This window comes from Aquiflexum gelatinilyticum, from assembly GCF_024741135.1.
In the GTDB taxonomy this organism is placed as follows: Bacteria; Bacteroidota; Bacteroidia; order Cytophagales; family Cyclobacteriaceae; genus Cognataquiflexum; species Cognataquiflexum gelatinilyticum.
Genome location: NZ_JANSUY010000003.1, coordinates 230686 through 288356 on the forward strand (window position 1 = coordinate 230686; position 57671 = coordinate 288356).

At 40.1% G+C, this 57671-nt stretch carries 50 protein-coding genes (1 of these 50 running past the window's edge); 23 read left to right on the forward strand and 27 right to left on the reverse strand.

All coding sequences use genetic code 11. The annotated features are described in order from the left end of the window. From NU887_RS07050 to aceK, 3 genes are all read right to left on the reverse strand, one after another. A protein-coding gene (locus NU887_RS07050) for a DUF5723 family protein (RefSeq protein WP_258422668.1) crosses the window boundary here: on the reverse strand, positions 1–675 show its start. 687 nt of this gene lie to the left of the window's left edge; 675 of the gene's 1362 nt are visible here — the first part of the coding sequence; it begins with the start codon at positions 673–675; its stop codon lies off the left edge, out of view. Positions 676–754: 79 nt separating this feature from the next. Next, positions 755–1852, reverse strand: a complete 1098-nt coding sequence (locus tag NU887_RS07055) for a DUF6544 family protein (RefSeq protein ID WP_258422669.1) — start codon at positions 1850–1852, stop codon at positions 755–757. Positions 1853–1984: 132 nt separating this feature from the next. After that, complete coding sequence (gene aceK / locus NU887_RS07060) at positions 1985–3712, reverse strand: bifunctional isocitrate dehydrogenase kinase/phosphatase (protein ID WP_258422670.1); 1728 nt, start codon at positions 3710–3712, stop codon at positions 1985–1987. 438 nt (positions 3713–4150) lie between these two features. Here aceK and NU887_RS07065 point away from each other — a divergent pair, with 438 nt between their 5' ends. From NU887_RS07065 to NU887_RS07080, 4 genes are all read left to right on the forward strand, one after another. Further along, the gene (locus NU887_RS07065; protein WP_258422671.1) at positions 4151–4834 is read left to right on the forward strand and encodes a bifunctional isocitrate dehydrogenase kinase/phosphatase; all 684 of its coding nucleotides are present in this window, start codon (positions 4151–4153) and stop codon (positions 4832–4834) included. Further along, positions 4821–5453 (forward strand): NUDIX hydrolase, encoded by a 633-nt coding sequence (locus NU887_RS07070; RefSeq protein WP_258422672.1) that lies wholly within the window; start codon positions 4821–4823, stop codon positions 5451–5453. Before NU887_RS07065 ends, NU887_RS07070 begins: the two co-directional genes overlap by 14 nt. Positions 5454–5500: 47 nt before the next feature. After that, a complete protein-coding gene (locus NU887_RS07075; RefSeq protein ID WP_258422673.1) occupies positions 5501–6751 on the forward strand; it encodes a DUF819 family protein in 1251 nt (416 codons plus the stop codon). Between the two features lie 67 nt (positions 6752–6818). Next, a complete protein-coding gene (locus NU887_RS07080) occupies positions 6819–7055 on the forward strand; it encodes a (2Fe-2S) ferredoxin domain-containing protein (protein WP_258422674.1) in 237 nt (78 codons plus the stop codon). Positions 7056–7119: 64 nt separating this feature from the next. Here the strand turns inward: NU887_RS07080 and lepB are convergent, their stop codons facing one another. From lepB to NU887_RS07120, 8 genes are all read right to left on the reverse strand, one after another. Then, positions 7120–8196, reverse strand: a complete 1077-nt coding sequence (gene lepB / locus NU887_RS07085; protein WP_258422675.1) for a signal peptidase I — start codon at positions 8194–8196, stop codon at positions 7120–7122. Between the two features lie 14 nt (positions 8197–8210). Continuing rightward, positions 8211–8933, reverse strand: coding sequence for a 4-hydroxy-tetrahydrodipicolinate reductase (gene dapB, locus NU887_RS07090; protein WP_258422676.1), 723 nt, complete (start codon positions 8931–8933; stop codon positions 8211–8213). 1 nt (position 8934) lies between these two features. Further along, entirely contained in the window at positions 8935–9501 is a 567-nt protein-coding gene (locus tag NU887_RS07095) for a DUF5683 domain-containing protein (protein WP_258422677.1), read from the reverse strand. 51 nt (positions 9502–9552) lie between these two features. Continuing rightward, complete coding sequence (locus tag NU887_RS07100; RefSeq protein WP_258422678.1) at positions 9553–10470, reverse strand: ParB/RepB/Spo0J family partition protein; 918 nt, start codon at positions 10468–10470, stop codon at positions 9553–9555. Between the two features lie 13 nt (positions 10471–10483). After that, positions 10484–11263, reverse strand: coding sequence for a ParA family protein (locus NU887_RS07105; protein WP_258422679.1), 780 nt, complete (start codon positions 11261–11263; stop codon positions 10484–10486). Positions 11264–11270: 7 nt separating this feature from the next. Then, positions 11271–11954: a metal-dependent hydrolase gene (locus NU887_RS07110; protein WP_258422680.1), complete on the reverse strand. Its 684-nt coding sequence runs from the start codon at positions 11952–11954 to the stop codon at positions 11271–11273. Positions 11955–12113: 159 nt separating this feature from the next. Then, complete coding sequence (gene yidC, locus NU887_RS07115; RefSeq protein ID WP_258422681.1) at positions 12114–13913, reverse strand: membrane protein insertase YidC; 1800 nt, start codon at positions 13911–13913, stop codon at positions 12114–12116. 102 nt (positions 13914–14015) lie between these two features. Next, a complete protein-coding gene (locus NU887_RS07120; RefSeq protein ID WP_258422804.1) occupies positions 14016–15638 on the reverse strand; it encodes a CTP synthase in 1623 nt (540 codons plus the stop codon). A gap of 241 nt (positions 15639–15879) precedes the next feature. On the opposite strand from NU887_RS07120, the gene NU887_RS07125 reads away from it, so the two are divergent. The 4 genes from NU887_RS07125 to NU887_RS07140 all read left to right on the forward strand — a co-directional run bounded on the left by NU887_RS07125 (position 15880) and on the right by NU887_RS07140 (position 19305). Next, on the forward strand, positions 15880–16560 hold the full coding sequence (locus NU887_RS07125) for an aspartate/glutamate racemase family protein (protein WP_258422682.1): 681 nt from the start codon (positions 15880–15882) through the stop codon (positions 16558–16560). A gap of 144 nt (positions 16561–16704) precedes the next feature. Further along, positions 16705–17178 carry a hypothetical protein gene (locus NU887_RS07130; protein ID WP_258422683.1) on the forward strand — a complete coding sequence of 158 codons (474 nt, stop codon included), beginning with the start codon at positions 16705–16707 and terminating at the stop codon, positions 17176–17178. After that, a complete protein-coding gene (locus tag NU887_RS07135) occupies positions 17175–18590 on the forward strand; it encodes a CCA tRNA nucleotidyltransferase (protein ID WP_258422684.1) in 1416 nt (471 codons plus the stop codon). Before NU887_RS07130 ends, NU887_RS07135 begins: the two co-directional genes overlap by 4 nt. 10 nt (positions 18591–18600) lie before the next feature. Then, positions 18601–19305 (forward strand): tetratricopeptide repeat protein, encoded by a 705-nt coding sequence (locus tag NU887_RS07140; RefSeq protein ID WP_258422685.1) that lies wholly within the window; start codon positions 18601–18603, stop codon positions 19303–19305. A gap of 54 nt (positions 19306–19359) precedes the next feature. On the opposite strand, the gene NU887_RS07145 is transcribed toward NU887_RS07140, so the two are convergent. After that, a complete protein-coding gene (locus NU887_RS07145; protein ID WP_258422686.1) occupies positions 19360–19833 on the reverse strand; it encodes a LytR/AlgR family response regulator transcription factor in 474 nt (157 codons plus the stop codon). A gap of 345 nt (positions 19834–20178) precedes the next feature. Here NU887_RS07145 and NU887_RS07150 point away from each other — a divergent pair, with 345 nt between their 5' ends. Further along, positions 20179–21264, forward strand: a complete 1086-nt coding sequence (locus tag NU887_RS07150) for a phytase (RefSeq protein WP_420839730.1) — start codon at positions 20179–20181, stop codon at positions 21262–21264. 17 nt (positions 21265–21281) lie between these two features. Then, a complete protein-coding gene (locus NU887_RS07155; protein ID WP_258422688.1) occupies positions 21282–24080 on the forward strand; it encodes a TonB-dependent receptor in 2799 nt (932 codons plus the stop codon). 113 nt (positions 24081–24193) lie between these two features. Here NU887_RS07155 and NU887_RS07160 read toward each other — a convergent pair whose 3' ends face one another. Further along, on the reverse strand, positions 24194–24643 hold the full coding sequence (locus NU887_RS07160) for a GNAT family N-acetyltransferase (RefSeq protein ID WP_258422689.1): 450 nt from the start codon (positions 24641–24643) through the stop codon (positions 24194–24196). 87 nt (positions 24644–24730) lie between these two features. Then, positions 24731–24964, reverse strand: a complete 234-nt coding sequence (locus NU887_RS07165) for a hypothetical protein (RefSeq protein ID WP_258422690.1) — start codon at positions 24962–24964, stop codon at positions 24731–24733. Positions 24965–25236: 272 nt separating this feature from the next. Here NU887_RS07165 and NU887_RS07170 point away from each other — a divergent pair, with 272 nt between their 5' ends. Both NU887_RS07170 and tamL read left to right on the forward strand, forming a co-directional pair. Further along, complete coding sequence (locus NU887_RS07170; RefSeq protein WP_258422691.1) at positions 25237–30201, forward strand: translocation/assembly module TamB domain-containing protein; 4965 nt, start codon at positions 25237–25239, stop codon at positions 30199–30201. Continuing rightward, complete coding sequence (gene tamL / locus NU887_RS07175) at positions 30194–32488, forward strand: translocation and assembly module lipoprotein TamL (protein ID WP_258422692.1); 2295 nt, start codon at positions 30194–30196, stop codon at positions 32486–32488. The genes NU887_RS07170 and tamL overlap by 8 nt, the downstream gene beginning before the upstream one ends. A 273-nt stretch (positions 32489–32761) precedes the next feature. On the opposite strand, the gene NU887_RS07180 is transcribed toward tamL, so the two are convergent. Further along, the gene (locus NU887_RS07180) at positions 32762–34111 is read right to left on the reverse strand and encodes a M28 family metallopeptidase (protein ID WP_258422693.1); all 1350 of its coding nucleotides are present in this window, start codon (positions 34109–34111) and stop codon (positions 32762–32764) included. A 68-nt stretch (positions 34112–34179) separates the two neighbouring features. Here NU887_RS07180 and NU887_RS07185 point away from each other — a divergent pair, with 68 nt between their 5' ends. From NU887_RS07185 to NU887_RS07210, 6 genes are all read left to right on the forward strand, one after another. Further along, positions 34180–34698 carry a DinB family protein gene (locus NU887_RS07185; protein WP_258422694.1) on the forward strand — a complete coding sequence of 173 codons (519 nt, stop codon included), beginning with the start codon at positions 34180–34182 and terminating at the stop codon, positions 34696–34698. A 101-nt stretch (positions 34699–34799) separates the two neighbouring features. After that, the gene (locus NU887_RS07190) at positions 34800–36470 is read left to right on the forward strand and encodes a DUF6909 family protein (RefSeq protein ID WP_258422695.1); all 1671 of its coding nucleotides are present in this window, start codon (positions 34800–34802) and stop codon (positions 36468–36470) included. 199 nt (positions 36471–36669) lie between these two features. Next, on the forward strand, positions 36670–37245 hold the full coding sequence (locus tag NU887_RS07195; RefSeq protein WP_258422696.1) for a YceI family protein: 576 nt from the start codon (positions 36670–36672) through the stop codon (positions 37243–37245). 12 nt (positions 37246–37257) lie between these two features. Further along, a complete protein-coding gene (locus NU887_RS07200; protein WP_258422697.1) occupies positions 37258–38553 on the forward strand; it encodes a hypothetical protein in 1296 nt (431 codons plus the stop codon). A 12-nt stretch (positions 38554–38565) separates the two neighbouring features. Continuing rightward, positions 38566–39090 (forward strand): hypothetical protein, encoded by a 525-nt coding sequence (locus NU887_RS07205; protein WP_258422698.1) that lies wholly within the window; start codon positions 38566–38568, stop codon positions 39088–39090. Positions 39091–39237: 147 nt separating this feature from the next. Continuing rightward, on the forward strand, positions 39238–39810 hold the full coding sequence (locus tag NU887_RS07210) for a YceI family protein (RefSeq protein WP_258422699.1): 573 nt from the start codon (positions 39238–39240) through the stop codon (positions 39808–39810). Positions 39811–39842: 32 nt separating this feature from the next. On the opposite strand, the gene argH is transcribed toward NU887_RS07210, so the two are convergent. From argH to NU887_RS07255, 9 genes are all read right to left on the reverse strand, one after another. Beyond that, on the reverse strand, positions 39843–41180 hold the full coding sequence (gene argH, locus NU887_RS07215; RefSeq protein WP_258422700.1) for an argininosuccinate lyase: 1338 nt from the start codon (positions 41178–41180) through the stop codon (positions 39843–39845). 113 nt (positions 41181–41293) lie between these two features. Continuing rightward, on the reverse strand, positions 41294–42376 hold the full coding sequence (locus tag NU887_RS07220) for a M20 family metallo-hydrolase (RefSeq protein ID WP_258422701.1): 1083 nt from the start codon (positions 42374–42376) through the stop codon (positions 41294–41296). A 29-nt stretch (positions 42377–42405) separates the two neighbouring features. Continuing rightward, positions 42406–43206 carry an acetylglutamate kinase gene (gene argB, locus NU887_RS07225; protein ID WP_258422702.1) on the reverse strand — a complete coding sequence of 267 codons (801 nt, stop codon included), beginning with the start codon at positions 43204–43206 and terminating at the stop codon, positions 42406–42408. Positions 43207–43257: 51 nt separating this feature from the next. Next, positions 43258–44208 carry an N-acetylornithine carbamoyltransferase gene (locus tag NU887_RS07230; RefSeq protein WP_258422703.1) on the reverse strand — a complete coding sequence of 317 codons (951 nt, stop codon included), beginning with the start codon at positions 44206–44208 and terminating at the stop codon, positions 43258–43260. 54 nt (positions 44209–44262) lie between these two features. Beyond that, the gene (locus NU887_RS07235; RefSeq protein ID WP_258422704.1) at positions 44263–45393 is read right to left on the reverse strand and encodes an aspartate aminotransferase family protein; all 1131 of its coding nucleotides are present in this window, start codon (positions 45391–45393) and stop codon (positions 44263–44265) included. 10 nt (positions 45394–45403) lie between these two features. Then, positions 45404–46372: an N-acetyl-gamma-glutamyl-phosphate reductase gene (argC, locus tag NU887_RS07240; RefSeq protein ID WP_258422705.1), complete on the reverse strand. Its 969-nt coding sequence runs from the start codon at positions 46370–46372 to the stop codon at positions 45404–45406. Beyond that, positions 46359–47555, reverse strand: a complete 1197-nt coding sequence (locus NU887_RS07245) for an argininosuccinate synthase (RefSeq protein ID WP_258422706.1) — start codon at positions 47553–47555, stop codon at positions 46359–46361. Before NU887_RS07245 ends, argC begins: the two co-directional genes overlap by 14 nt. 44 nt (positions 47556–47599) lie before the next feature. After that, positions 47600–48280, reverse strand: coding sequence for a GNAT family N-acetyltransferase (locus NU887_RS07250; protein ID WP_258422707.1), 681 nt, complete (start codon positions 48278–48280; stop codon positions 47600–47602). A 467-nt stretch (positions 48281–48747) separates the two neighbouring features. Next, the gene (locus tag NU887_RS07255) at positions 48748–50013 is read right to left on the reverse strand and encodes an aminotransferase class V-fold PLP-dependent enzyme (RefSeq protein ID WP_258422708.1); all 1266 of its coding nucleotides are present in this window, start codon (positions 50011–50013) and stop codon (positions 48748–48750) included. 48 nt (positions 50014–50061) lie between these two features. On the opposite strand from NU887_RS07255, the gene NU887_RS07260 reads away from it, so the two are divergent. Next, positions 50062–51171 (forward strand): Fic family protein, encoded by a 1110-nt coding sequence (locus NU887_RS07260; RefSeq protein ID WP_258422709.1) that lies wholly within the window; start codon positions 50062–50064, stop codon positions 51169–51171. Positions 51172–51304: 133 nt separating this feature from the next. Here the strand turns inward: NU887_RS07260 and NU887_RS07265 are convergent, their stop codons facing one another. Then, positions 51305–51472 carry a hypothetical protein gene (locus tag NU887_RS07265; protein WP_258422710.1) on the reverse strand — a complete coding sequence of 56 codons (168 nt, stop codon included), beginning with the start codon at positions 51470–51472 and terminating at the stop codon, positions 51305–51307. 45 nt (positions 51473–51517) lie between these two features. Between NU887_RS07265 and NU887_RS07270 the strand changes: the two genes are divergently transcribed. From NU887_RS07270 to NU887_RS07285, 4 genes are all read left to right on the forward strand, one after another. Continuing rightward, a complete protein-coding gene (locus tag NU887_RS07270) occupies positions 51518–52228 on the forward strand; it encodes a DsbA family oxidoreductase (RefSeq protein WP_258422711.1) in 711 nt (236 codons plus the stop codon). Between the two features lie 607 nt (positions 52229–52835). Further along, positions 52836–53339, forward strand: coding sequence for a winged helix-turn-helix domain-containing protein (locus NU887_RS07275; protein ID WP_258422712.1), 504 nt, complete (start codon positions 52836–52838; stop codon positions 53337–53339). 286 nt (positions 53340–53625) lie between these two features. Then, complete coding sequence (locus NU887_RS07280) at positions 53626–55089, forward strand: hypothetical protein (protein ID WP_258422713.1); 1464 nt, start codon at positions 53626–53628, stop codon at positions 55087–55089. A gap of 233 nt (positions 55090–55322) precedes the next feature. Continuing rightward, the gene (locus NU887_RS07285) at positions 55323–56279 is read left to right on the forward strand and encodes a GNAT family N-acetyltransferase (RefSeq protein WP_258422714.1); all 957 of its coding nucleotides are present in this window, start codon (positions 55323–55325) and stop codon (positions 56277–56279) included. A gap of 55 nt (positions 56280–56334) precedes the next feature. Here NU887_RS07285 and NU887_RS07290 read toward each other — a convergent pair whose 3' ends face one another. Beyond that, positions 56335–56685 (reverse strand): four helix bundle protein, encoded by a 351-nt coding sequence (locus NU887_RS07290; protein ID WP_258422715.1) that lies wholly within the window; start codon positions 56683–56685, stop codon positions 56335–56337. Between the two features lie 125 nt (positions 56686–56810). After that, positions 56811–57503 carry a hypothetical protein gene (locus tag NU887_RS07295; RefSeq protein WP_258422716.1) on the reverse strand — a complete coding sequence of 231 codons (693 nt, stop codon included), beginning with the start codon at positions 57501–57503 and terminating at the stop codon, positions 56811–56813. Between the last annotated feature and the right edge of the window lie 168 nt (positions 57504–57671).

Below are 57671 nucleotides of genomic sequence, written 5' to 3' on the forward strand. Positions count from 1 at the left end.
AATGATACCTTCAGCATTAGTCAAGCTGACTTCACTTTGATCCACTACCAAAGTACCCCTCAAATTTCCCACCCCGATATTGGTATATCCTGTAGGGAAGAGTAATTTGAAATTTGTACCCACCGATAATTTGCTTTTTGGGCTGTTCCAGATTTCTCTACCGACTACTATACCCGATTCAAACCATGTCGCGGTGTTGGCCCTTTGATTGTTAGGATTGTTTATCGCAAGGCGGATTAAATCGAAATTCACTTCATTTTCAGTTACATACCTTCCTAATTCAGGATTGAGATTCAAGATGGTGGCCCTACTCTGCACTTGGGAAATAAGACCAAAAGACCATTTTCCTGTCTTCATTCCAAAGGAAGGAATGATTACCGATCCGTCAGTATTTCCATTGACAGGCTGATCCGCCCTTTCCATCATTTTGTTCCAAAGGTCATTGCTGTATTCCAGTGTTTCCGAAAAAGTGAGTACGTTATTTCCAAAGGCCGCATTTCCTGCAAAAAACTGCACTTCCACCGCCCTAGACAAATTGTTCATTTCAGCAGGATTCATCATCGCACTGATTATCCCTTTTCTTTGGCTGTTTTGGATTCCGACGTAAGGAAACTGAGCCATTACAGCTGTTGGGATCAAAAAAGTAATTAAAAGAAGTAGTAGCGCTTTATTCATATTATCTGGATAAACTCTCGCAAATTAAAGATTAAAATGATATGCATAGGAATTTTTACAAATTGGAAAATCGGAAATTCTAATCTTCAGGATTCAAAATATAATCTTCTATTTCGAACCTTGCCCAAGTCCAATCCCCTGATTCTAATTTCCAGGTAACTTCACCGGAAGAAGGCACCATAATCCCCTCAAATTCTTTTGTTGAGGTGATATTTACTGTCCATTCGGATCTTTTGGCATCAGGACCACTACCCTGATATCTTAGGGCTGAAAAACTCCTAACATGGCCCACTTCATCAAAGGTGAAAATTCCGGATCCTGAAAGGCTTTTTAAAGTCATTGTGGCCTTTGCTGTTTGTGAACCCAAATCTTTCCATACAACATAATTACTTAAAGCAGCTGAAGGATACCATACCATTTCTCCCAAAAAGCGCTGCAAAGCAGCCTCATTGATTTGGGGATTTGGCCCATCATTAGCCACAGAAAAAACTGACAAAAGCTTAAAATCCATCTCTCCCTCTCCATTTATAAACTTATCTCTACCAAATGCACTGATCACAGGCATCATCTTAATCTCTGCCTGCCATATAAATGCAGGATCGATTACTGTCGTATATTGTTCTGCAAATGCCGGATACCAATTTTTTTGTTCTGGCTTTAGCTTGATCTGGTATTTTTGTGTCATGTAGACACTTTGGATAGCTGGTTTTCCAATAATACCCGAAACTTTAAGCCATTTTTGGATCGGTTCAGGTAGGGGAGAAATATCTTCAATAGTAATTATTGGTGGTATTTCTTTTGGTACTTTTTCCAAAATAGAAGAAACTTCAGACTGGGTTTTTTTGTCAAAATCATAATTTGCCCAAGCAATCAGCGATATTGATAGAATCAGAATATTGGGAAAGGTTCCATAAAGAGAGTCTTTCCAAAAAAGAATAATCAGCACCTGGGATATCAGGACGCCTATGATCGCAAATAGCCACCAAAGTGGATTTTTGAGGAAGATAAATACACCTGAAATGACCATTATCAAAGCTGCTGATAGCCATAGTAATCCCAACGGTTTGGATACGGGGTCGGTGATTTCGTTAAGTTCAGCGAGAAGGAACGCTTTCAAAAACCCAAGTAAGTGAATTAGGCCGTGAATCAGAAGGATAATCATGAATAAGATTTTCATGGCTTTCTGGATTTTTGATAATCAAATGTAATCCAGACCGAATTAAAATTCCCTGACAGATGTCAGGTTTTCAGGTGATTTTACATTGAAAATGGATTTTGTCTAAAGACTTTTCTATGGTTGAAAATGATTTTATATTTCCTCATCCGGCCTGAAGCGGATTTTTTGAGGGTAAGAAAATGCGTGTATGCCCGATCCGGAAATGATTTTTTCTTGGATTTTTTTCCAGTTTTCGGGATTAAAAAGATCTGTATGGTAATCGAAAAAATAGTTTTTGACATCTTTTCTTCCGATCATAAAGCGCTTGAAGTCTTGGGGAAAAACATCGTTTGGCGCAATGTTATACCAAGGTGTAGATGCATAAATCTGCTCGAAAGTCTCAGGTTTTGGTTTTTCCCTGAAGTTCATGTCAGTCAAAAATTCGATTTCATCATAATCATAGAAAATCACTCTTTTTTGTCTCGTGACCCCAAAATTTTTGGTCATCATATCCCCGGGAAAAATATTTGCTTTGGCCATTTCGAGAATTGAATTGCCATATTCTTCCACAGCTTGTTTGGCATCTTCGGTGGAACAGGTGTCAAGGTAGATGTTTAGGGGAGTCATCCTCCTTTCGATGTAAACATGCCTGAGGATGAGTTCATCAGAAGTGGTATATAGCAAAGAATTGACAGTACTGCGGAGTTCTTCCAACAACAAAGGATCAATTCTATTTAGAGGCAAATGAAATTCTTCAAATTCATGCGTATCCGCCATTCTTCCAACCCGGTCATGAAGTCCGACCATCTTGTATTTTTCTCGGACTTCCTGTCGCGTCATGGTTTTGGGTGGGTCAAAATAATCCTTGATCATCTTGAAAACGACATTGTAGGAGGGAAGGGTGAAAACAGTCATAACCATACCTTTGACTCCTTCTGAAAGGACAAAATTGTCTTGACTTTGACTCAGGTGATTCAAGAAATCCCGGTAAAATTCTGTTTTCCCGTGTTTGTTGAATCCTATGGCGTTGTAAAGTTCATGGATTTTTTTGTTTGGAATCACGGCATTCAGAAAGGAGATCATTTGAGACGGAATGTCTGTTTTTACCATAAAATAGGACCGGGAAAAACTGAAAAGTCCTGACATCAGGTTTGGGTCAAATATCATGGTATCGGCAAACACACCTTTTGGTCCGTTGAGAAAAGGGATGATGAATGGCATCCATTTTCCCCCAAACCTGATTCTACCAATGACATATGCACCTTTGTTTCTATAAAAAACAGATTTCAGAACTTGGGTTGTGCTGTCAGAAGTGGGAATATACCTGGTCAAAATCACATCTTTCACAGATTTGATCAAAAATTTAATATCTTCTTCCTTGTTCATATAAGGAACACCAAAATCGAAATCTTCAAGGATCTTTTGGATGATCCTGTCCAATCCCCAATCCGAAGGATAGCTATGATAAAGGTTGTCATTTGGATAAATGGCACAAGAATTATAACCTTCATGGACAAACATCAGGTCTTCATTTATGACAAGTCCTGAATAAGATTTTCGGATTACAGAATTAAAGTAAGTTTCTGCCAATTCTTTATCCTTTTTGTTCGAAATCAGCAAAGAATAATGAGCCTTTGCCGTTTTCCAAAAATCAAAACTGTTGGTATTTTCCAAGAGAATTTCATTCAAATTCTGGCGGGTAGTATTTACCTGATCTTTGTAAAGTCGAAGCCTTTTTCGATGGTTTTGCTGAAGAGCTTTCCAATCCCTTATTTTGAAAAAGATTGGCGTCAAATCCGTCAATTCATTGAAATCCCTTATGTAGGTTTCAAATCCTGCGAGGAGGAATTGTGCGGTCTTACCTATTAATTGTTCACTCATAGAAATAGCTCAAATGACCTTTTTTGGTTTTGACTTTTTATAAATCGAGAATATAACAAGGTTTTTTTTATGTCCTTGTGAAAAAAATTGATTTTGGTTTTTTTTCACAAAATATAAAGCTGATTAAAAAGTATAAAAATTTCTGTTGGATGAGGTTATTTTTAAGTATTTCAACATGTTATAAGGTAAGAAATCTGATCCAAAAAGCTGTAAAAAATGTCTGTTTTAAGATTTTGAGAAGCACAAAATATAATTTTCGCAATCGATTGTTTGGACAATATAAAAACATTATTTACCTTTCAAGCACGTTATTCATTCAATGAATATCTACAATAGGTTTAATAGGTTTGAGAGATAAAAAAGGTTGGGACAATGTTCCGACCTTTTTTGATTTTTGAGGTTTTTATATTTCATTCGTATTCCTTATCCTATCAATAGATGCGACGGTTTTCCAAATCCCTTCTCAATAGATTTTCTCTTGGCTTCTTGGTTTTCTTTGCTTCTTGCTCATTTCAAAAAGAAAAGACAGAAAAAACGGAGGAAGTGTCGTCTGTTTCTGAGGAAGAGGAGATCAACCAACTTTTGGCATCAGGACTTCAACAGCTGGATAATTGGACAGGTTATTGGAAATCCCAAGTACCGACTTTTGATGTTTCCGGATTTCAAATAGGAAGGGAAATTACCTATGAACCTTTGGAATGGCCCGAGGATAATTTTATAAAACAGGACCATCCGCTCTATAGATACCTTGTCCCTAATCCTGAAGGTCATGGTGTGGTTGATATTTATAGTTATAAAGTGGTCCGTCCGGAAGAAGCCCAGGTTTCATTCAATCCTGATTCTGAAGTCATTTATTTCAAATCAAATGGGATGAGAGAAAGATTGATGTTTATGGGGCCTTCAGGTGGCTTTGAAGATGCCATTTGGGTCAGTCCGGACCATTTGATGGTCGCAGGATTTTTTGAAGAGGAGGGAGGAATTACTCCCAAGATTTGGATTATTATGCCCAATGATCACAAATACCTGACATTTAAACATCCGCTTTATACCTCCAATTATCCAAAGAACGGATACCTTACCAAAAAGCTCCAAAACATCGATTTTTCAAATGGAGCTAATTAAAGTTGTTAGAAAATTAGAAAAGCTGTTGAAAGACCCATTGCCGGGTAGGGTAGGGCAGCTCCGGATGTTACCGGGAGGGGTCAATGAAGAGAGATTTTCAATCAGGGATGACCACCGAAAGGGAGCAGTTCTGATGCTTTTTTTTCCTGATTCCGACAGCAGTTTTGTTCCTTTTATCAAAAGGCCGGAATATCCGGGAGTACACAGCGGACAAATAGCATTTCCTGGAGGAAAATGGGAACCTGAGGATGGAGATTTGAGCGTCACTGCATTGAGAGAAGCCGAAGAGGAAATAGGAGTTTATGCTGAAAAAGTGACTTTGCTGGGAAAACTTAGCGATGTATATATTCCGCCAAGCAATTTCTTGGTTACACCATTTATTGGTTTTATCTCCGAAAAGCCGGATTTTATTCCTGATCCCATAGAAGTGGAAAGAATTATTAGCTGTCCTTTTCCTGTACTTGTAGACAAAGAAATCAGAAAACTTACCCAAGTAGTGGGCAGTTCAGGGTCAAGATTTGAAACCCCCTATTTTGATATTGACAATGAGGTAGTATGGGGTGCAACAGCCATGATGTTGGGTGAATTCACATATTTATGGGAAAATTCCAGGTTTTGAAGTTTCTCCTATTTGTGGTATTGTTGTATGTCTAACATTTTACAAGCATGCAAGAAAGCAGTCCATTGATCAGTAATGATGCCGTTGTATTTGGATTATTGATGACCATACTGGCTTTGGTATTTTCGACTTCCTCCAGTAAATCACCATTTTGGGTTAAATTTTATAGAATTGTTCCCTCTGTCCTTTTGTGTTATTTCATCCCTGCACTTTTCAATTCATTCGGGATTATTTCAGGTGAATCATCAGGTTTGTATAAAGTAGCATCAAGGTATTTACTTCCGGCATCATTGGTTTTGTTGACCCTGAGTATTGATTTCAAAGGAATCTTAAAACTTGGGCCCAAGGCCTTGGTGATGTTTGTAGCTGGGACAATAGGAATTGTTTTGGGTGGACCTTTTGCATTGTTGGTAGTGTCTGGTATTTATCCTGAGATATTTAATGGCGTAGGGCCTGATGAAGTATGGAGAGGTTTGTCAACGATCGCCGGAAGCTGGATAGGCGGAGGTGCCAATCAGACTGCAATGTTGGAGGTTTTTGGAGCAAGTCCCTCTCTATTCAGTCAAATGATTGCGGTGGATGTATTGGTAGCCAATCTTTGGATGGCAGTATTGCTTTTTTGGGCTGCAAAGCCTGGGAAAATTGACATCATATTCAAAGCTGACAGTTCGGCAATTATTGAGTTACAGCATAAGGTAGAAAAATATAGAGCCGGGATATTGAAAATACCAACGCTTTCTGATACCATGCTCATTTTGGGTATTGGATTTTCTATAACGGGTTTTTCTCATTGGATTGCAGATATTGTTGCACCTTTTATTGGAGAAAATTACCCTCAATTAAGTCAATATTCCTTAGATTCTACATTTTTTTGGATAGTGGTCATTGCCACTACCGGAGGTCTGATGATGTCTTTTACCAAAGCAAGAGAACTTGAGGGGGCGGGAGCATCCCGATTGGGTTCTGTGCTTCTCTATGTTTTGGTGGCGACCATCGGCATGCAAATGGACCTGATGGCTATTTTTGACAATCCCATATTGTTTTTGATCGGGATTATCTGGATACTTTTTCATATCACGATCATGCTTGTGGTTGCTTTCCTGATCAAAGCGCCTTTCTTTTATGTAGCTGTCGGTTCACAGGCTAATATCGGTGGTGCTGCCTCTGCACCAATCGTCGCTTCGGCATTCAATCCATCTTTGGCTCCGGTGGGCGTTTTGATGGCTGTTTTGGGCTATGCTTTGGGAACATACGGTGCTTACCTCAGCGGTTTGTTGATGCAGTGGGTCCATGGCTAATTTTGTAAAAATAAAACTGTCTAGCCCAAATACGCGTAACTTTATAATCCTGTTTAAACCCGAATAGATGGCTATCTACCGTAAATTTATTTTTGTATGTAATGGGTCGGACTGTAAAAAGGAAGGCTGTAAAAAACTCCAACATGAAATTAAGGACCTTGTAAAGTCTGAAGACCATAAAGGAAAGTACAAAATTATCAAAACAAAGTGCATGGATTTTTGTAAATCTGCTCCTGTAGTGGTCGTCAATAATGAAGTGGTCAAAAAGTCAGATTTGGGTGCAATAAAAAAGAAATTATCTTAAAAATATTTTTAGACGAAAGTTGGCAATTAAAAAAAGCCGGGATTCAAATCCCGGCTTTTTTGTTTTAGTCGATTCCGTTTAGGAATCTACTCCAACGTATCTTGTTAAACATCGACTTGTGCTTGTCAAGGGATAGCCATAAAAACCAAGCCTTGCCTACAATGTGGTCTTCAGGGACAAATCCCCAATACCTTGAATCAAGTGAATCATGTCTGTTGTCCCCCATCATGAAGTAATAATTCTGTTTGAAAGTGTAGGAAGTGACCTTTTGGCCATCGATATACAATTCATTGTCCTGAATTTTTACATCTCCGTGCCCTTCAAATTTCTCGATGGTATAAGAATATTTTGCAATGTTTTCTTTTGTCATCTCAATGGTCCAACCTTCTCCGGGTATTTCCAATGGACCCCAATTGTCTTTATTCCAACCGAAATAAACACCATCAGGGAAAATTCTCGGGTCTCCATATTCTTCTCTGTCCTGTCTCATAGTGATCGAACCGACAGCAGGCGAACTTTTAAGTCTTTCAATGGATTCTGCAGTAGCCATGACCATATATCCCGAACCATTTGAGAATGGCATGTAACTGTCCTGATTGATGCCATACTCATCAAAAAACTCAGGAGTAAGGTTTCTATCCGACATCACATCGTAAGAAAACTGCATTTTCTCAGGATTGGAGCTAGGCTCACCATTTACATAAATCTGTGTTTTTCTGATTTCAAGGATATCTCCGGGGACAGCCACCGCCCTTTTGATATAATTTGTTTTGAGATCGACAGGATATTCAAATTCAGAAGGATAATTGAATACTACCACGTCATTTCTTTTGACATCAGAAAAACCGGGAAGCCTGTAATAGGGTAATTTGATCCAATCCACATAAGATTTGGCTTCAGTTCCCCAGATTTTTTGGTGTGTCAAAGGAACCTGCAAAGGAGTTCTTGGAATCCTTGTTCCATAGTGCATTTTGCTCACAAAAAGAAAATCGCCAACCAGCAGGGATTTCTCCATAGATGCTGTGGGAATAGTAAATGGCTCAAGGAGGAGCCAACGGATTAAGCTTGCAGCAATTACTGCAAAGACCAGTGCATCTGCCCATTCACGAGTTGCAGATTTTTTCTTTTTTACTTCAGTCATTATAGTTTAAAATTTCAGAAAGATAGGAATTCGTCCATTGATAATACGCCTTTTTTATTTTTTATCCATTCCGCCACTAAAACCGCACCAAGTGCAAATCCTTTGCGACTATGGGCAGTGTGGGTGATTTCAATATCATCAATATCAGACTGATACCTTACGATATGGGTTCCCGGAGCAGGATCGATCCGCTTTGAGGTTATTGATAAAGTTTGTTCATTTTCGTTCAATTCTCCCGAAAGCGTCCAGTTTTCAATGCGAGGAACTTCTTTGATAATCCCCTCTGCTAGTGTGATTGCAGTACCGCTTGGTGCATCTTTTTTTTCAGTATGGTGGATTTCTTCCATACTCACTTTATACTCCGGTTGGTCTTTCATCAATGAAGCTAAAAACCGGTTTAACTTAAAGAAAACATTGACTCCGATACTGTAATTGGAGGCGTAGAAGAAAGCTGAATTATACTGCAAAGTCAACTGTTCGACCATCGGTTTTTTATCAAGCCATCCTGTTGTGCCTGAGACGACAGGAATACCACGCTCAATCGCCCAACTTATATTTTCAAGGGCTGATTCCGGTGAGCTGAATTCTATGGCAACATCTACTGTGGAAATTTCTACCAAATCCAAGTCCTGTCTGTTTTCAATATTGATTTTTCCAATGATATGGTGACCACGGGATTCGGCGATTTCTCCGATGATTTTTCCCATTTTGCCATAACCTAATAAAATAATGTTCATTTCAATAGAAATTAATTTTTAATGATAGTCCCATGACATTGCCACCTCCTGCACTCATTGATTCATAGCTCGGTTCAAAACGGAAAGTCAGGTCATCACTCACATCAAATGCGGATAAATGTGCATCTACATTGGCGTCAATGATATTGAGTGCATAAATACCAATAAACAGGAAGTAATTCAAATCCCGGTTCCGCTTCCAGTAATTGACATTCCGTACTAATCCGTCACGGTTAAGACTTGGGAAAGGCTGTTCAGGGTCCTTTGGATCTTCATCAAAGATGGCAAGCGCTTCTTTGAAGAGTTCATAACGCCTATTGTTGAAATCTATAAAATAGATATTGGCGGCAAAACCCGCATAGATGATCGGCACTTTCCATGGCTTTCCATTATAAACCTGTCCGGCTCCCGGAAGCATCGCAGAAAGGAGGGTGGCAGTTTTTGGGTTTTTTATGGCAGAATTGGAATAATCAACCTTTACGGTATCCGGAGCAACAATCTGGATTTGGGAGGCAACTTCGCTTATCGGTAATAAAACAAAAACAGCAATGATAATTAGGCTTATCATTGCTTTAGATGTTGTTTTCAAACGCCAGTTTGTGGTAAACTTTTCCAAGATTCAGATAATCTCCAAAATTTCCAGAATTCTGTTGAGGTCTTCGGTTGAATGAAAGGGTATTTTTATTTCTCCTTTGTTTTTTGCATCCGACTTTAGGTTCACTTTTGTTCCAAAATGACTCGCAAGTCTTTGCTGGATTTTAGTGATTTCATATTTCCTTACAGGATCTAATGGAGACTCTTTCTTGTTTTCCTTTTCCTCGCGATCCCCATTGATTGATTTTACGAGGGCTTCGACCTGACGCACACTCAATTCTTCTTGAATTGCTTTTTTGAATATGGCAAGCTGTCTGTCGATACTTTCCACATTGATCAGAGCCCTTGCATGTCCCATGGAGATTTTATTGTCTCTCAATCCAGCCTGAATATCAGGTGGCAATTTGAGTAATCTCAGGTAGTTGTTGACCGTAGTCCTATTTTTACCCACACGCTCGCCGAGTTCTTCCTGTTTCAGATTGCATTCTGCCAAAAGTCTTTGGTAAGAATGTGCGATTTCCAAGGAATTGAGGTTTTCTCTTTGGATATTTTCTATTAATGCCATTTCCAGCATTTGCTGGTCATTGGCAGTCCGGATATAAGCGGGGATTTTTTTCAGACCGGCTATTTTTGAAGCCTGAAATCTCCTTTCTCCGGATATCAGCTGGTATTCATTTTCATCCAGTTTTCTGACAGTGATCGGCTGGATAATTCCTTGAGTCAAGATGGAATCAGCTAATTCCTGTAATGCATCCTTGTCAAAGTGCGTTCTGGGCTGGTATGGATTTACCTGAATTTCATCAAGAGAAATCTCAAAAATCCCGGCCGTCGGATAAGAAGGCATGAGGGACTCACTTTTGTTTTTTTGCGGAGAATCCTGCAACAAAGCTCCCAATCCTTTTCCCAGTGCGCTTTTCTTTGGTGTAGGTTTTTTATCAGTCATAATATTCTTTCAATCAGTTAACTTTCTCCTTGCCGTTTTTAACAGCGATTTCATGGGCAAGGTTGAGGTAAGCAACAGCTCCTTTTCCTTCTGCATCAAAGGCGATTACAGGAAGCCCAAAGCTTGGGGATTCACTCAGGCGGACGTTTCTAGGGATAATTGTCTCAAAAACCATGTTTTTGAAATGCATTCTAACTTCCTCTACTACCTGATTTGAAAGTCTTAACCTCACATCATACATGGTGAGAAGAATTCCTTCTATTTCCAGTTCAGGATTGAGTCTGGTCTGAATGATTTTGATGGTATGCAGCAATTTGCCCAGACCTTCCAAGGCAAAGTATTCGCATTGCACAGGGATAATCACTGAGTTGGCTGCTGTAAGCGCATTGATCGTGATCAATCCCAATGAAGGTGAGCAATCTATGATTACAAAATCATATTTGTCTTTGACTAGGTGGATGACAGATTTCATCTTCTCCTCCCTATTTTCGAGATTGATCATCTCTACTTCAGCACCGACCAAATCGATGTGTGAAGGGACCAATTCCAGATTTTCTATTTCAGTTTTGAGGATGATGGTGTGGATGTCTATCCCGTCCACCATGCACTCATATATACTTGTGTCTATTTCTTTTGGATCGTGACCAAGACCCGAAGTAGTATTTGCCTGCGGATCCGCATCAATGACCAAAGTCTTGAATTCCAAAACTGCGAGACTTGCCGCCAGATTCATGGCAGTAGTGGTTTTTCCTACGCCCCCTTTTTGGTTAGCAATTGCGATAACTTTTCCCATAAATATTTTAGAGGGTAATACTGTCACCAATATTAAGCAAAATCAATTCTTTTCCTGCTTCTGAAACTGCTTTTTTTGCAGCTTCCAAATCTATTTCAATGTAGGGGAAGGTATCGTAATGCATTCCCACAATTTTTTTTGTGCCTACAAAATCCGCGGCCTTGATGGCATCATGGATATCCATTGTGAAATTGTCCCCAATAGGTAGTATTGCGAAGTCAATTTTAAATTCTTCCCCGATCAGCTTCATGTCATAGGTAAGTGCTGTATCACCTGCATAATAAAAGCATCCTGCTTGATGCTTGACCACAAATCCTCCAGGATTACCACCTGAGGAACCGTCAGGGAGCGTGCTGCTATGAATGGCATTCACATACTTTACTTTTCCAAAATCAAACTTTTTACTTCCCCCTATATTCATAGGATGGTGTTTTTCTACACCCTTTTGAGCAAACCAAACAGCTATTTCATAATTGGAGACCAACATAGCATTATTGGCTTTGGTGATGGATTCTGCATCTGCCACATGGTCTTCGTGTCCATGACTGAGCAATACATAATCCGCTTTGATGGAAGAGACATCTATTTTTGATGCTTTCGGATTAGGGCTGATGAAGGGGTCAAAAAGGATTTTCGTTCCGTTGATTTTTACTAAATAGGATGAATGTCCAAAATAGGTCAGTTCGATCATGGTTGCGAGAATGATTTTATTAGCTCTATTTACAAATATATCATTTAAATTTTTGGATGAAATGAATTGTTATCCACAGTATCTATCTGAAAATGTTAATAGTCTGAGGTTTAAAGGAAAAGACATAAAAAGAAAAGAGACCCTTTTGGGTCCCTTTTGTTATTTGTTTTTCTTATTGGCGTCTGCCGCTTTCATGGCATCTTCAAGCTTTTGCTGAAATTTTGACTTTTTCTTGTCCACGTTTTTCACTTTGTTCTGCTCAATTTTCTCTCTGATTTTGGCATCATCCACAAACAATTTGATCAGCGCTTGTTGTCCGAAGGTTACCATGTTGGATACAAAATAATAGAAACTTAATGCCGCGGGGAATGAGTTAAGGACAAACATGAATACCACAGGCATGATGTACCCGAGGTTTTTCATCGGTCCGGTCTGTGCAGTGAGCTGGTTGTTGAAATGAGTATAGGCTATTTGGGAAACCGTCATCAATATCGTAAACAAACTCACGTGAGATCCATAGAAAGGTATTGTAAAGGGCAACCTCAAAATTGAATCATAAGTAGACAAGTCATGGGCCCACAGGAAGGATTGCTGACGAAGTTCGATTGCATTTGGGAAGAAGAAGAACATTGCAAACAAGAAGGGCATTTGGAAGACCAAAGGCAGACAACCTGAGATCGGACTTACACCCAATTGCCCAAAGAGCTTCATCTGTTCCTGCTGCATTTTGGTAGGATCATCAGGATATTTTGCTTTCAGTTCATCAATTTCTGGTTTGATTACCCTCATTTTTGCCATACCGATATATGACTTGTAGGTCAGCGGTGTAAGGGCAATTTTGATAATCAAGACTATAATGATGATGATGATACCGTAATTGGAGAAGTACTTTTCAAGGAACTGGAAAAGGTTTACAATAATGTACTTATTCACCCAGCTGACAAAGAAATATCCCATGTCCACGTTATTCTCAAATCCCGGTGTGATTTTTTTCAGGGTGTTGTACCTGTTTGGTCCAAAATAATAGCTCAGTTCAACCTTGTTGTTGTCTAATGGTAAAACCATTGCTGCCTGAACATTTTTGATGGAGAGGGTATCTTGTGGGGTTTGTTGGTTAAACTTTGCCGAACTGAAATTATTATCTGCAATGATCCCTGAGGTAAAAAATCTCTGGCTAAAGCTTACCCATTTTAATGGTTCTTGGACATCAGCATCATCTTCCTCTGAGGTAGTACTCAAATAATCGTGGCTTGAATCTGAAGTAAAGAAATTGATGTTGGTTTTCCTCCTTGATTCCTCGATATCCTGTTCCTGACGTATAAGCTTAGCATCCCAATTGACTAAAATGGTTGTGTCTTTTAAGCTGTTGGAAAGTCCGGTAAATTCAAGAGATTTATCTAAAACAAATCCCCCATCAGCCAAGGAATAGGTTCTGGTAATTGATCCGGTTCCAGCTTTGGTAATGAAAGTGATGATTGACACAGGGACTCCTTCCACTTCAGTTGATGAAAGTGTAGGGTTGAAATAGAATTCATTTAAACTTAAAGGTCCTTTATCAGTCTGAATTGAATAGCTTAAATCTGAACTTTCATTGTCCAACAATACCAATGGTCTCTGATCCCAGGTTTTGAATTCCTTCAGTTCCACTTTGGTGATTTCTGCACCCTTGGTGGAGAAAGTGACTGCGATTTGGTCATTTTCGAGGACAACTTCTTCCTGCGTTCCTTTGGTCATTGGAGCGAAAACACCAAATTGACGCTGAGCGATCAGGTCCTGAATACTGTCGGGCTGAATAATGTCTTCTGTTATGGTATCGGTTTCCGCAGGTTCCTGTTGGACGTTCTGTGTTACATTATTTGTCTCTTCAGGGAGTGGTTCGGGGGAGGTAGCAAAGAAAATCGAATAAATCAGCAATACTGCTGCAAATAAGATTAAGCCCGCCGCTTGGTTTCTGTCCATATAGTTACTTTAAATGCCTTTTGAAAACTAAAGGTAACAGAAAGTATTGAGGAGGAATTCCCTTTTACTTTGTGTTACCTATCTCTCTAATAAGGCTGGTATTCAAATATTTGTTTTTTTGTTGGCAATAGTAGCTGTTACGAACTTCACAAACAAAGGATGTGGATTCAAAACTGTGCTTTTATATTCGGGATGAAACTGGGTTCCCAAAAACCAAGGGTGGTTTTTAAGCTCAATAATTTCAACCAATTGTGTCTCAGGATTGATTCCGGAAGGAATCATACCCATTTTTTCCATTTGTGACAGGTATTTGTTGTTGAACTCATACCTGTGTCTGTGTCTTTCCCTAATCTTTGCTTTGCCGTAGGCCTGGGCCGCCTTGCTTCCTTTTTTGAGTTCGCAAGGATAAGAACCAAGCCTCATGGTTCCACCCATCAGCTCCACATTTTTTTGATCTTCCATCAGGCCGATCACCGGATGTGGGGTATTTGGGTCCATTTCTGTACTGTTTGCACCCTTGAGTCCGAGTACATTTCTGGCAAATTCAATTACAGCCACCTGCATGCCCAAACAAATCCCGAAAAAGGGAAGGTTGTTTTCGCGCGCAAATTTAACAGTTTCTATCTTTCCTTCAAGTCCTCTTTCGCCAAACCCCGGAGCTACCAATATGCCGTCCAGATGTTCAAGCTTTTTGGCGACTGTTTCGGGAAGTAATTCTTCAGATGAAATCAATGTCAAATTTACCTTGCATTCGCAGGCTGCACCTGCATGAACAAAGGCTTCAATGATAGATTTGTAGGCATCAGGAAGGGATACATATTTTCCTATCAGACCTATGTTGACTTCCTGCGTGGGGTTTTTTAACCTGCCCAAAAAGTCCTTCCACTGTTCTAGGTCGGTATTTACTTTTGAGCTCAGTTTAAGTTTGCTCATGACGCGCTCATCAAGCTTTTCCTTTTTCATCAATAAAGGAACATCATAGATGGTCTCAGCATCCATGGCTTCAATCACACAGTTTAGCTGAACATTGCAAAACAGGGCCAATTTCTTTTTGACATCCAATGGCAAGTGATGCTCTGTTCTGCAGACTAAGATGTCGGGCTGAATCCCCGCTTCAAGCAATTGCTTGACAGAATGTTGGGTGGGCTTTGTTTTAAGTTCTTTGGCTGCGGCGAGATATGGAATAAGTGTGAGGTGCACAACAAGTATATTGTTAGCCCCGATATCCCATTTGGCCTGACGGACAGCTTCTATAAACGGCAGTGATTCAATATCACCTACGCAACCACCGATTTCGGTAATCACCACATCATATTTGCCTTCTTCTCCAAGTTTGAAAAAATTCCTTTTGATCTCATCTGTGATATGAGGGATTACCTGCACGGTTTTTCCCAAATATTCACCTTTTCTCTCTTTGGTGATGACGTTGTTGTAAATCCTTCCTGTAGTGATGTTGTTTGCTTGGGAAGTTGGGGTGTTGAGAAAGCGCTCATAATGACCTAAATCCAGGTCGGTTTCAGCACCGTCTTCTGTGACATAGCATTCACCATGTTCGTATGGATTGAGTGTTCCGGGATCGATATTAAGGTAAGGATCGAATTTTTGGATGGTGGCACTAAAGCCTCTAGCCTGCAAGAGTTTGGCCAAAGAAGCGGCGATAATGCCTTTTCCAAGTGAGGATGTAACGCCTCCGGTGATAAAGATATATTTGGTGGTTGAGCCCATAAGAAGGGTAGGATATAGAATATTGTTTGGATTCTTATGGGATTCAAAGGTAGGAGAAAAATTTGATTTGGACGTGAGGTGAGTAAAGGAAAAATATAAAGAAGTGTTTTGAGCTTTATAGTCAGGGATTCTTTTTTTTGCCAAAAACAAATCAGGCTTCTTTGAATCCATCTTAAAAGCTATTGTAGGAATTGTAGCTTTAATCACAAAGTTATCAAAACAAAAAAACTAAATTCCCATCATGAAACTACTCGGACTGATTGGAGGGACTTCCTGGCACTCCACCATCGAATACTACAGATTGATCAATGAACTTGCCGGTGAAAGGATGGGTCACGACCAAAACCCGCCTATGTTGATCTACAGTCAAAATATCCAACTGATGCGGGAACAGGATAAAGACCTGATCAACAAAACTTACTTGCAGACTGCTCAGAAACTTGAGGCAGGCGGGGCAGAATGCATCGTCATCTGTGCCAATACTCCTCACATGGTCTATGATTTTGTCCAGCCAAAGATCAATGTCCCGATTCTACACATCGCAGATGCGATCGGTAAACGTGCCCAAAAACAGGGTTTGAAAACGCTGGGTCTGTTGGGGAACAAACCAACGATGACAGGTGATTTTATTCCAAAGTACCTCAAAACCCATTTTGATATTGATACCATTATTCCTGATGCTGTATACTTGGACAAATCGCATTATTACGTCTCCAAGGAGTTGACACTTGGAAAGTTTACCGATGAGGCCAAAGCTTTTTATTTGGAACAAATGAGACTTCTCCAAGAAAAAGGAGCAGAAGGAATGATTATGGGTTGTACCGAATTACCCTTGTTGATCAAACAGGAGGAGACTGATTTTCATTTGATATCCACTACGCAACTACATGCTAAAGCAGCTGTGGATTTTATTTTTAGCTAAAATAAAATGATGGTAAATCTCTAAGCACATTTTACAGAAGTTTAATGAGCGAATTAGATAATTGGCCTTTTAATCACAAACTTTATAATCCCTTTTAGCACTCCTTCCAATAATCTACCTTATTTTTAGGGCAAAAAAATCAGAATGGAAATCAAAGATGCAGTCAAAATCCTCAAGGAAAAGGGAAGAATCAAGGTCAAAGATGGTCATGGTACCATTTTGGAGTTGGTTGCACCTCAAAGTTGGGACGCTACAAAAGATGACCAAGACGGTATATTTCTTTTTTTTGAAGTTTTCCAGATCAGGCATGTGGCAGAGCAGTTTTCGGAGGTTTCTTTGGATATCATTGAATACGCCACCAAGCCAACAATTTACCGTACGCCTGTCAACAGGATTTTAAAAAACGGACCGATATTCGAGGGCAAAGTCAAATTTGCTGTGATCAGAAAGGATTTTTGGAACAGGTTTTTGTTTGCTTTTTCTCAGCCCTTGATTCTTCAGTTTAGTAAATCCAAAGATTGGGATATGGCTACAGAGGAATTTTTCCCGCTTTTGAGTGCCGGTACCAAAGAGATGTTTTTGAGCCCTGACGGGGATGTCAAAATAATTAGAGCATGAATTTTAAATCCCATTTAGACAAACTTGAAATTTTCAGCCGAGTAGGGCGGATAGCCGATGAACTTGGGCTGGAAACCTATGTAGTCGGTGGTTATGTCCGGGATCTGGTATTGAATAGGCCTAGCAAAGACATTGATTTTGTATGCGTGGGAAGTGGGATAGCCTTGGCCAAAGCTGTTGCTGACAGTTTTCAGGAACATGTACCACTTTCGGTTTTCAAGAATTTTGGAACAGCCAACATCCGTTTGGAGGATTGGGATGTAGAATTTGTAGGAGCCCGAAGGGAATCCTACAGACACGATTCCCGCAAACCGATCGTCGAAGACGGTACCTTACAGGAAGATCAGGAGCGCAGGGACTTTACCATCAACGCCATGGCTATATCTGTCAATTCCCATAATTATGGCGAATTGATCGATCCATTTGACGGAATAGGAGATATCAAAAAGAAAATAATCAGGACTCCTACAGATCCGATCATCACTTTTTCTGATGATCCACTCAGGATGATGCGGGCGATTCGTTTTGCAACCCAATTGAATTTTGACATCGAACCTGATACATTCCTCGCCATTGTGCATGATGCACATCGGTTGCAAATCATATCAGCGGAAAGGATAATTGACGAACTGAATAAAATCATTTTGACAGCCAAACCTTCATACGGCTTCAAATTGCTGTTTGTGAGTAAACTCTTGCATGAGTTTTTCCCTGAAATGGTCGAGCTCCAAGGTGTAGACTCAGTGGGTGACAAATCCCATAAAGACAATTTCTACCATACCCTTCAGGTATTGGACAATGTATCCCAAGTTTCAGACGACCTTTGGCTGCGTTGGGCAGCCATCATGCATGATATTGCCAAACCTGCCACTAAGAGGTTCAATCAAAAAGTCGGTTGGACATTTCATGGACATGAGGACAAAGGGTCTCGGATGGTTCCGGGGATTTTCCGCAGGATGAAACTCCCGATGGATGAGCGGATGAAGTATGTCCAAAAGCTTGTCAGGCTTCACCTGAGACCAATTTCTTTGGTATCCGAAAAAGTCACAGAATCAGCTGTCAGAAGGTTGCTATTCGATGCAGGTAATGATATAGAAGACCTTATGAAACTCTGCAGGGCTGATATCACCTCCAAAAACAATAACAAAGTGCAGCGTTTTTTGGCCAACTTTGACAAGGTAGAGGAAAAAATGAAAGAGGTAGAGGAAAATGACCAAGTCCGAAACTTTCAACCTCCAGTTTCAGGAGAGGAAATCATGGCTTTGTTTGGCCTCAAACCTTCCAAAGTTGTAGGAGAACTCAAGGAAGAAATCAAAGAGGCGATTTTGGAGGGACAAATTCAAAACAATAAAGCTGAAGCTATGGACTTATTATATAAATTAGCCGCCACAAAAGGATTGACAACGAATTAAAGATAGAAAAATGAATAAAATAATGATGACAGTGACCTTGATGTTAGCAATGGTCATTTCGGTATTTGCCCAAGATAAACCTGTAGAATCTGAAACAAACCAAAAAAGAAATGAAATCGACAGGAAGATTTATCAGTTGGCTTTAAGGTACAATGACTTGGCTGTAGCCCGTATGAAACTCTTTGAATTGATAGAAAGGAATCCTACCAATATTACTTATCCTGAGACTCTTATTTCACTATATTTTGAAGCAGGTCAATATACTTCCGCGGCGGTTTCTGCTTTGGATGTTTTGGAAATGAATGACAAAAGCCTCATTGCCCTTGAAGTTGCAGCCAATTCATTGGAACAATTAGGCGCATTGGACAAGGCATTGCCAAATTTTGAAAGGCATTACCTGCTGACCAATAATCTTTTCAGTCTTTACAAAACCGCTTACATGCAATATTCTCTCAACAGGCAGGATGAAGCGCTTAACTCCATCAATATGTTGGTAAAGGCTCCTAAATCAACTGAAGAAAAAGTAGGCTTTCCAAAAATTGACAACACTACACAAGAAGTTTCCCTCAAGGCTGCAGCGTTAAACCTAAAAGGGATGGTTTACATGTATCAGAAAAACAAAGCCGAGGCTATTACAGCTTTGAATCAGGCATTGGAAATTCAAGCTGATTTTGAACTTGCCATCGAAAATCTCAAAGAAGTAAACAAAATGTAAGCGTCGTTGCAAAAAATTGAGAAAGCCAAACAGTGATGTTTGGCTTTTTTGTTTTTAGATTTTTTCGAATGAGTTGAAAAGGATTTCGATTATTTCATCCTTATTCTTGGAAATCCTGATTTTGGTTCCATCCTCCATTTCCACTTGCCCACCTTCTGATTTGAGAATTTTTTTTATATAAAGAGGATTGATCAGGTGGGAATGGTGTATCCGGAGAAAGCCGCTTTTTAAAAGTGCATTCTCCAGACATTTCAGTTGCCTGCTAACCATGATGGGAAAGTTATTTCCGTCATAGATGATTTTGGTGTAGTTGCCATTTGCCTCACAGCGTAATATTTTGGCAACATGCAAAATTTCAAACCCTTCCAACGTCGGGATGGCGATTCTCCCGGGATGGATATTGTCTAATACTTTATATTGGATCGGCTTAGTGGGAACTTCGGTTTTTGGATTCACCAGGCTGATTGTTTTGGTATTCTTGAATTTTTTTAATCCAGTACCAATATCGAATTTCAAATAACTTTCCATAGTCAGCGGTATTATAAAGAAAGGAAAAATCAACTGAGCTAAAATTCCAAAAATCAAAACCCTCAAACTATACCCCAAAAGGAGTATTTTTTGCTTTTTCTTATTTCTTGGAAATGATCAAATGTGAATTGAATATTAAGTGATTTTTTTGAAATACCTGGTCATAACTTTTGGATAATATTATTTATTTACTTGAAAATCAATCTTATATTCTGTTTTATATCATTCTGAATCAGAAGAATAATTAACCTTAAATTCTTCGATTTTTGCTTTTTTGATAACACCAAAAAATAGGCATAAGATTGAGTGTACTCTAGTTTTGTTATTTAAAAGAATAACGAAATGATGAGAAAAATTTACGGTTTACCATTTTTGATTCCCTTTTTGATTTGTTCCTGTCAAAAATCACCAAACACAGTCACGGAAGAGGTAATTGAGGTGCCTCAAAAAGTTAAGCCGTTATTTGTGACCGACTCGGTCATATATGATACCGACGATCCTGCCATATGGATTAATAGTGAAGATCCTTCCAAAAGTCTGATTATAGGCACAGACAAAGATGCTGATGGGGCCTTGTTTGTTTTTGACCTTGAGGGAAAAAAAATAGATTCTCTGACAGTCAAAGGTCTCCAAAGACCCAATAATGTGGATGTTTCCTACGGTTTAAAAATGGGAAGTACCTTAGTAGATTTTGCTGTAACAGGAGAGCGGATGACTTCCAAACTCAGGTTTTATTCCCTTCCTGAGATGAAAGAAATACAGGTTGGTGGATTGGAGATCTATAAGGAAGAAACCGGAGAAATGTTTCGTGACTTAATGGGAGTTGCCATTTATCATGACAAGTTAAATGGAAAACACTATGTCATCGCCGGAAGAAAATCAGGACCCACCGATGGAACCTATCTATGGCAATATGAAATCATTGGATCTGATTCAGGAATAAAACTTGACCTAGTCAGAAAATTTGGCAACTATAGCGGAAAGAAAGAAATCGAATCCATTGCAGTAGACAATGAATTGGGCTATATCTACTATTCAGACGAAGGAGTAGGGGTGAGAAAATACTATGCCGATCCCACCAAAGGAAATGAGGAATTGGCACTTTTTGCGACAGAAGGATTTACCCAAGACCACGAAGGAATATCCATTTACAAACTTGACGAGAAGACGGGCTATATTCTTGTTTCAGATCAGGAAGTCAACCAATTCCATGTTTTTCCAAGGGAGGGCGCCCCATCCAATCCTCATCAACATGACCTGATCACCATCATCAAAACATCCACTGTTTCCAGTGATGGTTCTGAGGTCACTAGTATGCCTTTAAACAGCAATTTCACAAAAGGACTCTTTGTGGCCATGTCAGACGATAAAACCTTCCAAATATACAGATGGGAAGACCTTGCAGGCAATATCCTAAAATCCAAAAAATAAAACTATCTAAACTTTATATGAAAATACGTTTACAACTTATTTTGATGCTAAGCTTGATCCTGTTTTCAGGACAAATTTTGGCGCAGGCTACATTCAGGGGAAAAGTAATCGATGACCAAAACCTTTCACTTCCAGGGGCCAACATTGTTTTGGAGGGGACAAATAAGGGAACTGTCACCAACCAACTTGGGGATTTTGTGATTCAGGGTGTTCCTTCCGGCAAGTATAATGTAGTAGTTTCCTACCTAGGATATACCTCATTGAAACAAGAAATTACACTTCAGGATGGGCAGACATTGGAAATGAGATTTCAGATGATGCCCGGAATTTTGGAAGGTGGCGAGGTAATTGTTTTTGGAGATAGACTTAAAGGCCAAGCAAGAGCCTTAAACCAACAAAAAACCAATTCAAATATCACCAACATCGTCGCGGCAGATCAGATTGGCCGTTTTCCAGATGCAAATATCGGAGATGCTATAAAAAGGATTCCCGGTATCACCATGCAAAATGACCAAGGTGAAGCTAGGAACATCATCATTCGCGGCATGGCTCCTGAGTTGAATTCAGTCATGATCAATGGAGAAAGAGTTCCATCTGCAGAAGGTGATAATAGAAGAATTCAGATGGATTTGATTCCTTCTGATATGATTCAGACGATAGAGGTCAATAAAACCGTGCTTCCGGATATGGATGCCGATGCCATCGGCGGTGCAGTGAATCTTGTGACGAGAAAAGCTCCTAACGGACTCAGAGTTTCAGGTACAGCGGCATCAGGCATCAATTTATTGACAAATAAACCTATCTGGACAGGTGGTTTGATAATCGGGGACAGGATTGCAAATGACAAATTGGGAGTGATTTTTTCAGGGTCCTACAATAACCATAATTTCGGATCTGACAATTATGAAGCTCAATGGGCGGAGACAGATGATCCCAATAATCCTGTTGTTGTAAATAATTTCGATATCCGAAAATATAATGTACAAAGGGTAAGAAGGTCAGCATCATTGGCTTTGGATTATGATTTCAATAAGAACCATTCGATAGTATTCAATACCATGTACAATTGGAGGGATGATTGGGAAAACAGATACAGATTTAGAGTGGACCGTACTGACAGGCCTTTTGAATCAGGAGATTTTACAACCTTGGCTCCAAATCTTTTTCAAATGAGAGGAAGGACTGCCATTCAGACAAAAGGTGGGATTGATAATGACAGGGTTAAGAATGCACGTCTGGAAGACCAAAGGGTAATCAACACCACGCTTTCAGGAAGCCATATTTTCAACAAATTGAAAATGACTTGGAACGGAACTTATGCCAAAGCTTCAGAAGATAGACCAAATGAAAGGTATATCACACATAGAAGTAATGCAGATGTTATTTTGGACATCAGGGATCCTTTTAAAGTTTTGACTACATTAGTCAACCAAGATGATGCATTGGGACTTGGTCTCAATGAAATCTATGAATCCAATAACAATACTTTCGAAGAAGACCTAAACGGCAGGGTGGATTTTACCATGCCGTATGCAGCCAACAAAGGAATATTGAAATTTGGCGGAAGGGTGAGGTCAAAATATAAAGAAAGAACAGACTCATACGATGTCTATGATCCGATTGTGGATTTGGGTCCGGGTGGAAATAATCTGGGTTCTTTGCCTTATAGCTTTCAAAATGACAGGGTGTTTCTAAACGGACCTCAATATGTTCCTGGAAGATTTGTCGACAAAGAATTTTTGGGAGGATTGGACCTAAAAAATGAGTCATTGTTTGATTATGAAGACGCCGTGGCTGAATATATTACCGGAAACTACCAAGCTTCTGAGACCATTTCAGCAGGCTATGTGATGACTGATTACCAGTTCAACTCCAAGCTTTCAGGTATTTTTGGATTGAGATTGGAAAACACCAACCTGGAATATCGAGGTTATGAATTTGATGAAGATGAGGAGACTTTCACCCAATCAGCGTCTGTTACTCAAAATTATTCCAATTTTATGCCAGGAGCCCACTTCAAATATGATATCAATGAAAACAGGATTTTGAGACTGGCTTGGGCCAATACCATCGCCAGACCAAATTATTTTGACTTGGTTCCTTTTGCCATATTCAGTCCTGAAAACCAGTCTTTACAAAGAGGAAACCCGAACCTAGTACCGACTACTTCAATGAATTTTGATTTGATGTTTGAAAATTATTATAAGTCAGTTGGTGTATTTACGGCAGGTGGTTTCTACAAAGACGTTGATAATTTCATCTACCAAAGCACCCAATTGAACGTTACTGATCCTCAGTTTGGTCAGTTAATTGAACTCACGCAGCCTGAAAACGGCGGAACAGCCAATGTCTATGGTTTTGAAACAAGCATCCAAAGACAGTTTGATTTTCTTCCTGGAATATGGAAAGGCTTGGGGATTTTTGCCAACTATACCTTCACTGATTCCAGAACTTCAGGAATTGAAGGTAGAGAAGATGATGAACTCAAATTACCGGGAACAGCAAGAAATATGTTCAATGCATCTCTTTCTTTTGAAACCGAAAAATTGGTCCTAAGGGTTTCTTTGAACCATGCAAGTGGTTACATTGATGAGGTAGGTGGATCTAATTTTGAGGATATATATTATGACCGTCAGACCTTCCTCGATGTCAATGCATCTTATGCAATCACCAAAAACTGGAGGGTATTTGCAGAAGCCAACAACTTGACCAATCAGCCTTTGAGGTACTATCAAGGAATCAGAGAAAGAACTGCCCAAGAAGAATATTACAATGCCCGGATCAATTTCGGGGTGAAGTTTGACTTGTTCGACTAATTAAAGACCTTAAAATAAACAGAAAAACCTCCGAATTCGGAGGTTTTTCTGTTTTTATACTTTGAGTATAAAAATGAAAATAGTGACATTTTCAATTAACCAATTAATCATTCTTAAGGCTTCAAAAAGAATCTCATTTTTTGCTTTCCTGTACTTCCAAGTCCGACGTAAAACTTGATTGCTCGGACATTGAATTCCGGGGTTTGCCATTGGATGTTGACACATTTGTTTTCTTTGGCCACTTCACGGATTCTACGCATGATTTCGGCGCCGATGCCCGTACTTCTACATTTTTCATTCAAAAAGAGACAGTCCATATACAAAAACGGAGCCGCATCCCAAGTGGAAAAATCAATGGTATAGGTGGTAAAACCCTCTGCTTTTCCATTTATTTCTACGATCCAACAGTTTAGTTTTTTGGTTTTTCCGAAGATGGCTTCCCTGAGGCCCTCAATTTTTCCTTCAGGAGAATAATCTGATTTTTCATGCTCGGCATGTGCAGCGCACAATTTTACCAAATCTGACAAATCCTTTTCTTCACAAGGTCTGATGATATAGTCCATGGGTTTTTTTGGTTAGGATAATGGAATTTTTGTGTCTGTAAAATGGGTAAAAAAATTGATATCTCTAAAAAAGGATTGATAAAATCCTCATATAAACTCATAGCTGGGATAAATAAAAAAATAAAACATCATGCCTGATAGGGCAGAGGCAATGATAAAACTGATTCCAAGTATTTTTAAATATTGCAGGAATTCACGGGTTTTTCCATCGTCCCCTTTTTCAATTCTATATCCTCCCGGAATATATCCCTGTACCAAAGCTAATACAGCCAAAAAATAGCTTGCCATCAAGAAAATAATACTGAAAAGGATGTGGGTCATTTTCAAAAGAATATTATTTGGTCAAATTAGTAAATTGATGATTTTAAAATTCGACATTTTGGAATGGTAACGATTAATTAACCTTGAGTTGATTGTTTCTTCATGTATACTTGAAAAATGGAGATTACAAATAGCATAATAATTCGTTATGAAAGGGGTTTAAACCTTATATTTGGGATTAGCCAAGACATCAAATTCCAAAGCCCATCAAAAAGTTTGTAAGGATATTTCTAAAAACTTTAGGCATTACAATAGCTGTAATCCTGCTTTTGTTGGTTGGGCTTTTCTTTTTCATCAGGAGTCCTTGGGGACAAGATATCATTGTCCAAAAAGCTACCAAGTATGTTTCCAATAAAACTGGTACAGCCGTCAGGATAGACAAGCTTTTCATCACTTTCGTAGGAAATATTTCCCTCAAGGGACTTTATCTGGAAGATTTGAAAGGAGATACTTTGGTATATTCTAATCATCTGGAGACAGGCATTGAATTTCTGCCTTTGATCAGAAATGGAGAAATCAATATCTCAAAAATAGATTTGGATGGTTTGGTAGCCAATGTCAAAAGGGATTCTGTTTATCAGGATTTTAATTTTAGCTTTTTGGTGGATGCATTTGTCAGTCCGGTTGATAGTGCCAATTCTATCAGTGAGACAGACAGTGTAGCACCTTTTCCAGAGCTCTCTTTTGGTCCCATTGACCTTAAAAATGTCAGTCTGCACTATGATGATCAGGTTTTGGGTATAGACCTAATCGCAGGTTGGAAAGAAATCCGGATTGAGTCAGACAGATTCGATCTTAATAAAATGGATTTTGGGATTCAAAATGTACTGATCGACCAAGCAAACATCATTTACCTTCAGACCCATCCTTTTCCACCTTCGGAGGAGGTGGATACACTTTCTGTTTCCCCTTTGCCATTATTGGTTTTGGACATGGTTGAAATCCATAACAGCAAAATGGAATACACCTCAACACCTGATGGTATTTCTACAAGAATGAATATTGGGGATTTATTCCTATCCCTTCCCGAAGCCAATTTGGAGGAAAACAAAATCATGCTAAAATCCTTGGCTTTGTCTGATTCCAAGATTGACTTGAGGATAAATCCGGATGACATCGGTCAAAATGTAGCACCTAGCCAAGAATCGGCAGCTTTTTTATGGCCGGATTGGTGGGTGGAGGTTGGCTCTCTCAAGCTGGAAAATGACGAATTCAATTTTTATTCAGGAGGCGGTGTGGTCAAAAAGGGTGTTTTTAATCCTGAAGCAATCACTCTGTCAAAGTTAAACCTCCAAGCCCACAGCCTTTTTCTGAAAGATCAAAAAGCAAAAGCTGCCATAGATGATTTTTCCCTAATAGAAGGAAGTGGATTGGAACTACAAACACTAAAGGCCAAACTCGGGGCGGATGACAATAAAATCAACATAGAAGGCATCGATGTCCAAACAGGAAAATCCTTGCTGAAAGGTGATTTTTTGATTACCTATCAAAGTTTGGATGGATTTATCAATAATCCTGAGAAAGCAGGTTTTGATATCCAGTTTAAGCAATTTGAAACGGATGCATCCGAAGCCCTCTTTTTTGTACCTGAATATAAAAATGATATCTATTTCAAGGAATTAACAAGGAACGGGCTAAAAGCCTCCGGGTCAATTTCAGGGAGTCTGGCAAGATTGAATATTCCTGCATTTGACTTGTCCTATGGGAAGCTTACCAAGTTAAAAATCAGATCAGCCGGGATAGTAAATGCAGTTGATTTTGAAAGAATGTCTGTTAATATCCCGGACTTTACTTTTGAAACCAAAGGTAGGGTAATTGAATCATTTTTGGAAGATGGGAGCTATCAGATTCCCGAAGACATCAAACTAACTGCTATGGCAATCGGTGGTTTTGAGGATTTCAAAACAGAAATATTACTGGAAACAAGTGAAGGGAATGTGTCTTTGGAAGGAACGGTCAATGGAGATGAAGTCTATTTTGTGAATTCTACATTGAATGTTCAAGAATTAGACCTTGGCAAAATCCTCGACCTTCCACAATTGGAGCCCATCAGTCTCGTCTCTCATCTAGAAGGGAGTGGCTCGGGATGGTATGATCTGGAAGGTTTGATGAAAGTTGATTTTGGCAATCTGGCTTGGGAGGATATTGACCTTTCTCAGCTTGGATTATCCCTTTCTGCCAAAGATACAGTGGCCACATTACAAGCTGTATTTTCAAAGGAAAATGTTGATTTTGACTTCAATGCCACTGCTAAAATAGATACGGTTTCACCTGAATTAAACTTCTTGTTGGATGTAAAAAAACTCAATACGCAAGCAATCGGGGCTACTAAGCAAGATATCGATACTAACTTTAAGATTTCAGGCGAACTTTCAGGAAAACCGGAAAATATGACTGCCGGTATCGAGATCTTTGACAGTTTTTTTCATTTAGAAGGGAGAGATTTTCCTATAGGACTGATAAAGGTGGATTCCCGTCTTTCAGATCAGCTGTCAGATTTGAAGGTTCAATCTGATTTTTTAAATGGTTTTTTTACAGTAAACAGTTCATTATCAAATCTTTCTCTTTCCCTTGAGAATTACTTTAATAAGGTGATAGTGGGCCATTCGGAATTGGCTGATAGTGTAAATGTAGTTGCCAAGTCCGAATTCAAATTTCTCTCCACACCTTTTATTGACCAACTTCTGCTCTCGGATATTGACCAGATGGATACCCTTCTGTTAAAATTTGATTTTAATTCTGCTTCTCAAAAATTAAATACATTAGTTAGGTTGCCCCATTTGCTCTACCTAAATGCAGGCATCGATACATTCAGGCTGGATTTGGACGGAGATGCATCGACATTGAATTTTGATGCAAGTTTTGACAGGTTTTTTTATGATCCGGTAAACATGGGCCAAACAAGATTGCATGCAGACTTCCGGGATCAAAAAGTAAATTTTTCCTTTAATTCAAAATACCAACAAGAAACTGTAATCAATTTTGCAGCCCAGGTTACCAATCTTGGGGATACTATCCAAGTCAGGGTTTTGCCTGAATCCCTTATTTTCAATAAAGAGAATTGGGAGATTCCCTCCAATAACCTTGTGACTTATGCTCCAAAATCTTTGAATTTTCAAAACGTTGAATTCAGAATGGAGGAGCAGTATTTTGGGGTGAAAAATGATTTTCCCAACCTGGTAGAAGAACACCTCGGGATAGGTTTTCGAAACTTCGCCTTACATACCGTGTTTGGATTTCTCAATCCCGAAAATCCCATTGCTGAAGGGGTGGTGAATGGAGATTTTATTGCTGTAAATCCATTCCATGCTATAGGATTGGTTGCTGATCTGACCATCAGTGATTTTGAATTGGCAGATATACCATTGGGGATTCTTGAATTAGAGGCAAAAGCCTTAAGTCTTCAAGAATACGACTTCAACCTTGCCCTGAAAGAAGGGAAAGTGGATTTGGATATTTTCGGATCAATTCTGGCGGATTCTTTAAATACAAGTCTTGATCTGGACCTGAAGCTCAATGCTCTGCAAATGTCATTTTTGGAAATTGTTTCTGACAGCGCTTTGAGGGAGGCAAAAGGTTTTATCACGGGAGATTTTAAAGTTACTGGATCAGTTAAGGAACCTGTTTATGAAGGGGCCATTGGTTTTAAAGATGTTGGCTTTTTAGTAAGCCAACTGAATACTAGCTTCAATTTTCCTGACGAATTGATTAAACTGGACAATCAAGCGGTGTATTTCAACAACTTCACCATCAAAGATGCTGAAGGAGACTCCTTTATCACCAATGGTAGGATCATTACTGAAAACATTGCTGATGTGGGCTTTGATTTAAAGCTCAAAACGCAGGGCTTTCAGGTAATGAATTCTACCAGAAAAGATAGCGATCTTTTTTTTGGTAAAGCCAATGTAGATCTTGATTTACAGATTGGCGGTACCTTTTCCCTTCCGATGATCAATACGCAACTCAAAGTAAATGAAGGGACTGAAGTGACATTTATTGTGCCTGAGGACAGGCTTGACTTGGTAGAACGGACAGGTGTCGTGATTTTTGTAAACCATCAGGATCCCTATGACCTCATTTACCAAAGGGAAGGAGACCTTACCACGCAGGGCATCAAAGGGTATGATGTCAAAGCAAACCTCAGGATTGACCCAAAAACGGTGTTTAACCTCATTGTCGATGAAAGGACCAATGATAACCTCAAAATCCAGGGAGAAGGTGATTTGAATATGATGATGAACCCTAACGGAGACATTTCCATGTCAGGCAGGTACGTAGTAAGAAGCGGACATTATGAAATGAATCTCTTCAACCTGGTAAACAGGAGGTTTGAACTTGCCTCGGGAAGCACGGTGGTATGGAGAGGGGATCCCTTGGACGCAACCCTTGACCTGACTGCCATCTATAATATCAGGACTTCTGCAGCCGAACTGATGCAGGCTCAACTCAGCGGGACTGACAATGATACCAAAAGCCAATTCAGACAGGTGCTTCCGTTTATGGTTTACCTCAAAATTGATGGGGAATTGATGAAACCTGAAATTTCATTTGAGCTTGATCTTGCCGAACAGGAGAGGGGCGCATTTGGCGGTAGTGTTTATGGAATGATCCAGCAGATCAACGAACAGGAAGATGAACTTACCAAGCAGGTATTTTCATTGTTGGTACTTAACCAATTCTTCCCTGTGATGGGAAATGACGGATCGGGAGGTGGATCTGTTAACCTCGCCCGCACCTCTGTCAGTCAGGTGCTTTCAAGCCAGTTGAATGCCTTGTCGGGAAAGCTTTTCGGAGACACAGGGTTTTCATTGGATTTTGACCTAGATTCCTACACTGACTTCCAGACCGGAGCAGGCCAAGACCGCACCCAATTGAATGTGGCTGCCAAGCAATCACTACTTGACGACAGACTTGTCATCTCAGTGGGAGGTCAAGTGGATGTAGAAGGAGGAAATCAGGAAGTGAATCAGGCAGATGCACTTTTTGGAGATGTAAGTGTGGAGTACCTCCTAGATCAGCGAGGACAATGGCGGGCAAAAGCCTACCGCAAAAACCAATTTGAATCCGTCATTGATGGACAGTTGGTGGTCACCGGAATATCACTTATTTTCAATAAGGAATTCAACGCTTTTAAAGAACTTTGGAGAAGAAGTGTCTTAGATGGAGTGAAGAAAGAAGAAAATGTGGAGGTGTCTGAGGAAAAAGAGGAGGATAATAAAATGCCACAACATGAGTAAGCAGCCATCAATCATATTGTCTATTTTTCTCCTGCTCAGCTTCTCCTGTGGGGTCAAAAAATTCATTCCCGAAGGTCAAAGGCTTTACACGGGACATGTCCTGAACCTTGAAGCTCCACTTACCAAATCCGAGAGATCCAACCTCCAAAGTGATCTCGATAACCTCGTCAAACCTGAACCTAATGCCAAAATTTTGGGAACAAGGTTTGGATTGTGGGCGCATTACAAAAGCAGCAAAGAAAAGCCCGGATTCATAAATAGATTTTTGGGAAAAAGATTTGGGGAGAAGCCGGTTTATCTCAGTGACGTGCAGCCTGAGCGAACCACGGGGATATTGATAAACAGGTTAGAGAATATGGGGTATTTTTTTGGTGAGCCAAAATATGAACTCATTGAAAATGGCAAATTCGTAAGGATAGAATATACTTTAAGTTTTGGAGAACCTTATCGCCTTGAAACCTATCAGCTTCTAGGAGATTCTTTGGAAGTCATTCAAGAAATAAAAACCTCGCTTGATAAGACCGATTTGGTCAAAGGAAGTAAACTGGACCTGGACAATTTAAAAAAGGAAAGGGAGAGAATAGATTTGGAACTCAAATCAAAGGGCTACTATAATTTCAATGGGGATCTTTTGATTTTCGAAGCTGATACCAACCAATATGAGGACAGGAGATTTGACCTTTATTTGAGACTCAAAGGGAATACACCTGTCAAATCCAAATTTCCCTACACGATTCAGGATATCAAAGTATTTCCAAACTATGCCATCAATGAAGATATCACGGATCCAGATACTGTAAATATCAATGGGATTGACATCATTCAATCTGAATTGGTTTTTAAGCCGGACTTACTGGCCAATTATATTCTGTTCAGGGAAGGTTCAAAGTTTGATCCGCAGATCTCCCGTCAAACATCCAATAGGCTTTCTTCCATCGGAAATTTCAGGTATGTCAATATTTCATTTGAAGAAGCAGACAGTATCAGAGGTGAGGATGGAAACTATCCGCTAAATGCCCGGATTTTACTTTCTCCTCTCAATCAAAGGTCGGTACGTGCAGAGGTTCAGGGAGTCACCAAGTCAAACAGTTTCGTGGGGCCTGCATTGCAGCTCAACTTCCAAAATAGGAACTTATTTAAAGGAGGCGAAATATTCAATCTGACAGCAAAGTTCGGATATGAAGTGCAATTGCAATCAGGAGACAGGCAAGCGCAGCAATCTATTGAGTTCGGATTGCAGGGTTCTTTGGTATTTCCGAGAGTTCTTTTCCCTGTCCCTGTTATGAACAGGTTCAAATTTGCGATTCCCAAAACCAGGATTACTGCAGGAGTGGAATATCAGAACAGGACAGACTTATATCTTCTCAATTCCTACAATACTTCTTTTGGTTATTTCTGGAACATCAATAAATACACCTATCATGAGTTCAATCCTATCAGTGCAAGCATTGTCAACCTGATCAGAACCACTCCTGAATTTGATGAAATATTGGAATCCAATCCTTTTTTGCGAAGAAGTTTTGAACAACAGTTTATCCTAGGGATGAATTATACTTTCAATTACAATCAACTGGTGGATACCCATAGGAAAAATGCGATATTCTTTTCGACGACAATAGACCTTGCAGGTAATTTTTTGAAGGGAATCAACACCCTGTTGGATACGGAAAATCCGGGATTTGTATTCGGACTGGAATATGCCCAATTCGTCAAAAATGAGATGGACATCAGATTTTACCACAAATTTTCAAAGGAAAGTATGATTGTCACCAGACTTTACGGTGGAGTCGGGGTTCCTTTGGGCAATTCGGTATCCCTTCCTTTTGTGAAGCAGTTTTTCTCAGGAGGTCCCAGAAGTGTCAGGGCATTTAGAATAAGGTCATTGGGACCGGGTATATTTTTACCTGAAGACGCAAGTACAAGTGGGTTTTTTGACCAAGCAGGTGATATCCGGCTGGAAGGAAATGTGGAATTGAGGTTTCCACTTAACAAGTACCTAAAAGGAGCGGTATTTACGGATGCGGGTAACATCTGGCTTTTCAATGAAAATGATGCCCTTCCCGGGGGTAAATTCTCCAGAAATTGGGCAAAAGAACTAGGTGTAGGGGCAGGCTTTGGACTCAGGATAGACATCAATCTTTTTGTATTGCGGTTTGACCTTGCTTTTCCTGTCCGCAAACCCTGGCTACCTGAAAACGACAGGTGGCTCGATACCTTTAATGTATTGGATGCTGCATGGAGAAGGGAAAATATGGTGCTTAATTTTGCAATCGGTTATCCTTTCTAAAATATAGATATATGCTTCGCGATATAATTTGAAATATGCCTTCGGCGATATTTAATAGATATAAGCTACACGATATAAAGGGATATATGCCTTCGGTGATATTTAAAAGATATAAGCTTCGTGATATAGGTTGATATAATGCCTTCGGCGATATAAATTTTCCAATCATCAAACCTATCCCTTTATTTTTAGCGTTTATTTTTAAAGAATTTATTTCAACTTTATTTCTATCTATTTCTACCTTATTTCATTTAATTTCGATCAATTCCATTTTTACCTGGTAATCGGCTGAGGGAATACGGCCATACTTTCATGTCCATCTGCACCAACCGCCTGTACGGCAAAGAAATAATTGTCTTTCGAATAGGGGATTGTCAAAGTAGTTGATTCTGTATAAAATTTCTTTTCCCATGTTGCCGAATCTGTTTCCCTCATCAATACATAATAACCTTTGGCTTTTCCTTTAGCAGGAACTTCCCATCTAAGGGTGGAGGTGTTGCTAAGTTTCCTGACATCAATCCCGACAGTTTGCGGTTCGGAAGGTGCTGAAGCCATTGAATATAAAGATGCCAAGTTGATCCCTGTCACTTTTCTCATGTACTCAAAATCCACGAACTCGGGCAAATCACCATATTGGATGCCATTTTCTATCCGGACATTTTCATGTTGGTGGTAATAGTTTTCATTCATTTCGCAGACCCTGATGGCTGTAAATCCTTCTCTTGCAAACGGTGTATGGTCTCCACCTCTGAGGAAACGGTCATTTCTGTAAACCAGTTTCACTTCCAGCTGATCGACATACCTTTCACCGACTTCTTTCATATACCTAGCAAGCTGACGTGATTTACTGTCGTTTTCTCCGTTGGTATACCGCCTGATGGCCGCCATCTGCTCAGTTTCTGCCGCAGGTACGCCCTCAGAAAAGATCCTGACACGCGTATTGTCATTAATATTGGTTTCTGATGAATTGGAGTTTCCGATCATATCATTGTTGAGCATCGCCACAAGATTCCAGTTTTCCTTTTTTGCTTTTTCAGCAAGGTAGGCAGCTCCTTTGAGGCCTTGTTCTTCACCGGAAACAGCCACAAAAATGATAGTGGAAGGATAAGATTTTTGGGACATTATCCTTGCCAATTCGATGACTGCGGCCACACCCGATCCGTCGTCATTGGCTCCGGGAGCATCGATATTGGTGTTCATCACATCCAAAGCCCTGCTGTCCACATGGGCGGAAATGATAAAAACCCTGTTGTCATTTGGATCAGTACCTTTGAGAGTAGCCATCACATTTGCGGATTGGACATCAGCAGGGATTCTTCTGTTGTCAGCAGGTATGGTATAAGTATCAAGGAAAGCTGTCAGCCTGCCACCGGATGTAGCTTCGAAGGATTTGAAATGGTTGAGCACGTATTCTTGGGAAGCAGAGATTCCATCTTTCGGATTGTTGGGACTAAGCGTATGGCGGGTTCGGAATCCGGCAAGGTCTCTGACATATTTTTCAAGATTGGTTGCGGATATCTCTTTGACCATCTTTTCTATCTCGACATCACGGTGGATGATTTGAGTCTGTGCGTTTGCAAAATTAAAAGCAAAAAAAGCTGCTATGAGTAAAATTTTTTTCATAATGGGTAATGCTCAAGGTGAATGGGTTAAATTTACCTTTAGATACCTCAATTTTAAAACAGAATTACATGAACGAATTATTAGTACCCCGCGAAGGTGAATACCAGTCATATTATACCGGATATGTGTCTTGGGTAAAAGGGAAGGATATTCCTGTTTTACTTTTGGAGCAAGTGACAGAGATCAGAAATTTTTATCAGGAAATGGGAGAGGAAAAAAGCCTTTTGGCTTATGAGCCTGGAAAATGGACTGCCAAAGAGGTTTTGGGACATATTATAGATACGGATAGGATCATGGCATTCAGGGCTTTGTGCTTTGCAAGAGGCGAAAAAGCATCTCTTCCTGGTTTTGACCAAGACCAATATGTGGCAACTGCTGATTTTAACCTAATCCCGCTTTCGGCATTGTTGGAAGATTTTGAATTGTCAAGAAAGGCATTGGTCTCACTTTTGAATTACCTGCCGGAATCTTCCTATTCCAATATCGGAAATGCCAATGGTTTTCAAGTTTCAGTCCGTGCGCTCTTTCATATTATTGCCGGTCATGCCCAACATCATCTGAATGTTTTGAGACAAAAATATGCCTGAGTTACTGCCTCGAAAGTAAGGATAATGAAAATTTAACCTTAGAGATTGGGTAAAAATGATTAAGTTTGTAGAATTTATCCAATAAAAAAATTTTAAAAACTATGCAAAGAACACGCGCACAAGAATCACGGGCAGCCATCGAAAAACTCTATATCACCATGAGACACCTGTTTATGAGGGGTTCTTACAAGCCGATGGGAGTTTCCGGTGAGTCGCTTGTAGATTCACTTTTGGTGTTGAGTCCTGAGATTTATGGGCTGTTGGGCGACGATGAAAAAATTGAATTGGACGGGTTATTGTACGTAATGGAGCGCCTTCCGAGAGGAATCGAACAATGTCGCTATATCAGGTTGATCAGCAGGGAAGGATATGAAAACTCTACTTTTTCGGCTATCATCCCTGCCAAACGGAAAAGAAACTGTTACCGTGTGGATCAGGATCAGATGTATGTCGAAATGACCCGCGGTCGATCAGATATTTATGATATCCTCACGCACATTACTTTTCTTTATATCGAATCAGAAAAAATCAAATCCAACAGCACAGACCATAAAGGAAGAATAGACCTAAACTGGGAAATGTTGGAAAAAACAGTCGAGAAAGAAGTGAACGGTGAGGAGTTTGACAGAGAAGTGGCTTGCTCTTATCTCAGTCATGTGATCGGAAGGACATTTGATGAGACCCACGAGGCTGTTCAGAAATTTGAATCTTCTCCGCACACAAGCAGCCTTTTTTCGATTGTATACCACTTAGGAAAACTTGCTATGGATGAGTTTTTCAACGGCAAAGACAGGGAGATATCCTTTTCGTCTACTTTGAGACAGCGGGTTGGGCATCACGTATACGGGGAGTTATGGGCCAATGCGATCAAATCAGTTCTTTTTGAAGCGGGATTGATAGAAAGGCCAATCCATATTATCTCTGCCAATCTCCATAGTGTGGCTAACACCATCTATGGACATCAGGCATTGGGATTAAATTCTTTCGAAGAAATAGAAAAAATCGCCATGGATATCAGTACCGGGGCAAAAGTCAATAAAGGCAAAGAGATTTGGAACTTTGCTTTGAAAAATGGCCTCATTGAAGTTCATGATACTTCAGGTACCAATATCAACGTGCAGCTCATTGATACCGCCAAAATGTCCAATGATTCCCTTATTCCCGGAGTCAAAATCGCTAAAGAAGACAAAAAGAAACCTGTGATTCTGATCATGGATTATGCATTTGGTGAGCAGGCTTATGAGTGCTTTGATGAATTGCTCAAACCTTATGACCATATCAATGGTAAGTCTTATCCTTTGAATGTGCTTTCAGCTTCTATTATGGGAAAAGCAGGAATCCTTACCGGAAAAAAAGGGGACATCATGATCCCCACAAGCCATGTTTTTGAAGGAACAGCTGACAATTATCCTATCAGGAATGAATTGAAAAAACAAGACTTTGAAGGATATGGCTTGGGCGTGTTTGAGGGTACCATGTTTACGGTTTTAGGTACTTCACTTCAAAACAAGGATGTACTTAGCTACTTGATGGAATCAAGCTGGCAGGCCATAGGTTTGGAAATGGAAGGGGCGCATTATCAGAAGGCCATTCAATCAGAAAGTAAGATCAGGCAGAACATCTCAAAAAATGTAAAAGTGCTTTATGCGTATTACGCATCTGACAATCCTTTGGAGACAGGAAGCACCCTTGCATCAGGCGCATTGGGTATGGAGGGGGTCCGTCCGACTTATCTAATAACATATAAAATTTTGGAAAAATTATTCAAATAAAATATAGTATTTATTTTATTGTGATTTTTTGTTGAAAAACAGAATTTTCTCTTGATTATAGGAGGAGATTCTGTTTTTTTATTTTGCTTTATTCCATAAAATATCGTTGTGCGATAAATCATACTATTTAATGATTTTCATCATGTTTTAATGAGATGCATATCCCCAATTTAGCATCATCAAACAAACACAACTGATTATGAAAAACAGATTGAAGACGATATCAACGATAATGGTTTTTATCCTGATATCAGCAATTTCGACAATTCAAGCACAAACTAAGTACACGCTTTCAGCCTCACCAACTTTAAAAATAGACGGCGGATCTAGTTTGCATGACTGGACTATGACGACCAATACCGCAAAAGGAGAAGCCCTTTTGGTAGTGGAAGGCAACCAACTCAAAGGCGTGAAAAGTGCTTCGGTATCTGCCCAGGCTGAAAGTCTAAAAAGTGGGACGAAGGGTCTGGACAACAACGCTTACAAGGCCCTAGACACAAGCAAGAACAAAGAAATCCGCTTCACTTTAAAAGAGATCACTGGCAGCGGAAGCAGTTTTCAGGCAAAAGGCGATTTTACAATCGCGGGAGTCACAAAACCTGCATCATTTCCTGTCAAAGTTACCCAAAGTGGAAACAAATTTACTTTTGAAGGAAGCTTTGATACAAAACTTACAACGTTTTCCATCACTCCGCCAACGGCCTTGATGGGAACTGTAAAAACAAGAGACGAAGTCAAAATATCATTTAAAACAACATTTCAACCTATCAATTAAAACCTTTACATCATGAAAAAGTATTTTATTGCTGCGATCGCTTTTGTGGGGTTATCCTTATCCACATTTGCCCAAGGACTACAGAGAGACTTGCAATTCTGGAGACCTTATGACCAAAGAGGTATCAATATTTTCGAAACCGGAAAAGCTGATACTATCGAATATGAAGGAATGAAAGTTCGTATTGGGGGTCATTTCACCCAACAATGGCAAAACCTAAGCCATTCAAACACTGCAAATGAAGTGTTGAATGCCAATAATGTGAACCTAAACAAATTAGCAGATATCGGTGCAGGTACCAACCTTGCCACTGCCAACCTTAACATTGACGTGGCCTTGGCAGATGGTTTGAGATTGAACCTGATTGCTTACTTGTCTTCTAGACACCACCCTGAAACCTGGGTAAAAGGTGGCTACTTACAGGTGGATAAATTGAGCTTTCTAAACGTAGGCAATACCGACTGGTTTGATAAATACCTTACACTACGAGTGGGACACATGCAGATTAACTATGGTGATGCCCAATTCCGAAGAACTGACAACGGTAACGCTATGTACAACCCGTTCATCGGAAACTACATTATGGATGCTTTCACTACAGAAGTTGGTGGTGAGTTGTTCTTCCAATCTAACGGTATATTGGCCATGGCTGCTGTCACAGGTGGTGAAATTCAAGGTGGTGTAACAAATCCTGCTGCAAGAAAGCCTTCATTTATCGGTAAATTGGGATACGACAAACAACTTTCTGACGATTTGAGAGTGAGATTGACAGGTTCTGTCTACACCACTTCAGGTTCAGCAAGAAACACTTTGTGGGGTGGTGACCGTGCAGGTTCAAGATATTACCTAGTGATGGAAAATACCTTGGCTTCTACTTCTGCCAACTTCACCTCAGGACGTATCAACCCAGGTCAAACAAATAACATCACTGCCCTAGTGGTCAACCCTTTCATTAAATTCCACGGATTGGAACTCTTTGGTAACTTCGAGCAATCAAAAGGTAGGGCTGCTAACGAAACAGTGGACAGAACTTGGAAACAAACTGGACTTGACCTTGTCTACAGATTTGGTAGAAACGAAAAATACTACGTTGCAGGAAGGTATAATGAAGTCAACGGTAAATTAGCAGGATCAGGATTGGATGTAAGCCTGGACAGAATCCAGATCGGCGGCGGATGGTTTGTAACCAAAAATGTTTTAGCTAAATTGGAATACGTTCAGCAGAACTACAGTAACTTTGCTGCTACAGATATCAGAAATGGCGGTAAATTCAATGGCCTCATGATTGAAGGTGTAATTGGATTCTAATAATAAATTAGCATGATGCGTATCCTTCTAGCCTTGATTTTGATTCTCCTGAATCCCGAAACAAAAGAGAGAGAGGTAATAGTTACCAGAAAGATGATCACAGTAAGTGGTCAGACCTCGATCGGCGGATTTAGCTGTGATTATTCAAAAGTAGGCTTGAAGGATACGTTATTTATTGACTTTGAAGGAACACCAAAAGAAATGGTTTTTGATATCCCGGTCAGGGATTTTTCCTGCGGCAATTTTTTGATAAACCGGGATTTTAGAAATACAATAAAATCAGACAAATTCCCCTCAGCCCGTGTCAAAGTACAAAACCTCAAGTCCAATTATGGACATTATACCTGCGATCTTTCAGTAACCTTAGTAGGAAAAAAATTAGATTTTTCATCCCTTGTTTTGAAAAGAGTTCCCGAAGGACTTCACGCAAATCTGATTTTGAGTTTTGAAGAACTGAATTTGGAAGCACCAAAAAAAATGGGGGGACTTGTCAAAGTTGAAGAAAAACTTACCTTAGATTTTACATTAGGTTTCTGAATTTGTTTTCGGGTAAATGCATTTTTTATTGTAGTAGATTGGTTTAATGAGCATGATATTTTTAGACTGAGAGAGTCAAGCCCTTTTCCTGTTATTACCTGAGTTTGTTATTGAATAAAGTTAAACTTTCAATTTTCAAAATTAGCTATGAAAAATACCAAAATTTTGATGCTTATAGCCGCTTGTTTTGTTTGGATGGCTTCGATTATTCATCCACTGCAAGGACAGACTTCCTACACGCTTTCTCCATCTTCTGAACTCAAAATCGTGGGCAAATCAAATATCAGGACCTGGACCCTTACCTCAACTTCCGCAATTGGGAAAGGTCAGTTTTTGATTGAGGGTACAGAGTTAAAAGAGATCAAAAGTCTTTGGGTAGAAATGGAATCTGAGAGTTTGAAAAGCGGGAACAAAGCACTTGATAAGCACGCCTATGAAGCTTTGAAAACAGAAGAATACAAACACATAAATTTTAGCCTGAAGGAAATCAAAGGTTCGGGCTTTCTTTTGGAGGCGAGAGGAGATTTGTCAATTGCAGGAATCACCAAGGAAGTAAATTTTCCTGTGAAAGTTAGTCAGGAAGAAAATCGGATCAATTTTAAGGGTGAATTGCCAATTAAATTTTCTGATTTCAAACTCAATACACCTACCAACTTGATGGGCTTGATAAAAACTTTGGATGACGCCAAAATTTATTTCAATACTGATTTCACGAAGTGACCATCCTCATCGGTTAGAATAAAATATTTGGCTCAGATTTTCATTAGGTTTTCCAAAGCCACATTCACTTTTTCAAAATCAAACTTCTGAATTGCCTTTTCCATCTTTTCAGTGATTTCATTTGAGCAAAGATTTCCGATACTGCCTTCATGGGTATGGGCCACTTGGTTCTGATCGGGATAGAATTCGCCTTTTTCTATATCCATGCCGACTTTTTTATACGCATCACGGAAAGGCATTCCTTTTAATACCAGATTATTGACCACTTCAACGCTGAAAGCATGTCTGAAAAATGGGTCTGCAAGGATGTTTTGTTTGACTTTTATTTCATTCAACATGAAAGTACTCATCCTGATGCAATCCAATAAATTTTCAATTCCCGGAAAAAGAACTTCCTTCAACAATTGAAGGTCTCGGTGATAACCTGTGGTGGTATTGGTCAACATCAAAGTGATAGTATTCGGCATTCCTTGAAGTTGGTTGGTTTTTGCACGGATCAATTCAAAAACATCGGGATTCTTTTTATGGGGCATGATGCTGCTACCTGTGGTCAGGTCATCCGGAAAGGTGATGAATCCAAAATGCTGGTTCATAAAAATACAGACATCCGCAGCCAATCTATTCAAAGTTCCTGAAATACCCGCTATTGCAAAAGCGATGGTCTTTTCTGTTTTACCACGGCTGTTTTGAGCGTTGATGACATTGTGGTGGAGGTCGTCAAACCCAAGAAGTTTGGTGGTCAGTGTCCGGTCCAATGGAAAAGAAGACCCATAACCTGCTGCCGAACCAAGTGGGTTTTTGTTGGAGAGTCTGTAAGCTGCATAAAGCAAATCCAAATCCTCGGTAAGACCTTCTGCAAAAGAACCAAACCATAAACCGAAAGAAGACGGCATCGCCAATTGGGTATGGGTATAACCCGGCATGAGATCGTTTTTATGTTTCTCTGAAAGTTGGATCAATAAGCCAAAGAGTTCCTCGGTAGCTTCTACGATTTCTCTGATGGCCGCCCTATAATACAATTTGAGGTCTACCAAGACCTGGTCGTTTCGGGAACGGCCACTGTGGAGTTTTTTTCCGGCTTCTCCATACCTGTGTGTCAATAGGAATTCAACTTGGGAGTGGACATCTTCCACACCTTCTTCAATTTTGAACTGCCCTTTTTCTATTTCCAGATAGATTTCTTTCAGTCCTGTTTTTAGCATTATCAGGTCATCAGCTTCTAATAAGCCAATTTTTTCTAACATGATGGCATGTGCCATTGAACCCAAAACATCAAATGGTGCAAGAATGACATCAAATTCAGGATCTCTGCCGATAGTGAATCTTTCAACTTCTTTTTTTGAGCCTGTATTTTTTTGCCAGAGTTTCATGGTTGGTAATTGAGTTATTGGTTAATAAGTAACTTGTTATTGAGTTATTTGAAATAAATGGAAATAAGGCGGAAATAGAAATGAAATAAGGTCGAAATAGTTCTTGAGTAATTTTAGGGTAATTGGAAGTAATTTTCAAGTAAAGCAATGTATCCGTGGATCCCTTCTTGGATTTCTTTGAAATAAATGAATTCGTCTGCGGTATGTGAACGTGCAGAGTCCCCTGGTCCGATTTTGACTGAAGGAAAGGGAATCAAAGCTTGGTCCGAAAGGGTAGGGCTACCGTAAGTTTCTAGACCCAACATTTTCCCTACTTTCAATATTTTATGATCATCGGGTACTTTTGAGGAATTCAACCGGAGTGATCGGGGATTCAATTCAGCTTTAAGAATGTTCTTTAATTCAGCGAGTGCCTCTTCCAAAGTATAGCTGTCAGTGACTCTGACGTCAAGTGTATAGGTACAGGTATCAGGGACAACATTGTGCTGGGAACCTGCTTGAATGATGGTCGCGGTCACCTTGGTTTTTCCCAGATAAGGAGATTCCTTTTTGAATTGGTACTCCCGCAATTTATTCAAATCATCCAGAGCTTTATATATCGCATTTTCACCTTCTTCCCTTGCCGCATGTCCTGCTTTTCCTTTTACAGTAGCGTCAATGACGAGCAGTCCTTTTTCTGCCACAGCCATTTGCATCAAAGTTGGTTCTCCTACGATGGCGAGTTCCAATTCCGGAAGTTCGTTCAATATACTTTCTACGCCGTTTTTTCCCGATATTTCTTCCTCAGCCGTAGCCGCCAAAATCAGGTTATAGGGAATATCTTTTTCGTAAAAATAACAGAAAGCCCCAATCAAACTTACTAAACATCCGCCTGCATCATTACTTCCCAATCCATAAATTCGGCCATCTTCTATGATTGCTTTGAAAGGATCTTTGGTATAACCCGCATTTGGCTTGACTGTGTCATGGTGAGAATTAAGTAGTATGTTGGGTTTTATGGGATTAAAAAGCTTGTTAAATGCCCAAATGTTATTTCCTTTTCGGTGGGCTTTGATGCCCATTTTCTCTAAAAAATCGGCAATTAAGTCTCCGGTTTTTTCCTCTTCCTTACTAAATGACGGAGTCTCTATCATCGAAACCAACAAAGAGATGGCCTCTTCATAAAGACTTTGGAACGAAGGATTGGAGTAATTCATAGTGAATTTATAATTTACCTGACTCGAGGTCAGTATAAGTCGTAGCGGTGTTTTTCGATAGTGGTACCCGAAAGTTTTCCTTTTGCTGCTAACAGAAGATTTTCTGCTTTTCCAATCCAAACAAAGTTGACTCCCTTGTTCAAGGCCGCGAAGGCGTTGTCCAATTTTGGGATCATACCAGAGTGGATGACGTTCTCTTTTTTGAGCTCAGCGTAGATTTCCTCATTGATCATGGGGATGATCGAGTTGTCGTTATGTTCATCGATCAGGACCCCTGACTTATTAAAGCAATAGTAAAGGTTGACTTTGTGGTTTTTGGAGAGGTTGGTGGCAAGCTCGGATGCGATGCTGTCGGCATTGGTATTTAGTAATTGGCCTTTCTTGTCATGGGTAATGGCACAAACCACCGGAATGATATCCTTATCGAGGAGCATTTGGATCAGGTCTACATTGACTTCCTTGATATCCCCCACAAATCCATAATCGATCGTTTTGACAGGTCTTTTATCAGACCTGATCAGGTTTCCGTCCGCGCCGGTCATACCAATGGCGTTTTGTTTGAGACCTTGGAGTTTTGCGACTACCTGTTTGTTGATCAAGCCTGCATAGACCATGGTCACTATATCAAGCGTCTCCTTGTCTGTAATCCTTCTTCCGTCCACCATTTCGGGCATGACCCCGAGGCTTTCGCCAAATTTGGTGGCCATGATTCCTCCTCCATGAACAAGGATTTTCTTTCCCGGAAATCTGGAAAAAAGGAAGAGAAACTCTTCCAACTTTGCCGGAAAGTCAATGACATTTCCTCCGATTTTGATGATGCTGATATTCATGATTTGTTAGGTTTGAGCTGATGGGTTTTTCCACTAAGGTTAGACCCCAGATTATTTTTGATCCAAAATATGGCTGATCACTGATTGGGCTGCGAAAATTCTATTATGTGCCTGTTGCATGACAAGGCTTCTTGGTCCGTCCAACATCTCATCTGACAATTCAAGATTTCTCCTTACAGGAAGGCAATGCATAATTTTGGCATTCTTGGCATGTTTTAGATGCTTTTCTGTCAGCATCCAAGAACTGTCCGTATTTAGTATTTTACCATAATCATTGAATCCTGACCAGTTTTTGACATAGACAAAATCAGCTCCTGCCAAAGCTTCTTTTTGGTCAAGGACGATATTTGCTCCTTTGGTAAAGTTCTCATCCAATTCATATCCATAAGGGTGGGTGATGGTAAGGTCATGACCGCATCCGATGGCCCATTCTGCAAATGAATTTGCAACTGCATGAGGAATTGCTTTGATATGCGGTGCCCATGTAAGGACTACTTTTGGTTTTTTATCAATTCCCCTGTTTTCATGGATGGTTACCATGTCTGCCAGACTTTGCAAAGGATGGCGGATCGCAGATTCCAGGCTGATGACTGGGATTCCGGAGTATTTGATAAATTGGTTGAAAACAAAATCCTCCAAATCTTCCTGCTTGTTGGTCAATGAAGGAAATGCCCGTATCGCAAGGATGTCAAAGTAAGAACCCAATACACCTGCTGCATCCCTAATATGTTCGACAGTGCCTTTGTTCATGGTGACACCTTCCCGCATTTCCAATGCCCATCCTTCTTTGTCCATGTTCATGACGATGGCTTCCATACCGAGTTGTTGTGCAGCAATTTGGGTACTCGCCCTTGTTCTGAGTGAGGGATTTAAAAAAATGCATCCAATTCTTTTTCTTTGACCTTTAGCCTGATCGATCCAAGGATCCCTTTTGTAATCAAGTGCCTTTTGGATGAGTTTTTCTGCGGTGGCTTTATCTTCAAATTTGGTAAAGTGCATCATTTTTATTCAATTTCTATCCAAAATTAATGGATGGGATGGGGTATGAATTTGAAATCAATTCAATATTTCTTTTAAACTACCTATAAACGAAGATAGCTCATTCGGTCCAATATTTAAAGGTGGAAGCAATCGAATGGTCTGTTTTCCTGCTGAACTGCCTGTGAAAATTTTGTATTTGCTCACCAATTCAGAACGAACAGGGGCAGCGTCCCTGTCAAGGTCTACTCCAATCATAAGTCCCTTTCCTCTGACTTCGGTCACCCCGGAGATTTTTTTCAATTCCGAAATCAAGAATTCTCCCATTTTCTCTGCGTGGGGCAGGAGATTTTCAGATTCTATTACTTCAAGCACTGCCAATCCTGCTGCACAGGCTAGGTGGTTGCCTCCGAAAGTCGTCCCCAAAAGACCGTAGGAGGCTTTGAAATCAGGATGAATCAACACGCCTCCGATTGGAAAACCGTTACCCATCCCTTTTGCCATCGTGATGAGGTCAGGGACCAAACCTTCCACCCATTGATGTGCAAAGAATTTTCCTGTTCTCCCATATCCTGATTGTACTTCGTCAAGGATCAGTTTTGCGCCATAAGTTTTTGCCAATCTTGAAACCTCCCATAGAAATTCAGGGGAAGGAACATGGATGCCGCCGACACCCTGAATACCTTCAATGATGATTCCTGCAATGTTTCCTACTTTCAACTGGTTTTCTACCGCTTCAATATTTTCCCAAGGAAGGATAAATACATCAGCCCTTTGATTGAAAGGGGCTACGATTTTTGGATTGTCTGTCAATACAACAGCACCAGAAGTCCTGCCGTGGAAAGCACCTGAAAATGAAATAAATCCGGATTTACCTGTTGCGAAGGAAGCTAATTTCAATGCATTTTCATTGGCTTCTGCTCCGGAGTTGCAAAGGAAAAGATTGAAGTCAGGATATCCCGACATTTCCCCCAATTTCTTGGCTAGTTGTTGCTGGACTGGGATATGGACAGAATTGGAATAAAAAGTGATCCTGTCCAATTGGTCTTTGATTCTTTGGTTGAAATGGGGGTGGCTGTGTCCGATGGAAATCACAGCATGGCCTCCGTAAAGGTCTGTGTATTCGTCTCCTTTTTCATCCCAAAGTTTTGACCCTAGCGCTTTTACTGGGGTGACATTGATCAAAGGATATACGTCAAATAGGTTCATGGTTGATAGGTTAGAAAGCGATACTTTTTAAATGCAGCCCGGCAGTTTCTTCCAATCCAAAAGCTATGTTGAAATTTTGGACTGCTTGGCCGGAGGCTCCTTTGAGCAAGTTGTCAATGGCAGAATAGATGACCAACTGCCCCTTTTCTTTTTGTAAATGAAGGATGCATTTGTTGGTATTGACCGCTTGCTTCATGTCGATATCTTGATCCGAAACATGCGTGAATGGAGCATCATGATAGAAATCTTTGTACACCTTTCTAGCATCATCCAAATCTCCTTCGAAAGGAAAGTAAGCGGTGATCCATATCCCGCGAGAGAAATTTCCGCGATAAGGGACAAAAAGAATTTCCTGATTGAACTCAGCAAATAGCTGACCAAAAGTTTGCTTGATTTCTTTGAGGTGCTGATGAGTGAACAATTTGTAAACAGACATATTCCCTGTTCTATAGCTGAAATGACTTGTATCTGCCAATTTCTTACCGGCACCGGTACTTCCTGTAATTCCCGAAATTTGGACTGTATCCTTAACCCAACCTTTGGCCACAGCAGGAATCAATGCCAGTTGAATCCCCGTGGCAAAGCAACCCGGGTTGGCAATTTTGGTTGAAGATTTGATTTTATGTTTGTTGACTTCAGGTAATCCGTAAACAAATCCATTGCTTTCGTCTCTGAAATCCGTGCTTAAGTCAATGATTACAGTGTCGGTGGAAAAGGTATGGTTTTCCAAAAAACCTTTGGTTTCCCCATGGGGAAGACCCAAGAAAACAGCTTCGATACCTTCTGTTTTAACTTTATCAGTGAAAACCAGCTCGGTGTCACCAATCAGGTCAGGATGGACTTCGGTTACTTTTTTTCCTTTTTGGCTATTGCTGTGTACATACACCAAGTCGCAGGCAGGATGATGTAAAAGGAGACGAAGGAGTTCGCCTCCGGTATATCCTGCTGCCCCAATGATGGCTGTTTTAATTTTCTTCATGGTTGTTTACTTGATGGAAAATCGCAGTTTGGTTTCCAAGGATTCTTGTAAAGCCTTTGACATCTTCGCCTGTATACCCTTTGTTCATTTCACCATAGCTGCCAAACTTGGAAGCCATCAGGTCATGGGATGATTCTATTCCCACCAATTGGAATCTGTATGGATGGAGGAGCACTTTCACTGTGCCTGAGACAAATTCCTGGGTGCTTTCCAAAAATGCTTCCATGTTTCTCATCACGGGGTCGAGGTAATGGCCTTCGTGAAGATGGTTGCCGTAGAATTCGGAAAACTGGTTTTTCCAGAATGTCTGCCATTTGGTCAAGGTATGTTTTTCCAACAATTGATGGCTTTTGATGATGATGAGAGGGGCAGCTGCTTCGAAACCAACCCTTCCTTTGATGCCGATAATGGTATCTCCGACGTGCACATCTCTTCCTATGCCATAGGGTGCTGCCAACTCCTGAACTTTCAGGATGGCATCTACAGGATTGTTGTAGCTGATGCCGTTTACAGCATTGATTTCTCCTTTGTCGAATCCAATCACCAATTCTTCTGAACCGATTTTGCTTACTTGGGTTGGCCAAGCTTCTTCCGGCAATGTTTGGTTGGAAGTCAATGTTTCCTTGCCACCGACGGATGTACCCCAGATCCCTTTGTTGATGGAATATTTTGCTTTCTCAAAATTCATGGAAACGCCATGTTTTTTGAGGTAGGCTATTTCTTCCTCTCTGCTGAGTTTGAGGTCACGGATGGGTGTGATGATTTCTATATCCGGAACAATGGTCTGAAAGATCATGTCAAAACGGACTTGGTCATTTCCTGCGCCGGTACTGCCGTGTGCTACGGATTTTGCTCCGATTTTTTTGGCGTATTCTGCCAAGGTTTTCGCTTGGAGGATTCTCTCTGCACTAACCGAAAGGGGATAGGTGGCGTTTTTAAGTACATTACCAAAGACCAAAAATTTAAGTACTTCCTGATAGTAGGTTTTGGTAACATCCAATGCTGTGAAGGAGGCTACTCCTAGACCGTTTGCCCGTTCTTCAATTTCCTGAAGTTCTGATTTTGAAAATCCACCTGTGTTGATCAATACTGCATGGACTTCGTAGCCGAGGTCTTTGGTCAAATGAAGTGCACAAAAAGTAGTGTCCAATCCTCCGCTATACGCTAATACTGTTTTTTTCATTGGTAAAATCATTTTTTAAGCCAATGGCATAGGGCTTAATAGGTTTAAAATAGGTTAAAGGTTTTGTCTTTGGTTTTCTTGAGGTTGAGCATGACGTATTTTTTAAGTCTTGTCCACCTTTCAAAGAGCTTGATGTTTTTCTTGAAATCCGTCCTCAAAGCCACCTCTTCCACCTTAGCTTTTTTGGATGGATCATAAAGCATGGCTGTGCAAAGGCAGTTTTGTCTGTTTTTGCTTTTGAGAATTTCCACATTGACACAGCTGTTGCAGCCTTTCCAAAATTCCTCATCATCGGTCAGGTCTGAATAGGAAACGGGAATATAACCGAGGCTTGAGTTGATCTTCATCACAGCGGCACCAGTGGTAAGTCCGAAGATTTTTGAATCCGGGAATTTGGTACGGCTGAGTTTGAAAATTTCATTTTTGATCAAAGTGGCTAATCCATATTTTCTGAATTGGGGGGCAACAATCAAACCGGAATTGGCCACAAACTTACCGTGCCCCCATGCCTCAATGTAGCAAAAACCGGCCCAAATACCTTCTTTGGTCAAAGCGATTACTGCTTTGCCCTCCTGCATTTTTGTTTTTATGTATTCCGGAGAACGCTTTGCGATTCCCGTTCCACGTGCTTTGGCTGACTCTTCCATTTCGGTGGTGATGGTCTCGGCAAAGACTACGTCTTTTTCTGTTGCAGGTCTGATGATAAAGGAAGGAATGTTTTCCATTTTGTCCAATTGGGAATAAATGAATGGTTATAAGTCTCTTTCGAGCTTTTTGATGTAATGACAGATTGAAGGTGCTATTGTAGGTCGTCCACGTAGGACACCAAATGTTAGGTCAGGGATGTCACCCTGAAGCTGTTCCTAAACCTCCTCAATGGAGTAAAAAATGGCATAGCAACAACTATCAAAGACAAAATCTTTGTTTCGGTTAGTTTGATTGCTATGAGATTAAGGTTTGACATGCTTTTTGAAAACGTGTGCAAATGTTAAAAGGTTTAAAACAAGATGCAAGAATTAATTTCAGTTATTTCAATAAGCATCTGTAATCTTACACTGATGGTAATAATGCGATAGAATGTTTGGTTTTTTGGCAACCTTAATTCGCTTTTGTTATTTCAAATCAATTTAAATTTGATTTGAAGTTTTGGAATTTTTATGGAGTTAAAATTTGAATGAAAATTTAAAAACCATTAAGATTTAGCCATTTCTTTCAGGGCATTGACAAAAACATCCAATTCTTCTGTGGAGGTATAAATATTTGGTGTGATTCTACATCCAACCACGCCTGCATAATTGATGCCGACGGTATAGATTTTGTGTTTTTCCATCAGGATTTTTGCCATTTCATTGGGATCCAATCCTTCTATGCCCACGTTAGCAATGCCGCAAGAACGGGAGGGTTCAGCGGGGGTATTGACATTGATTTTTGGGACATTTCTAACCTTATCACTCCAATATAATTGTAGGTATCTCAATCTTTCTTCTTTTCTCTCTGCTCCTATTTTTTCGAAATAGTCCAAGGCATTGTTCACAGCTAGGTCAGTCGCGACAGGATGTGTTCCGATGTGGTTAAGGTTTTTTATATTGGTATGGTCGAGTTCGTAAGGTGCCAATAGCGGCCAAATCTTATTTATTTTGTCCTTTTTGACATAAAGTAATCCTGCGCCTAAGGGAACACTCAGCCATTTGTGAAGGCTGCAAGCGTAATAGTCGCAATTGAGGTCTTCGATTTTGAAATCAAAATGGGCAATACAATGTGCCCCGTCTAACATCACTTCCACACCATGCCGGTGTGCCATGTCACAGATTTTTCTGACGGGAAGGATTTGTCCCGTGATGTTAATCATGTGGCTGACCATCATCAGTTTGGTATTTGGAGTGATGGCATCTTCGTAGATCTTGACTATTTCCTCATCCGTTTTGGGATGGTTTGGGATGGAGACGATTTTGTTCGTGATGCCATGCCTTCGTGAGGCAAGGATAAACATGTTTTGGATGCTGCCATAATCTTGCAGCGCAAATATGGCCTCATCTCCCTTTTGCCAAGGATAGCCCGAGATGATGATGTCTAGGGATTCTGTGGCATTGCGAGTGATGGCAATTTCATCAGGACTTCCTCCAAAGGCCTTGGCTAACCTTGCTGCTGCTTTGTCTTTGTTTTCCCACTGAACAGTCCGGAAATACCATGAGCCTTGATAATTGATTTCCCGGATGTGGTTGATGTAATTTTCTAGGGTTTCTGTGGGGAGAAAGCAATAATACCCGTTTTCTAGGTTGATGTAATCCGGCTTGAGTTTGTATCCGCCTCGGATCTTTTGCCAAAAATCCTCATCCTTCGCCAAGGCTACAGGGGAAATAAGGGTGTAGGCTTCGATGGTTTTGGAGAAGGCCTCAAATGAAGCAGAGGAGGCGATGCCGGTAAAAGTTAAGTTTTTGAGGAATGTCCGCTTGTTCATGGTGAGAAATTTAAAACAAAATGGTGAAAAAAATTTTTAAACCAAAAAATGTTGAATAAATTTGTCAACAAATTAAAAGTCAACAATGTGAGTACATTAGCGGAAGTTCTTTTTGAAAAAAGAAATGAAAAGGGAATTGTAGTGAGGAATCTGGCTTTTCAGACAGGGATTGATCCGGCATTGATTTCTAAATATGAAAAAGGGAACAGGTTGCCGACAGAAGATAATTTAAAGGTGCTTGCTGAGATACTTCAGATACCATTTGAGGAGGCGAGAAAGATGTGGCTGGCCGAGAAGGTTTATAATTTGTTGGCCTATGAAGAAAATGCTGGGGAGATTTTGGCTTTGGCTGAGTCTAGGGTTGCTTATCTTTCAGGGCAACAGTCTTTGACCATGCAGGAATTGAGTGCGTCTATTCAAGACAAGCTGAAGCATATCGATGATTTGAAAGGCAAATGGCAATCTAGAAGGCCTTTGAATCCTACACAATTGCAGAAAATGCAGGAATTTTTCAATGTGGCCTACACCTACGAAAGCAACAGGATTGAAGGAAACACACTCACCTTGCAGGAGACACACCTTGTGGTCAATGAAGGGATTACCATCGGGGGCAAATCCATGAGAGAGCATCTTGAGGCCATCAATCACGCGGAGGCAATTTCCTATATGGAGCAATTGGTGACCGATCAATTGGATTTTAGCCCAAGGGTTTTGATGGAGTTGCATTACCTGATATTGAAAGGCATCGATAGGAATAATGCCGGTAAATACCGTTCGGTACCTGTGAGAATCTCCGGGAGTGCCCATGTTCCACCTCAGCCATTTTTGCTTGAAAAATTGATGGAGGAATATTTTAACCATTACGATAGGCAGAAGAAACGTCTGCATCCGGTGATTTTGGCCGCTGAGATGCATGAACGATTGGTTAGTATTCATCCCTTTATTGATGGAAATGGGAGAAGCAGCAGGCTGGTGATGAATCTGATCTTGCTGAGGAAGGGTTATACAATAGCCAACCTAAAGGGAGACCTTACTTCAAGGTTAGCGTACTATAAGGCCTTGGAGGCCGTGCAGGTTGATAATAATCCTGAGGCTTTTTACCACATGGTGGCAGATGCGGTCAAGGATTCTCTTGAAAGGCATTTGGAGCTTGTTTGAGGAATTGTTAATTAAGAATTAAGAATTAAGAATTAAGAATTAAGAATTAAGAATTAAGAATTAAGAATGATAAATTATAAATGAAGAATTGAGAATTGAGAATTGAGAATTGAGAATGAAAAATGAAGGATGTTTAAAAAAGCATCAACATCAGCATCAGTATGGCTAGCAGTATGGCAATCCATTGGTAAACTGGGTTTCTTTTTGGAAAATGGTATTCGCAGATGGGGCAGAATTCAGCTTTTGGATCAATGTCCATCGCACAGGATGGACATTCTTTTGTATTTGATTTTTGAACCATATCATTTTAAAATTGATTTATGAATGAAGTAAAATTATCTGAATTATGAAAATAGAAATCTGGTCGGACATCATGTGTCCATTTTGTTATATAGGAAAAAGAAGGCTTGAATCTGCTTTGGCGGATTTTGAATATGCAGATCATGTTCAGGTCCAGTGGAAGAGTTTTCTGCTCAATCCTGATATGGTCACCGATCCATCAAAATCTACTTTAGAATATCTATCAGAAACCAAAGGTTGGAGCATGGCACAAACAAAGCAAGTTTCCCAACAAGTTGTGGATATGGCTGCAGCTGAAGGTTTGGTTTACCATATGGACAAGACTGTCGTCGCCAATGCGAAGAATGCCCATCGCTTGCTTCAGTTGGCAAAGACCCTAGGCAAAGGAGGTGAAATGAAGGAAAGGTTATTGAAAGCCTACTTCACGGAAGGAACAAATATTGATGATAAAGCCACTTTGACAGCATTGGCAATGGAAGTAGGTCTTGCTGAAAGCAGGGTTGTAGAGTGTCTGGATTCCGGTGAATTTGCAGAGAAAGTTGAGCAGGATATCTACGAATCCAGGTTAATAGGTGTGAGGGGAGTTCCTTTTTTTGTTGTAGACCGGAAATATGGGATATCAGGCGCCCAACCCAAGGAGGTTTTTGACGAAACGATCCATAAAGCCTGGGAAGATTATGTGAAGGCAAATCCTGTGCTACAGGTTGCGGAAAGTCAGGATGGGAATAACTGTGATTTAGAGGGAAATTGTAATTGACATGGGTCAACAGTCCCTGGTCGACAGTCCACACCTTTCCCTTGGTGATGTACTTCATAAATTCTTACTTTAAAACACCTATTAAATAGCGACCTTTTTAAATGTTCCATTTTTATTTAATGGACCATTTTCGGGAGAATTGATAACATCGAAAAGGGAGTCCTGAGGATTCCCTTTATTTTTTTGAAATTTTTTTTAGGGTTTGGATTTGATACCAAATTCATTTATCTCAGGCTGAATTTCATTTTTTATTTTGTTTAACTGAATATTTATAAATTATTATTTATCAGTGACTTATGTACATGATTTAAATCATTTGTTTGCACTTGTTTTTTTGTTTTCCCCGAGTAATTTTGTTACTCATGAGTAAGAAATTTACTCATTTCGGTAGGTTCATTTATGGGACTGAAAGGGCGAAGCTGGGCTTTTTCTGGTTACTTCTACTACGCTCAGTACATGTATTTGGTTAATGGTAATTGGTTATTTCGGTTACACACAGTACATGTATTTGGGTAATTGTTAATTAGGTTGATGGAAATTGAAGACTACGGATTGGATCATTTTTAGATAGAGGAATTTTGGCTTATGTATATTACTGATCAACAAAATGCTTGACTCCATAGTCACTTCCAAAACCCGGGTTAAACTTTTATTAAAGTTTTTTTCACATAATAATTCAAGCTACCTGCGTTCCCTAGCCAAGGAGTTTGATGAATCTACCAATGCTGTGCGGGTGGAGCTCAACAGGCTGACAGATGCCGGATTATTGACTTCAGGTGAGGAGGGAAAGACCATCATGTACCGGGCAAACAACGCCCATCCTTTTTTTCAGGAGATCAAAAACATGGTCTCCAAGTTTTTGGGTCTGGACCAATTATTGGAACAGGTGGTCCGTCGGCTTGGTAATGTAGAGCGGGCTTACATCATCGGTGATTATGCCAAAGGTATAGATTCAGGTACCATTGAGATGGTTTTGATAGGGAAAGAGATTGATCAGGAATACCTTGAATTTTTGGTCAACAAGACTTATGAAAAAGTACAGAGGAGGATTAAAGTGTCTGTTTTGGAAGAAGAACTGGAGGAAGTGGGGGGATTACTGGTGTTTGGGTAAATCAATTTGACCACAGACCATGGTCGACAGTCCATAGCCACTACAATTGCAATCTATCCGAGTTTTTTATAGTTAGCGTCAAGTAATCTAATGTATATATTCGATATTGATTGATATTGGATATTGATTGATATTAATTTGAAATTGGATATTGATGGATATTAATTGAAAAATGCGACTTTCCACTGATTTGAAAAAATAGATTAGATTTGAATTTCAGTCCTATAATTTAGGCGAAATCAATGTCCAAAAACAAAGATTACAATTAAAATAACCCAAAGATAGCTTGATAAGATTCACATTAATTGCCGCCCTTTTATCTGTTGTGTTTTTTCAGATTGTGGGAGAGAAAGTCCCCATTAACGAAGGCGCCATGGGAGATGGGCTCTTTTTTAGAAATGTAGCCGGAAATTTTCTAGAAAAAATAGAAGGGGGAAGCTACAATGCGTTTCAGATGCAAAGGGTGATGCCATTTGCTTTTGTAAATGTGATGTTTGGGGCGTTTGAAATTGTGAAAAGCAATGACAACCTGATCCGGGGAATGTTGGTTCTGCATTTATTGTTTCTTGGTTTGGGGGTTTATTGGTATTTCTCCTTGGCATCTAAACTTCAGCTAGGAAATAGTTTGAGCATTTTGGGCTTTGTGTTGTTGTTTGTGAATTTTGCAGTACTCAAAGAACCTTGGTATAATCCCTTCTCAACCGATCTTCCTACCATGATGTTGGCGATTGGTCAGGCCAATTATTTTATTAAAATCAACCGTCAAAAGCTTTTTTTGGTCTCTATTGTTGCCGGGTTTGTCTGGCCGACGATGATGATAACGGGATTGTTGCTCTTGTTTTTGCCGAGTGAGCCGCTGTTGCTGTATACTGAAGAAAGGCCGAAGTCAGTTTTCCCGGTTGTTGTTTCTTCATTTCTATTGGGATTTTTGGTGATGCTGGGTTTTCTTACAGGGAGGTTTGAAACCCTAAGTTTTTGGAACGGTGTCCTCTATCTTGGTTCAATTTTCAGCCTGGTTTTGTTTGTATTGGGCATGATGGTAAGGAATCCGGTGGACTGGGGCAAGAGTTATGTCCTGCTGGTGAAAAAAACCAAATCCCAAAAAATGGGCAGGTTGGTAGGGATATTTTTGGTGTTTGTGCTTGTTATTTTTCTCCTGTCAGGCAACAACAGGTCCATTCAAATGGGTGCAATTTTCTTTGGAATGGTAGCTGACACCTTACGGTTTCCGGGAGATTTTCTCGTTGGCCATTTGATGTTTTTTGGCTTTCTCATTCCATTTGCACTGGCTTTTTTTCCAAGGATGGTGAAGGAGGCCGCAAAGCTCGGAATGGGGATGACAGCAGTAGGCATATTGATGTTTATTTTTGCGCTACACCCGGAGTCAAGGTTGCTGTTGGCTTTTTTCCCATTCATGGTGGTACTGCTTTTGAAAGCAGTCAGGAGGTATAGGATTGTCAACAAAGACTTGATTGTGATCGGTATTGTCAATGTATTGATATCCCTGTTTTGGTTACCAATGAATGTACCCGGCATGGAAAAAGCTTTGGCAATGGGTAAGGTGGCTATGGGTAGCTTTCCTGCTCAAAGGTATTGGATGCATTTTGGCCACAAGATGTCTTTTGAGGTATATTTCATCGGCGGGATAGTTTTTACATTTTTGGTATTTTTAGCCTGGAAAGGGAAGTTGCGATATAAGAGAGAGGAGTACCGGAGGAATAAACCGGTTTCTTCTGTTTCCGGAGCTTGAAAGGGAAGGGTCGATTAAGTGCAAATTTTATTTGTTACCGCACTAATGACTATAGGGATGACGATCATCGGCATTTTTTTAACCTCATAGGTAGAAAGGATAATTTACCACAAATAGAAACAGGTTTTCAACAGATTTATTGAAGTAACAGACATTAATTTTCATATTCTTTCGGTAGCAGGAAGTTTTTTTTCCATCCTGATTTCTGATCATATTCATAAAGTTATGCATCTATGCACAATTACATTATTCACCCAATTTTTACAGCTTTGGAAATAAAATTCTATTCTCCATCTGATTTTGAGTCTTGGAATGAACTGGTTGAAAACAGTTCCAATGGGATATTTCTTCATTCGAGGAATTTTATGGATTACCATAGAGACCGTTTTACTGATGTCTCTCTTTTGATTAAAGAAGGGGAGGAATTGGTGGCTGTATTGCCGGGCAACAGCTATGAAAAAACATTTTTATCCCATCAGGGATTGACCTTTGGGGGATGGATTTTCAGAAACGGGATTGATTTCGTCAAGCAGCAGGAAATCATCCTCAGATCCCTGCAATTCCTTTCTGAAAAAGGATTTACAAGGATCCGTGTCAAGCCAGTTCCGGAATTTTATCACTCCCAAAAAACCGACAATGAGTCCCTTATGGTTTCTTGTGGCGGGGTTTTGGTGGATGAGGATCCCAATTATGCCATCGAGTTGCCAAAGGTGATTTCGGACAGGGGCAAAAGGTGGGGTGTACAGAAGGCCATGAATATGGGGATTCATATTGAAGAAGACGATGGTTTTGTGACGTTTTGGGATGAAATCCTGATGCCTTACCACAAGCAGGTATTGGGCTATGAACCTGTACACACCTTGGCTGAAATTGAATACCTTGCTGCAAACAATCCGGGGAAAATCCGTCAATTCAATGCCTATCACAAAGGGGAAATTTTAGCAGGAGTAACCGTGTTTTCCCATCCTGAAGTGGCGAGGACACAATACATCGCTTCAACGGATGATGGAAGGAAAAACAGGGCGGTGGATCTCTTGATAGGTTACCTGATGCGGCATGTGGGAGAAAAATACATCGACCTTGGGGGCGTCACTGATCCAAAAACAGGTTTGCCAAAAGAAAGCCTTGTGCAATGGAAAGAAAGCTTTGGAGGGGGGTTGTATATGGGGAAGGTGTGGGAGTTTGGGTAATTTAGAATGGTGAATTATGAATGAAAAATTAAGGATTAAGCACGTAGAATTGAGGTTAGCGGTATTTTTTTGAGGAAATGAGAATTGAGGTGAGCATTTTATTTATTTCTAAGATTTCGGATTGCAAAAAAATGAAGTCCGGGTGGTCTCCGATCAATTCTTTTCGATCCAGTAATTTGATCCAATATGCTGTTTCCCTCGCTTCTTTGGATGCAATGCTGATTTTTGAAATAAAGTCATTTTTTGATTGGGCTGCCTGTGCTTCTTCTACATTTGCACCAATATAGGTGCCTGAACCAACAATTTGATCTGCTAACCTGTAGTGATTATTTTCTCGAAGAAAGAAATAAATATTAAGTATCTTCTCTGCGAAAATGAAGCTTTTATCAACGATCGGATTTTTCATATTTAGTTTCCTTTTCCACTAAAATACAAAACGACCTTATCAGGATTAGTAAATTAAACGTTTAAATCTGAAAATGTATCTTAAAATATACCTTTAGTCCTCATTGTTCATTCAAAATTTATCATTTATCTCAGTTCCACATTGATTTCGTCGCCTTTGTGGATTTCGGCGGCGAGTTTGAAGTAGAGATGGCGGTTGCGCTTGTCGTTGATTAGGATGCCGTCATCCGTTTTTTGTGCTTCTTCAAAGTCTTCAATGGTCAGGGTATCGAGCCATTTGGATGCATTGATTTCGAAGATGATGGAGGGGTTGATGGTTCTGTCGGAGGTAAAGGAAAGGATGGGAGAATTGTCAGCATCAAGTGCTAAGTCAAATCGTGGCCTTGCCCCAAAAAGCTCTATGGTCACAGGAATCAATTCTCCCGCTGTACTGTAGTAAGACGCACTGATAAAGACGGATGGGTTTTGTTCATGATCTGACAGGTGAATTCCAAATCCCAACCTGTCATAGTTACCTTCCGGGATATTCAGGAAAAAATCTTCAGTCTCATCTGATTTGTCGAAGAAGACTTTTTTGATCTCATTGAATTCGATGTCAAGGTTTTTATTGAATTTGCTTGTGTCATTTTTTCCCCTGACACTCAGTTCGAGTTTTTTGATACAGATGAATCCCTCATGGATGATGATTTTGGGTTTGTGGGGCAAAAATACATCCATGTTGCCTTCGTACTTGTCTGTCAGCACAAATGCCAATCCTATAAAACTTTCGTCAAGCTGGTGTAGGAAATAATCGTGGGCACGGTATTGGATAATCAGCATGCTTTAAAATTACTAGGGGTTATCTTTTTCAATCTCTTACTTACAATTTTACCCGCTATTGGAAGGCAGTTATTTTTTTAACCACCTTTTTTCGGATCACCTTCCACATACCTTGTGGCTGTCGGGAATTTTCATGATATCGAAAAGCATCCTTTTGTTACAAAGGGT

Bases quoted from the DNA above. Each gene is read 5' to 3' on its own strand.
- NU887_RS07285 (WP_258422714.1), top strand. From the start codon at position 55,323: ATGCACAATTACATTATTCACCCAATTTTTACAGCTTTGGAAATAAAA.
- NU887_RS07210 (WP_258422699.1), top strand. From the start codon at position 39,238: ATGAAAAATACCAAAATTTTGATGCTTATAGCCGCTTGTTTTGTTTGG.
- NU887_RS07065 (WP_258422671.1), top strand. From the start codon at position 4,151: ATGCGACGGTTTTCCAAATCCCTTCTCAATAGATTTTCTCTTGGCTTC.
- NU887_RS07075 (WP_258422673.1), top strand. From the start codon at position 5,501: ATGCAAGAAAGCAGTCCATTGATCAGTAATGATGCCGTTGTATTTGGA.
- yidC (WP_258422681.1), bottom strand. From the start codon at position 13,913: ATGGACAGAAACCAAGCGGCGGGCTTAATCTTATTTGCAGCAGTATTG.
- NU887_RS07270 (WP_258422711.1), top strand. From the start codon at position 51,518: ATGAAAATAGAAATCTGGTCGGACATCATGTGTCCATTTTGTTATATA.
- NU887_RS07160 (WP_258422689.1), bottom strand. From the start codon at position 24,643: ATGGACTATATCATCAGACCTTGTGAAGAAAAGGATTTGTCAGATTTG.
- NU887_RS07255 (WP_258422708.1), bottom strand. From the start codon at position 50,013: ATGAACAAGCGGACATTCCTCAAAAACTTAACTTTTACCGGCATCGCC.
- NU887_RS07145 (WP_258422686.1), bottom strand. From the start codon at position 19,833: ATGGAAAGTTATTTGAAATTCGATATTGGTACTGGATTAAAAAAATTC.
- NU887_RS07220 (WP_258422701.1), bottom strand. From the start codon at position 42,376: ATGAATTACTCCAATCCTTCGTTCCAAAGTCTTTATGAAGAGGCCATC.
- NU887_RS07205 (WP_258422698.1), top strand. From the start codon at position 38,566: ATGATGCGTATCCTTCTAGCCTTGATTTTGATTCTCCTGAATCCCGAA.
- NU887_RS07165 (WP_258422690.1), bottom strand. From the start codon at position 24,964: ATGACCCACATCCTTTTCAGTATTATTTTCTTGATGGCAAGCTATTTT.
- NU887_RS07080 (WP_258422674.1), top strand. From the start codon at position 6,819: ATGGCTATCTACCGTAAATTTATTTTTGTATGTAATGGGTCGGACTGT.
- lepB (WP_258422675.1), bottom strand. From the start codon at position 8,196: ATGACTGAAGTAAAAAAGAAAAAATCTGCAACTCGTGAATGGGCAGAT.
- NU887_RS07250 (WP_258422707.1), bottom strand. From the start codon at position 48,280: ATGGAAAACATTCCTTCCTTTATCATCAGACCTGCAACAGAAAAAGAC.
- NU887_RS07140 (WP_258422685.1), top strand. From the start codon at position 18,601: ATGAATAAAATAATGATGACAGTGACCTTGATGTTAGCAATGGTCATT.
- dapB (WP_258422676.1), bottom strand. From the start codon at position 8,933: ATGAACATTATTTTATTAGGTTATGGCAAAATGGGAAAAATCATCGGA.
- NU887_RS07120 (WP_258422804.1), bottom strand. From the start codon at position 15,638: ATGGGCTCAACCACCAAATATATCTTTATCACCGGAGGCGTTACATCC.
- NU887_RS07200 (WP_258422697.1), top strand. From the start codon at position 37,258: ATGAAAAAGTATTTTATTGCTGCGATCGCTTTTGTGGGGTTATCCTTA.
- tamL (WP_258422692.1), top strand. From the start codon at position 30,194: ATGAGTAAGCAGCCATCAATCATATTGTCTATTTTTCTCCTGCTCAGC.
- argC (WP_258422705.1), bottom strand. From the start codon at position 46,372: ATGAAGAAAATTAAAACAGCCATCATTGGGGCAGCAGGATATACCGGA.
- NU887_RS07295 (WP_258422716.1), bottom strand. From the start codon at position 57,503: ATGCTGATTATCCAATACCGTGCCCACGATTATTTCCTACACCAGCTT.
- NU887_RS07105 (WP_258422679.1), bottom strand. From the start codon at position 11,263: ATGGGAAAAGTTATCGCAATTGCTAACCAAAAAGGGGGCGTAGGAAAA.
- NU887_RS07125 (WP_258422682.1), top strand. From the start codon at position 15,880: ATGAAACTACTCGGACTGATTGGAGGGACTTCCTGGCACTCCACCATC.
- NU887_RS07265 (WP_258422710.1), bottom strand. From the start codon at position 51,472: ATGGTTCAAAAATCAAATACAAAAGAATGTCCATCCTGTGCGATGGAC.
- NU887_RS07055 (WP_258422669.1), bottom strand. From the start codon at position 1,852: ATGAAAATCTTATTCATGATTATCCTTCTGATTCACGGCCTAATTCAC.
- NU887_RS07100 (WP_258422678.1), bottom strand. From the start codon at position 10,470: ATGACTGATAAAAAACCTACACCAAAGAAAAGCGCACTGGGAAAAGGA.
- NU887_RS07155 (WP_258422688.1), top strand. From the start codon at position 21,282: ATGAAAATACGTTTACAACTTATTTTGATGCTAAGCTTGATCCTGTTT.
- NU887_RS07245 (WP_258422706.1), bottom strand. From the start codon at position 47,555: ATGAAAAAAACAGTATTAGCGTATAGCGGAGGATTGGACACTACTTTT.
- NU887_RS07290 (WP_258422715.1), bottom strand. From the start codon at position 56,685: ATGAAAAATCCGATCGTTGATAAAAGCTTCATTTTCGCAGAGAAGATA.
- NU887_RS07070 (WP_258422672.1), top strand. From the start codon at position 4,821: ATGGAGCTAATTAAAGTTGTTAGAAAATTAGAAAAGCTGTTGAAAGAC.
- NU887_RS07195 (WP_258422696.1), top strand. From the start codon at position 36,670: ATGAAAAACAGATTGAAGACGATATCAACGATAATGGTTTTTATCCTG.
- NU887_RS07235 (WP_258422704.1), bottom strand. From the start codon at position 45,393: ATGAACCTATTTGACGTATATCCTTTGATCAATGTCACCCCAGTAAAA.
- NU887_RS07275 (WP_258422712.1), top strand. From the start codon at position 52,836: ATGCTTGACTCCATAGTCACTTCCAAAACCCGGGTTAAACTTTTATTA.
- NU887_RS07135 (WP_258422684.1), top strand. From the start codon at position 17,175: ATGAATTTTAAATCCCATTTAGACAAACTTGAAATTTTCAGCCGAGTA.
- NU887_RS07150 (WP_420839730.1), top strand. From the start codon at position 20,179: ATGAGAAAAATTTACGGTTTACCATTTTTGATTCCCTTTTTGATTTGT.
- aceK (WP_258422670.1), bottom strand. From the start codon at position 3,712: ATGAGTGAACAATTAATAGGTAAGACCGCACAATTCCTCCTCGCAGGA.
- argH (WP_258422700.1), bottom strand. From the start codon at position 41,180: ATGAAACTCTGGCAAAAAAATACAGGCTCAAAAAAAGAAGTTGAAAGA.
- NU887_RS07185 (WP_258422694.1), top strand. From the start codon at position 34,180: ATGAACGAATTATTAGTACCCCGCGAAGGTGAATACCAGTCATATTAT.
- NU887_RS07180 (WP_258422693.1), bottom strand. From the start codon at position 34,111: ATGAAAAAAATTTTACTCATAGCAGCTTTTTTTGCTTTTAATTTTGCA.
- NU887_RS07190 (WP_258422695.1), top strand. From the start codon at position 34,800: ATGCAAAGAACACGCGCACAAGAATCACGGGCAGCCATCGAAAAACTC.
- NU887_RS07095 (WP_258422677.1), bottom strand. From the start codon at position 9,501: ATGATAAGCCTAATTATCATTGCTGTTTTTGTTTTATTACCGATAAGC.
- NU887_RS07260 (WP_258422709.1), top strand. From the start codon at position 50,062: ATGTTGAATAAATTTGTCAACAAATTAAAAGTCAACAATGTGAGTACA.
- NU887_RS07110 (WP_258422680.1), bottom strand. From the start codon at position 11,954: ATGATCGAACTGACCTATTTTGGACATTCATCCTATTTAGTAAAAATC.
- NU887_RS07230 (WP_258422703.1), bottom strand. From the start codon at position 44,208: ATGATGCACTTTACCAAATTTGAAGATAAAGCCACCGCAGAAAAACTC.
- NU887_RS07130 (WP_258422683.1), top strand. From the start codon at position 16,705: ATGGAAATCAAAGATGCAGTCAAAATCCTCAAGGAAAAGGGAAGAATC.
- argB (WP_258422702.1), bottom strand. From the start codon at position 43,206: ATGAATATCAGCATCATCAAAATCGGAGGAAATGTCATTGACTTTCCG.